General features: G+C 62.9%; 57 protein-coding genes (2 of these 57 cut by a window edge). 34 read left to right on the forward strand and 23 right to left on the reverse strand.

The window, feature by feature from the left end; all coding sequences use genetic code 11:
• Positions 1-79: the 5' portion of a TetR/AcrR family transcriptional regulator gene (locus tag ATE67_RS09640; protein ID WP_021691207.1), read on the reverse strand. Its footprint begins 545 nt before the window's first position; the window shows 79 of its 624 coding nt (coding positions 1-79); its start codon is at positions 77-79; the stop codon falls past the left edge of the window.
• Between the two features lie 49 nt (positions 80-128).
• On the opposite strand from ATE67_RS09640, the gene ATE67_RS09645 reads away from it, so the two are divergent.
• The 4 genes from ATE67_RS09645 (at position 129) to ATE67_RS09655 (ending at position 5,653) form a co-directional block, all read left to right on the forward strand.
• A complete protein-coding gene (locus ATE67_RS09645) occupies positions 129-1,436 on the forward strand; it encodes an NAD(P)/FAD-dependent oxidoreductase (protein WP_040716730.1) in 1,308 nt (435 codons plus the stop codon).
• Positions 1,437-1,675: 239 nt separating this feature from the next.
• Entirely contained in the window at positions 1,676-2,230 is a 555-nt protein-coding gene (locus ATE67_RS21370; RefSeq protein WP_040716731.1) for a hypothetical protein, read from the forward strand.
• Positions 2,231-2,268: 38 nt separating this feature from the next.
• Positions 2,269-3,666: an SIR2 family protein gene (locus ATE67_RS09650; RefSeq protein WP_021691209.1), complete on the forward strand. Its 1,398-nt coding sequence runs from the start codon at positions 2,269-2,271 to the stop codon at positions 3,664-3,666.
• The gene (locus ATE67_RS09655; RefSeq protein ID WP_021691210.1) at positions 3,659-5,653 is read left to right on the forward strand and encodes an ATP-binding protein; all 1,995 of its coding nucleotides are present in this window, start codon (positions 3,659-3,661) and stop codon (positions 5,651-5,653) included. The genes ATE67_RS09650 and ATE67_RS09655 overlap by 8 nt, the downstream gene beginning before the upstream one ends.
• A gap of 280 nt (positions 5,654-5,933) precedes the next feature.
• On the opposite strand, the gene ATE67_RS09660 is transcribed toward ATE67_RS09655, so the two are convergent.
• Together ATE67_RS09660 and ATE67_RS09665 are read right to left on the reverse strand one after the other, a co-directional pair.
• A complete protein-coding gene (locus ATE67_RS09660) occupies positions 5,934-8,246 on the reverse strand; it encodes a putative bifunctional diguanylate cyclase/phosphodiesterase (protein WP_058816507.1) in 2,313 nt (770 codons plus the stop codon).
• Positions 8,243-8,839: a methylamine utilization protein gene (locus tag ATE67_RS09665; protein WP_231728099.1), complete on the reverse strand. Its 597-nt coding sequence runs from the start codon at positions 8,837-8,839 to the stop codon at positions 8,243-8,245. Before ATE67_RS09665 ends, ATE67_RS09660 begins: the two co-directional genes overlap by 4 nt.
• A gap of 140 nt (positions 8,840-8,979) precedes the next feature.
• Here ATE67_RS09665 and ATE67_RS09670 point away from each other — a divergent pair, with 140 nt between their 5' ends.
• Together ATE67_RS09670 and ATE67_RS09675 are read left to right on the forward strand one after the other, a co-directional pair.
• Positions 8,980-9,840: a DUF3034 family protein gene (locus tag ATE67_RS09670; protein ID WP_231728100.1), complete on the forward strand. Its 861-nt coding sequence runs from the start codon at positions 8,980-8,982 to the stop codon at positions 9,838-9,840.
• A 10-nt stretch (positions 9,841-9,850) separates the two neighbouring features.
• Positions 9,851-10,375, forward strand: a complete 525-nt coding sequence (locus tag ATE67_RS09675) for a group I truncated hemoglobin (protein WP_058816510.1) — start codon at positions 9,851-9,853, stop codon at positions 10,373-10,375.
• Positions 10,376-10,688: 313 nt separating this feature from the next.
• Here ATE67_RS09675 and ATE67_RS09680 read toward each other — a convergent pair whose 3' ends face one another.
• The 7 genes from ATE67_RS09680 to ATE67_RS09710 all read right to left on the reverse strand — a co-directional run bounded on the left by ATE67_RS09680 (position 10,689) and on the right by ATE67_RS09710 (position 16,426).
• Positions 10,689-11,342, reverse strand: a complete 654-nt coding sequence (locus ATE67_RS09680) for a class I SAM-dependent methyltransferase (protein ID WP_082660294.1) — start codon at positions 11,340-11,342, stop codon at positions 10,689-10,691.
• Positions 11,335-12,057, reverse strand: a complete 723-nt coding sequence (locus ATE67_RS09685; protein WP_231728101.1) for a PepSY domain-containing protein — start codon at positions 12,055-12,057, stop codon at positions 11,335-11,337. The genes ATE67_RS09680 and ATE67_RS09685 overlap by 8 nt, the downstream gene beginning before the upstream one ends.
• Positions 12,054-13,253 carry a multicopper oxidase family protein gene (locus tag ATE67_RS09690; RefSeq protein ID WP_197411915.1) on the reverse strand — a complete coding sequence of 400 codons (1,200 nt, stop codon included), beginning with the start codon at positions 13,251-13,253 and terminating at the stop codon, positions 12,054-12,056. Before ATE67_RS09690 ends, ATE67_RS09685 begins: the two co-directional genes overlap by 4 nt.
• 161 nt (positions 13,254-13,414) lie before the next feature.
• Positions 13,415-15,070: a TolC family protein gene (locus ATE67_RS09695; RefSeq protein ID WP_082660296.1), complete on the reverse strand. Its 1,656-nt coding sequence runs from the start codon at positions 15,068-15,070 to the stop codon at positions 13,415-13,417.
• A gap of 56 nt (positions 15,071-15,126) precedes the next feature.
• A complete protein-coding gene (locus ATE67_RS09700) occupies positions 15,127-15,708 on the reverse strand; it encodes an RNA polymerase sigma factor (protein ID WP_058816513.1) in 582 nt (193 codons plus the stop codon).
• Positions 15,705-16,157 carry a periplasmic heavy metal sensor gene (locus ATE67_RS09705; protein ID WP_443028753.1) on the reverse strand — a complete coding sequence of 151 codons (453 nt, stop codon included), beginning with the start codon at positions 16,155-16,157 and terminating at the stop codon, positions 15,705-15,707. The genes ATE67_RS09700 and ATE67_RS09705 overlap by 4 nt, the downstream gene beginning before the upstream one ends.
• Entirely contained in the window at positions 16,157-16,426 is a 270-nt protein-coding gene (locus tag ATE67_RS09710; protein ID WP_156416967.1) for a hypothetical protein, read from the reverse strand. Before ATE67_RS09710 ends, ATE67_RS09705 begins: the two co-directional genes overlap by 1 nt.
• 124 nt (positions 16,427-16,550) lie before the next feature.
• Here ATE67_RS09710 and copC point away from each other — a divergent pair, with 124 nt between their 5' ends.
• From copC to ATE67_RS09760, 10 genes are all read left to right on the forward strand, one after another.
• Entirely contained in the window at positions 16,551-16,928 is a 378-nt protein-coding gene (gene copC / locus ATE67_RS09715) for a copper homeostasis periplasmic binding protein CopC (protein ID WP_058816515.1), read from the forward strand.
• A 56-nt stretch (positions 16,929-16,984) separates the two neighbouring features.
• Entirely contained in the window at positions 16,985-17,863 is an 879-nt protein-coding gene (gene copD / locus ATE67_RS09720) for a copper homeostasis membrane protein CopD (protein ID WP_231728102.1), read from the forward strand.
• A complete protein-coding gene (locus ATE67_RS09725; RefSeq protein ID WP_058816517.1) occupies positions 17,860-20,190 on the forward strand; it encodes a heavy metal translocating P-type ATPase in 2,331 nt (776 codons plus the stop codon). The genes copD and ATE67_RS09725 overlap by 4 nt, the downstream gene beginning before the upstream one ends.
• Positions 20,187-20,414, forward strand: a complete 228-nt coding sequence (locus ATE67_RS09730; RefSeq protein ID WP_058816518.1) for a DUF2933 domain-containing protein — start codon at positions 20,187-20,189, stop codon at positions 20,412-20,414. Before ATE67_RS09725 ends, ATE67_RS09730 begins: the two co-directional genes overlap by 4 nt.
• Complete coding sequence (locus ATE67_RS09735; RefSeq protein ID WP_058816519.1) at positions 20,411-20,785, forward strand: hypothetical protein; 375 nt, start codon at positions 20,411-20,413, stop codon at positions 20,783-20,785. The genes ATE67_RS09730 and ATE67_RS09735 overlap by 4 nt, the downstream gene beginning before the upstream one ends.
• 26 nt (positions 20,786-20,811) lie before the next feature.
• The gene (locus ATE67_RS21010; RefSeq protein ID WP_231728103.1) at positions 20,812-21,123 is read left to right on the forward strand and encodes a hypothetical protein; all 312 of its coding nucleotides are present in this window, start codon (positions 20,812-20,814) and stop codon (positions 21,121-21,123) included.
• A 137-nt stretch (positions 21,124-21,260) separates the two neighbouring features.
• Positions 21,261-22,490 (forward strand): TolC family protein, encoded by a 1,230-nt coding sequence (locus ATE67_RS09745; protein ID WP_058816521.1) that lies wholly within the window; start codon positions 21,261-21,263, stop codon positions 22,488-22,490.
• Positions 22,487-23,713, forward strand: a complete 1,227-nt coding sequence (locus tag ATE67_RS09750; RefSeq protein ID WP_058816522.1) for an efflux RND transporter periplasmic adaptor subunit — start codon at positions 22,487-22,489, stop codon at positions 23,711-23,713. The genes ATE67_RS09745 and ATE67_RS09750 overlap by 4 nt, the downstream gene beginning before the upstream one ends.
• Positions 23,710-26,832, forward strand: coding sequence for an efflux RND transporter permease subunit (locus ATE67_RS09755; RefSeq protein WP_058816523.1), 3,123 nt, complete (start codon positions 23,710-23,712; stop codon positions 26,830-26,832). The genes ATE67_RS09750 and ATE67_RS09755 overlap by 4 nt, the downstream gene beginning before the upstream one ends.
• Positions 26,829-27,200 carry a copper-binding protein gene (locus ATE67_RS09760; protein ID WP_058816524.1) on the forward strand — a complete coding sequence of 124 codons (372 nt, stop codon included), beginning with the start codon at positions 26,829-26,831 and terminating at the stop codon, positions 27,198-27,200. Before ATE67_RS09755 ends, ATE67_RS09760 begins: the two co-directional genes overlap by 4 nt.
• A gap of 39 nt (positions 27,201-27,239) precedes the next feature.
• On the opposite strand, the gene ATE67_RS09765 is transcribed toward ATE67_RS09760, so the two are convergent.
• Entirely contained in the window at positions 27,240-27,701 is a 462-nt protein-coding gene (locus ATE67_RS09765) for an Lrp/AsnC family transcriptional regulator (protein ID WP_082660299.1), read from the reverse strand.
• A gap of 364 nt (positions 27,702-28,065) precedes the next feature.
• Here ATE67_RS09765 and ATE67_RS09770 point away from each other — a divergent pair, with 364 nt between their 5' ends.
• From ATE67_RS09770 to ATE67_RS09830, 14 genes are read left to right on the forward strand one after another with little or no spacing between them, the layout of a single operon-like run.
• Entirely contained in the window at positions 28,066-28,737 is a 672-nt protein-coding gene (locus ATE67_RS09770) for a lytic transglycosylase domain-containing protein (protein ID WP_058816526.1), read from the forward strand.
• Positions 28,734-29,099 (forward strand): TrbC/VirB2 family protein, encoded by a 366-nt coding sequence (locus ATE67_RS09775; RefSeq protein ID WP_231728104.1) that lies wholly within the window; start codon positions 28,734-28,736, stop codon positions 29,097-29,099. The genes ATE67_RS09770 and ATE67_RS09775 overlap by 4 nt, the downstream gene beginning before the upstream one ends.
• 4 nt (positions 29,100-29,103) lie before the next feature.
• Positions 29,104-29,448, forward strand: a complete 345-nt coding sequence (locus tag ATE67_RS09780) for a type IV secretion system protein VirB3 (RefSeq protein WP_058816527.1) — start codon at positions 29,104-29,106, stop codon at positions 29,446-29,448.
• Complete coding sequence (locus ATE67_RS09785) at positions 29,441-31,834, forward strand: VirB4 family type IV secretion/conjugal transfer ATPase (protein WP_058816528.1); 2,394 nt, start codon at positions 29,441-29,443, stop codon at positions 31,832-31,834. Before ATE67_RS09780 ends, ATE67_RS09785 begins: the two co-directional genes overlap by 8 nt.
• A 32-nt stretch (positions 31,835-31,866) precedes the next feature.
• Positions 31,867-32,583 carry a type IV secretion system protein gene (locus ATE67_RS09790; protein ID WP_082660300.1) on the forward strand — a complete coding sequence of 239 codons (717 nt, stop codon included), beginning with the start codon at positions 31,867-31,869 and terminating at the stop codon, positions 32,581-32,583.
• Between the two features lie 22 nt (positions 32,584-32,605).
• Positions 32,606-32,848, forward strand: a complete 243-nt coding sequence (locus ATE67_RS09795; protein WP_156416968.1) for a hypothetical protein — start codon at positions 32,606-32,608, stop codon at positions 32,846-32,848.
• Between the two features lie 9 nt (positions 32,849-32,857).
• On the forward strand, positions 32,858-33,853 hold the full coding sequence (locus tag ATE67_RS09800; protein WP_058816530.1) for a type IV secretion system protein: 996 nt from the start codon (positions 32,858-32,860) through the stop codon (positions 33,851-33,853).
• A gap of 13 nt (positions 33,854-33,866) precedes the next feature.
• Entirely contained in the window at positions 33,867-34,208 is a 342-nt protein-coding gene (locus tag ATE67_RS21375; RefSeq protein ID WP_156416969.1) for a hypothetical protein, read from the forward strand.
• A 5-nt stretch (positions 34,209-34,213) separates the two neighbouring features.
• The gene (locus tag ATE67_RS09805) at positions 34,214-34,900 is read left to right on the forward strand and encodes a virB8 family protein (RefSeq protein ID WP_058816531.1); all 687 of its coding nucleotides are present in this window, start codon (positions 34,214-34,216) and stop codon (positions 34,898-34,900) included.
• The gene (virB9, locus tag ATE67_RS09810; RefSeq protein WP_058816532.1) at positions 34,897-35,751 is read left to right on the forward strand and encodes a P-type conjugative transfer protein VirB9; all 855 of its coding nucleotides are present in this window, start codon (positions 34,897-34,899) and stop codon (positions 35,749-35,751) included. The genes ATE67_RS09805 and virB9 overlap by 4 nt, the downstream gene beginning before the upstream one ends.
• Complete coding sequence (virB10, locus tag ATE67_RS09815; protein ID WP_231728106.1) at positions 35,751-36,917, forward strand: type IV secretion system protein VirB10; 1,167 nt, start codon at positions 35,751-35,753, stop codon at positions 36,915-36,917. The genes virB9 and virB10 overlap by 1 nt, the downstream gene beginning before the upstream one ends.
• A complete protein-coding gene (virB11, locus tag ATE67_RS09820; RefSeq protein WP_058816533.1) occupies positions 36,917-37,927 on the forward strand; it encodes a P-type DNA transfer ATPase VirB11 in 1,011 nt (336 codons plus the stop codon). The genes virB10 and virB11 overlap by 1 nt, the downstream gene beginning before the upstream one ends.
• Positions 37,899-39,734, forward strand: a complete 1,836-nt coding sequence (locus tag ATE67_RS09825; RefSeq protein ID WP_058816534.1) for a type IV secretory system conjugative DNA transfer family protein — start codon at positions 37,899-37,901, stop codon at positions 39,732-39,734. Before virB11 ends, ATE67_RS09825 begins: the two co-directional genes overlap by 29 nt.
• A complete protein-coding gene (locus ATE67_RS09830) occupies positions 39,727-40,512 on the forward strand; it encodes an LPD7 domain-containing protein (protein ID WP_058816535.1) in 786 nt (261 codons plus the stop codon). Before ATE67_RS09825 ends, ATE67_RS09830 begins: the two co-directional genes overlap by 8 nt.
• A 15-nt stretch (positions 40,513-40,527) precedes the next feature.
• Here the strand turns inward: ATE67_RS09830 and ATE67_RS09835 are convergent, their stop codons facing one another.
• The 7 genes from ATE67_RS09835 to ATE67_RS21665 form a co-directional block, all read right to left on the reverse strand.
• On the reverse strand, positions 40,528-41,262 hold the full coding sequence (locus ATE67_RS09835) for a superoxide dismutase (protein WP_231728107.1): 735 nt from the start codon (positions 41,260-41,262) through the stop codon (positions 40,528-40,530).
• 38 nt (positions 41,263-41,300) lie between these two features.
• Positions 41,301-42,707 carry a chromate efflux transporter gene (chrA, locus tag ATE67_RS09840; protein WP_058816536.1) on the reverse strand — a complete coding sequence of 469 codons (1,407 nt, stop codon included), beginning with the start codon at positions 42,705-42,707 and terminating at the stop codon, positions 41,301-41,303.
• The gene (locus ATE67_RS09845; protein WP_058816537.1) at positions 42,704-43,555 is read right to left on the reverse strand and encodes a chromate resistance protein ChrB domain-containing protein; all 852 of its coding nucleotides are present in this window, start codon (positions 43,553-43,555) and stop codon (positions 42,704-42,706) included. The genes chrA and ATE67_RS09845 overlap by 4 nt, the downstream gene beginning before the upstream one ends.
• Positions 43,556-43,684: 129 nt before the next feature.
• The gene (locus tag ATE67_RS09850) at positions 43,685-44,737 is read right to left on the reverse strand and encodes a relaxase/mobilization nuclease domain-containing protein (RefSeq protein ID WP_058816538.1); all 1,053 of its coding nucleotides are present in this window, start codon (positions 44,735-44,737) and stop codon (positions 43,685-43,687) included.
• Positions 44,737-45,387 carry a CopG family transcriptional regulator gene (locus ATE67_RS09855; RefSeq protein WP_231728108.1) on the reverse strand — a complete coding sequence of 217 codons (651 nt, stop codon included), beginning with the start codon at positions 45,385-45,387 and terminating at the stop codon, positions 44,737-44,739. Before ATE67_RS09855 ends, ATE67_RS09850 begins: the two co-directional genes overlap by 1 nt.
• A 67-nt stretch (positions 45,388-45,454) precedes the next feature.
• Positions 45,455-45,718, reverse strand: a complete 264-nt coding sequence (locus ATE67_RS22100) for a DUF1289 domain-containing protein (RefSeq protein WP_443028754.1) — start codon at positions 45,716-45,718, stop codon at positions 45,455-45,457.
• 16 nt (positions 45,719-45,734) lie between these two features.
• Entirely contained in the window at positions 45,735-45,953 is a 219-nt protein-coding gene (locus ATE67_RS21665) for a hypothetical protein (protein ID WP_058816539.1), read from the reverse strand.
• A 71-nt stretch (positions 45,954-46,024) separates the two neighbouring features.
• On the opposite strand from ATE67_RS21665, the gene ATE67_RS09865 reads away from it, so the two are divergent.
• Together ATE67_RS09865 and ATE67_RS09870 are read left to right on the forward strand one after the other, a co-directional pair.
• Complete coding sequence (locus ATE67_RS09865; RefSeq protein WP_058816540.1) at positions 46,025-46,345, forward strand: helix-turn-helix domain-containing protein; 321 nt, start codon at positions 46,025-46,027, stop codon at positions 46,343-46,345.
• Positions 46,345-48,018: a SulP family inorganic anion transporter gene (locus ATE67_RS09870; RefSeq protein ID WP_058816541.1), complete on the forward strand. Its 1,674-nt coding sequence runs from the start codon at positions 46,345-46,347 to the stop codon at positions 48,016-48,018. Before ATE67_RS09865 ends, ATE67_RS09870 begins: the two co-directional genes overlap by 1 nt.
• Before the next feature lie 115 nt (positions 48,019-48,133).
• On the opposite strand, the gene ATE67_RS09875 is transcribed toward ATE67_RS09870, so the two are convergent.
• The 5 genes from ATE67_RS09875 to ATE67_RS09895 all read right to left on the reverse strand — a co-directional run bounded on the left by ATE67_RS09875 (position 48,134) and on the right by ATE67_RS09895 (position 52,681).
• Positions 48,134-48,460 carry a DUF736 domain-containing protein gene (locus ATE67_RS09875; protein WP_058816542.1) on the reverse strand — a complete coding sequence of 109 codons (327 nt, stop codon included), beginning with the start codon at positions 48,458-48,460 and terminating at the stop codon, positions 48,134-48,136.
• Positions 48,461-49,167: 707 nt separating this feature from the next.
• A complete protein-coding gene (locus tag ATE67_RS09880) occupies positions 49,168-50,997 on the reverse strand; it encodes a ParB/RepB/Spo0J family partition protein (protein WP_058816543.1) in 1,830 nt (609 codons plus the stop codon).
• Between the two features lie 115 nt (positions 50,998-51,112).
• Positions 51,113-51,505, reverse strand: coding sequence for a DUF2958 domain-containing protein (locus tag ATE67_RS09885; protein ID WP_058816544.1), 393 nt, complete (start codon positions 51,503-51,505; stop codon positions 51,113-51,115).
• Between the two features lie 13 nt (positions 51,506-51,518).
• Entirely contained in the window at positions 51,519-51,716 is a 198-nt protein-coding gene (locus ATE67_RS09890) for a hypothetical protein (RefSeq protein ID WP_058816545.1), read from the reverse strand.
• On the reverse strand, positions 51,713-52,681 hold the full coding sequence (locus ATE67_RS09895; RefSeq protein ID WP_058816546.1) for an ArdC family protein: 969 nt from the start codon (positions 52,679-52,681) through the stop codon (positions 51,713-51,715). The genes ATE67_RS09890 and ATE67_RS09895 overlap by 4 nt, the downstream gene beginning before the upstream one ends.
• A gap of 831 nt (positions 52,682-53,512) precedes the next feature.
• Between ATE67_RS09895 and ATE67_RS09900 the strand changes: the two genes are divergently transcribed.
• Together ATE67_RS09900 and ATE67_RS09905 are read left to right on the forward strand one after the other, a co-directional pair.
• Positions 53,513-54,694 carry a Fic family protein gene (locus tag ATE67_RS09900; protein WP_058816547.1) on the forward strand — a complete coding sequence of 394 codons (1,182 nt, stop codon included), beginning with the start codon at positions 53,513-53,515 and terminating at the stop codon, positions 54,692-54,694.
• Between the two features lie 14 nt (positions 54,695-54,708).
• Positions 54,709-56,290: the 5' portion of an ATP-dependent nuclease gene (locus ATE67_RS09905; RefSeq protein ID WP_058816548.1), read on the forward strand. It continues 401 nt past the right edge of the window; the window shows 1,582 of its 1,983 coding nt (coding positions 1-1,582); the start codon lies at positions 54,709-54,711; its stop codon lies off the right edge, out of view.

Here is a 56,290-nt window from a genome sequence, read left to right on the forward strand (position 1 = left end):
GAATCTGTGAGCGACGCTTAGCACGTGCCTGAGGATCGGCCGGTCGGCCACGGCGTGCAGCGATATTCGATTTGGACATTCGATTTATGTGAGCTATCACTAACCTAATGTCAATCTGGAGATCGTTTATGAATGTCGACAGGCGGCGCAGAAGGATCGTTGTGGTGGGTGGTGGAGTAGCAGGGGTCGAAATTGCCACCTCGCTCGGACGCCGGTCGAAGAACGATCAGAGTATGCCGGCTGTCATATTGGTCGATCGTGATTCCGCCCATATCTGGAAGCCGATGCTTCACACGATCGCGGCAGGTACACGTGATATATCTCAACAGCAGACGCCTTATCTCGCACAAGCCCGAGATGCTGGCTTCGAATATCAGCCTGGCGAGATGTGCAGTCTCAATCGGGCCAATCGCACGATAGGCCTCGCTCCGCTCCATGCTCCAGATGGTCGGTTGCTCGTTCCTGCAAGGGAAATCGCCTACGACACTCTCGTCATATCGGTTGGAAGCGAGGCCAATGACTTCGGAACACCTGGTGTACAGGAATATTGCTTCAAAATTGATTCCCGCTTGCAGGCTGACGCATTCAACCGTGAAGTCCGTATTCGGATGCTGCAATCCGTCGCGCAGGAACAGGACTTATCCATCGCAATAGTAGGCGGTGGCGCGACCGGCGTCGAACTCGCGGCCGAACTAATGCAACTCACGCAGATCGCGGAGGCCTACGGCGCCCCAGCACTATCATCCCGGATCAGGATCACCCTGATCGAGAGTGGGCCACGCTTGTTGCCGGCCTTTCCAGACGACATCTCGCAGGCAACGGAGGAGAGGCTTGAGAGTATCGGCATCAGGGTGATGACTAACTCTAAGGTCAGTGCGGCAACGACGGAAGGCTTCGAGCTTGACGATGGCCCAACGGTCACCGCGTCTCTCAAAGTATGGGCTGCCGGCGTGAAAGCGCCCGCTTTTCTGACCAATCTCGATGGACTCGAGAGCACCCGAGGCAACCAACTTGTCGTGCTGCCGTCACTGCAGACGACACAGGACCCAAACATTTTTTCACTCGGAGATTGCTCAAGCCTTACCTTGTCCCAAGGGGAACGTCCCCTGCCGCCAACGGCGCAGGTCGCCCACCAGCAGGCGCAGCATTTGATTCGTCATCTTCCCGCCGTCATCTCGCGTGGAAAGCGGCCGCCTGATTTTAACTATCGGGATTTCGGTTCTCTCGTATCGCTTGCCGAATATGATGCTTTTGGCTCACTCGGAAAATACGGATTATTCAAGGGAACGACGATAAGAGGAAGACTGGCCCAGTTGAGCCATGCAATGCTGTACCGCAGCCATCAGGCACGGTTGTACGGTTTTTGGCGCGGAAGTCTTGTCTGGATGGTGGATCGTCTCAACATGCGGCTGCGCTCGGCGATCCGCCTCGATTGATCTTCTGGCGGCTTAGTTCGGTAAATGCATGACCGTCTCAAATACTCCGTGCCGAGTAGCGCAATGAGTTTGTCGGCATCCGCCGATGTCACTTGAACTGGATTGCAGCCAGGAGACGCGCCCTGCGGTAAATCACCGAGATCTATGCCAGCGCGTGTCGGTCGCGACGATGTACCCAGCGACACCACGGCCGCGTTGTAAGCAACCCGCTTTCCATATTTCGCCGGAGGCATGGCGACATGACGATAGAATCTCACGATCTAACGGCCAGGCAAGAATTCACGCTCGACCTTGCAGCAGCGGGCAAATGTTATCGCCGAAAGAACCGGCCCGCTAATCGCCGCCGGCAGAAGATTGTCCGCTTCGTTGGACGTGAGGGCGACGTCGAGACCTTTACGGTCCAGCAGACGTTCCCGGTCGTTGGTAGTCTGAACTCCGATCTTCCATCAGATCGCCAAATCGAAGCTGTGGAGCAGTTTTTCAGACACCGCCCAGAGACACGTTGGCAAGCTCACACCATGCTGAGCGCGCGCGATTACGGATTGGAGCTTTCAAGCCGCTATCCGTTTACCGCCATTCGACGGATGGTGATCGGTGTCAGCGTCGCAGCGTTCATACTTAGCGACCGGGCGCTCCGCGACAATGTGCGCCGATGGTGTGAAGATCGCTATCAAGAATCGTGCCCCGGCATCAGCTCGGGAATAGCAAATCATGCTCCTCATCGAATAGCGAGCCGGTTCGCCGAAAAGCTCGTGATGGATATGCGTGGTGCAGGCTCGGAGGTATTCGGCTAAGGCCAGTCACGATCGCGGGGACTGACTGGGGGAATATTATGACGACCGTGCCGCCGGCACCTATCGAATATCAGCTCATTGGCCTCGCTGAAGACGGCGGCATCGGGAACCTACTGGCGGGTCTCGATCAGAAGCAGGGGCGTGTCCGCCTTCAAGCGCTCATATCCGAATGGCTACGAATGGAGAATCTCGTCGTTCTGACGGGATCGGGCACGTCGGTTTCCGTCGGCGGTAAGACGATGGCCAATCTCGAAACGGCTGTATTCGCCACGATCCAGGCGCTGCCCGACATCCCCGCCTCGGTCGCTGCTATCATCGAAGCCCGCAAGAACGCTGTCCTTCTCGCCGCCTTCGACGATGATGACCCGATCGGTTTCGAGGCATGGCTTTCGTTCGTCGCCAATGCTCTGGTCGTCGCGGAGTCTACGGGCGGACCATTTTCCGCCGTGACGTGGCCCAGTACGCCGGCGCCCAGCGTCGCCGATCTGCGTTGGCTCGTCGATCGCCTTCGCATGGCGATTTTCGCCGAGTGCGCGCTTTCGCTCCCTGATACGGGGCTGGCCGCGTCCGCTGATGGCATCGTGCCGCATCTTGCATTTCTATCCAAACTCGTGGCTCGCGATAGCAACCTCGGACGCACCCATCTCTTCACGCTCAATTACGACACGCTTTTCGAGCAGGCATTGGAGCTGCTCGGCGTCCAGTATTTTGACGGTTTCACCGGCCGCGCAGCCGGCCGGTTCGACCCTTCCGTTTATGGTTTGGACATCTACTATCCGGGCGAGGTGGCGGAGGGCCGTGTACGGCGCTTCGACAAGTTCCTGCATTTCTACAAGCTCCACGGCTCGATCCACTGGTTCGAGCAGGGCACCGAGATGCGCGCGCGTCATCCTGATCTGACCCCTTTTCAGACCTACGCCGCCATGACGGCCGAGCAGAAAGCCGCGTCGCTTCTGTCTCTGGTCGGAGGGACGCCTTCGGTCGGGATTCTACCGACCGCGAACAAATTCGCTCAGACGCTTGCGATGCCCTACGCTCACCTCTTCCGGTCCTTTCAGGTGCGGCTCGGCATCCCCCAGACCTTCCTCCTCGTGCTGGGCTATGGCTTCGGCGACGATCATGTCAGCCGGATCATCGAGAATGCGCTCATGAATCCGTCGCTTGTGATGCTGGTAGTCGAACCAAATCCGAACAGTCCGGTGATCGCACGCATCCGGCGATACAAGGATCTCGGTAAGCGCGCCTTCGTCCTATGTCCGACGACGGATGCCTTCTCAGCAACACCATTCAAGCTCGCGACCTTCGACGACTTTGCGCGAACGGTGATGCCCGACGTGCAGTGGCTCGACGACTTCCTTCGCTTGCGCCGCTTCGAAAAGCAGATCGCTTCGTCCGCAACATCAGCCGGAGCGGACACGGAGGGCGCGGATGGATAATCCGCGCCTCGTCGGGCACATCGTGTCGGTTCAAGGCTTCCGAGTGAAGGTCGAATTGCTGCCCGAAACTCGGTCGGCGTTACGCGCCACGCTAGACGGCGTGCAGGCGGCCATCGCAATCAACGCCTATCTGACCTTCTCGCTCGGTGCGGGGGAAACGGTCATCGGCATCATCACCGATCTGGAAGCTCGCGAGACCTTCGATCCCGGTAGCGGGGACGATCTAAACCTCGAACTGATGAAACCACGCCGCGTTGCCAGCGTACAGCTGCTGGGCACGATCGAGCACAAGGACGAGGAGCCTACCTTCAGTCCAGGCATCTCGGTGCTGCCAACACTCGACACTCCCGCGGAGATCGGATCGCCGGACATCCTTCGCGCGGTGTTCGAGATACCACCGCGGCGCAACAAGCCAGAGGACTATGACGCGAAGGATTTCGATTGCGATCTGAAGATCGGATTCCCGACCGGCCAAGACCGCAACGTCGTGCGGGCCTCCTATAACGACCTGTTCTCGCGGCCGCTCGCGATCGTGGGCAATACCGGCTCGGGCAAATCCTTCTCGGTGTCGAGCCTGATCCAGAAGGCGATGGCTGCGCTCGATGGCGCGGCCGAGGAGCCGCACGTCTTCATCCTCGACATCAATGGCGAGTATGCCAAGGCCTTCCCGACGGCTGAAGCGGCGCAACGCTTGCCGGATCGCATCTACCTCAATGGCAAGGAGTTCAGCCTTCCGCTCTGGTTTCTGAACGCCGAAGAAATCTGTGCGTGGCTGAGCGCGTCGGAGCAAACGCAGGAGCCCGTGCTGAAAGACTGGTGGGCGATTGCCAAGGGCGGCAGTGCCACCGCCGCCGCCAGCATGGGAGCGTTTCAGAATGGCATGAGCGCGCTCGACCAGCTCTTGAGCGAACTGACGAAGATCAAGAAGAAGGCAGCCGGCTCCTATTGCGATGCCGTGGTCGGCCACCTCGCCGATACAGACATTGATACAGACCCGTTCGCTGGCCTGTTTACCGCTCATAGGTCAGCTAACGATTTCAACACCGAGGTCATGAACAATCAGGCCGCCATAGCTGCGGAGGCGGAGAAGCTGAAAGACGCGATTCGCGCCAAGATCGTCGGTGGTAGCGGCACGGCGGAGGCCGGTGCACGCACTGCGGACTCTCCGTTGCCGATCGCCCGCGCAACCCTGACCGATCCATCGCTTATCAATCGGGCCGTATCCAAGGAGGATACGTTTCGCGTCGATGCCCACCTGACGACGTTGAAGCTGCGGCTGAAAACCCGCCTCGACGACAAGCGATGGCGCGCCTTCCTCAACTATGAGGAGACCGATACGAAGATCGAGAAGCTGTCCTCATGGTTCGCACGCTTCGGGCTTGGTGCTGCAACGGGACCGAAAGTCTCGGTGCTCGACCTGTCAATGTTGAGCAACGAGGTTCTTCCCTATGCTTGCGCGGTGATCGGGCGGGTGTTGCTGGAGGCGCGTGAGCGCCTGCCCGCAGCCTCGCGCTATAAGCATCCGTGGGTGCTTGTTCTCGAAGAGGCGCACAACTATGCCCGCCCGGCCCGCTCAGACGAGGATCGCGGTCATCGCCTAGCGCGGTTGACATACGAGCGCATCGCCAAAGAGGGGCGCAAATTCGGCCTTTCACTCATCATCGCCAGCCAGCGGCCGAGCGAGATCAGCCAGACGATCATCAGCCAGTGCGCCAACTTTATCAGCCATCGCCTACAAAATCCTGACGATATCGACCATTTCCGGCGCATCATTCCAATGCAGGCGAGACGGCTGCTCGATCAGGTGACTATCCTGTCGTCAGGCGAGGCAATCGTATTCGGTAGCGCCTTTCATATTCCGACGCGGGTTCAATTCGACCGGCCTCAACCCGGCCCTTATAGTCAGACGGCCGCGCCCTATCATGAGTGGCGCAAGGAACAGAATCCGTTCCCGCTGTCGCAGGTCATCGATGCGTGGGGTGCCTGACGCGCAGGTTTCGCCAGCCCTGCTCATGGCATTGTGCAGCGGCTCATTTCAAAACACTAGAAATGGGGACCACCTAGGCGAACAGGCCGCTGCCCTCTACGGCGACAATCGGCGGAGAAAGACGCTACACGGTGGCCCAATCATAGTGCGATAGCGTAGGTATAGTGCCCATCCTCATCGGGCGTGGCCCGCCATTCCAATGACAATTCGATCAGATCGCGCGCGGCAGCGATCGGCGGCGGCGACAACGTCCGACGGCGCGCGAATGGGCGGGCGGGCCTCAGGCTCTCAGCCGCCGGGCGTCCGTGTCGCCGGCCATATCCGCGATAAAGGAATGGACTGCATGGGCGTCGATAGGCTTGCTCAGCAGATAGCCCTGAATCTGATGACATCCTTCCTTTCGCAGGATTTCCGCCTGCTCCTGGTCCTCGACGCCCTCAGCCAGCGTTTCCATGCCCAGTGCGTCGGCAAGCGTCGTGATCGCGCGGATCATGGCATTCGCGTTGCCGCCCTGCGACAGATCGCGAACGAAACTCTGGTCGATCTTGAGCTTGTCGAAGGGGAAGGATCGCAAGTAGCTGAGCGACGAATAGCCGGTGCCGAAATCGTCGAGCGCGATGCGGACGCCCAGCGCGCGCAGGCTGTGCAAGGCTTCGAGCGTCTTGTCGACGTTCGAGATGAAGATGCTCTCGGTGATCTCCAGCTCGAGCCGGTTGGCGGATAGGCCCGATGAAGCCAGCGCCGACAGCACGATCGTGGCGAGGTTCGGGCTCTGGAATTGCCGGGGCGAGATATTGACCGCGACCGACAGGTCGTCGGGCCACGACGCCGCCTGTCGGCACGCCTCGCGGATCACCCATTCGCCGATCTGAACGATCAGCCCTGTTTCTTCGGCAAGCGGGACGAAATCGACCGGGCTGATCATGCCATCGGCATGCGGCCAGCGGATCAGCGCCTCGAAGGCTTTCAGCCGTTCTTCGTGCATGCTGTACAGCGGCTGGAAATAAAGCTCGAATCCGCCGTCGCGAATGGCGAGGCGCAGGTCGAGTTCCATCTGGCGCCGGTGCCGCGCCTGCTCGTCGAGCGACTGTTCGAAGAAATGATAGGTCGCCTTTCCGTCGCGCTTCGCACGATAGAGCGCCAGGTCGGCGTTCTTCATCAAGGTGGTGCCGTCGATGCCGTCGCCTGGCGCGACCGCAATGCCCATGCTGGCCGACGCATCTGCCTGTTGCCCGTCGATCATGACCGGACGGCCGAAACAATTTTGGAGCCGGTCGGCGAGCGCAGCAAGATTTTCGTTCGCGGGCAGATCGCCGATCAGGATGGCAAATTCGTCACCGCCCAGCCGCGCGACGATCGCCCCGCCCAACACGCTGTGCAGATGCGCCGCGACATTGCGGAGCAACGCGTCGCCGGCCGGATGCCCCAGCGTGTCGTTGACGACCTTGAAATCGTCCAGATCGACATAAACGACCATCAGCTGCGTACCGTCGCGCCGTCGGGCCAGCGCCTGGTCCAGCTGTTCGACGAACAGCTTGCGGTTGGGCAGGTTGGTGAGGCCGTCGTGGAGCGCCACATGCGTGATCTGGCGCTCGCGTTCTTCGATGGCGGCGACCATGGCGTTGAAGCTGGCGCCAAGGCGGCCGATCTCGTCGTCCGACGTGACCTCCACCTTGGCATCCTTGCCCTCGCTCAGCAGCCGCGTCGCGTCGTCGAGCGCGCTCAATGGGCGCGTGATCGTCCGCGCGACGCGCCAGCTAAGGATGAGGACCAGCGACAGGCCGGCGGCCGCCAGTGCGGCAAGCAACAGTTGCAGGCCCGAATATTCGTCGAGCGCCTTGCTGAGCGAGTGATTGAGGACGAGCCGGGGACGGACCCCCTGCTGCAGCGCGGGCAGCGCCGTCACATGATGCAGGATACGCTCGCTGTCGTCGCTTTCGACCACTTGGCCAAGCGGCGCATCCGTCAGCCGGGCGGGCAGCCGCGCTGCGCGCAGGACGCGCGCATCGATGTCGACCGCCGCCAATTTACTCAGCCGCTGCATCTCTCCGGCGTCCAGCGGCTGCGCGAGGACAAGCCAGCCGATCGTGTCGGGCACCTCGATCGGGGACGCCGCCGCCAGCGCCAGCTTGTTGCCGATCTGGATGATGCCGTGATCCCGCCCGCTATCGAGTGCGTCCCACAATTCGGTGGCCGGCGGCAGCGCGTCTTCCGAGGAGCCAACGACGCTGCCATCGAGCCCGACGACAAACGCAGCGGCGCTGCGCGAGCGTTGGCGCAGGCTGACAAGCGCGCTTTCGATCGTCGGTTCGTTCTCGGTCGCCACCGCCTCGCGAAATCCGAAGTCGCGCGACAGCACATCGGCCGACCCGCGCATCTGCTGCGCGCGAAGCTGGATGATCTCGTCAAACACGCGCGCATTGGCGGCCAGGTCGCGCGAGGCGCTGTCCTCGCCGAAGCGCGCAATGCCGTTGCCGGCCAGCAAGAGTACCGCGGCAAGGATCGCGGCGAACAGCGTCGCATAGACCACGGCGATCCGCAGCTTCAGCGACCGGAAGCGAAATCTCGCTGGCAAGGCGGCGATCCGGATCATCGCAGTTTCAGCGCAATTTTCTGATTGAGTGGGCCCGCGCCCACTGCAAGCGCGCGCTTGAGCTCGCCGCCCGGCGTTCGAGCGCGCGGATGCCAGACGGTCAGCTGATAGCCGCCCGCCGCCATGCCCGTCAGGCGGACGAGGCCATTTTGGTCGGTTTTGCCGGCAAATGGCGTGTCGACGACGCGAATATAGCCCCGCATTTGATCGTGGATGTTGCAGCCGAGCGCGACCGTGCCGGTGACCGGAAAGCTTTGCGTGCGCGACTGGTCGCGGCCGTAGAGATCGATTTCGAACCGCGCCGGCTTCGAGAAACTGTAAACGCTGTGCCGCACGCTATCCAGATTGGGAAAGGCGACCGCAGTCCCCTTGGCGACGACCAGCGTCCCGGGCACGAATGCGACATTTTTCTGGGCCATGGCTGGTTTCCAGCCAAAGCGGATCGCGCCGCCGCGCCAGCCGCCGTTGGGCGTGAGTTCGACCACGGCGTCGCGCACGGGCACGCCGCTTTCGTCAACGATCTGCACCTGCACGGCCGCCGGGGCGGCCGCCCGGGAGGCAGCCAGCGGCACGGCCAACGCGAACGCGGTCACAATGAGAATTGGTCCCCTCATGCTGTCCGGCTACGGGACAGAAATTAACAATCCCTCAAGTTTTCAAAGGTGTGGTTAACGCAATTCTCACCTTTCGCTGCGATTGTGCCGTTATGGACCAACCGCTTCTTCGCTTTTCGATGGCGCTTCCGCTCCTCTTCGCCTGTGTCTCGACGCCGGCGCATGCCGAAGACACGCCGGTGATCGACGGCGGCAAGCTGCTGCTGACCAATGGCGTGTCAACGATCGAAGGCACCAGCGGCGGCGGCGTCGCCACCTGGGCCACGATCGCCGGCAGAGAAACCGATCGCGGCATCGGCTTTTCGGGGCATGTCACACTTATCGAGCTTCCCGACTATGGCTGGCAGAGCCATGGTTTCGCCGTCGGCATCGCGAACCGCCTCGAGCTCAGTTACGCGCGGCAGAATTTCGATACGCGCGACGTCGGCACCGCGCTGGGTCTTGGTAAGGGCTATACGCTGAACCAGGATGTTTTCGGCGCCAAGCTGCTCCTGGTGGGCGACGTCGTCTATGGCGACCCGCTGCTTCCCCAGATCAGCGTCGGGGTCGAGCATAAGCGCAACCGCGACACGCCGGTCGCGCTGGCAGTCGGCGCGGCGCAAGGCCGCGGCACCGATGTGACGCTCAGCGCCACCAAGCTGTTCCTGTCGCACAGCGTGCTGGTCAACGCGACCGCGCGGCTGACCAAGGCAAACCAGACCGGTCTGCTCGGTTTCGGAACCGCAGGCAACGACAAGCATTCGCTGCAGTTCGAAGGGTCGGTCGCCTATCAACTGTCGCGCCGCGCGGTAATCGGCGGCGAATATCGCACCAAGCCCGACAATCTGGCGATCGCGCGCGAGGATGATTGGTGGGATCTGTTTGCAGCCTATGCACTGACAAGAAATCTTACCGTCACCGCGGCCTATGTCGATCTCGGCTCGATCGCCACCTTCGACAAGCAGCGCGGCGGATTCCTGTCCGCTCAGCTCACCTTTTAAGGGGTTCGCCATGTTCCTGATCGCCGCCGCCCTGCTCCTGCAACCCGCCGTCGAGCCGCCCACCGATTGGGACAAGGAGTTCGGCGTCGAGGAGAAGCAGCGCGATCCGGTCACCGGCGAGCTGCCGGTCGATCCCTATGTCCAGGACAATCGCAACGCCGGCACGACGCCCTTTACGGGCACCGCGATGGCCGAGGCTTTCGGCGGACAGGACGGGATCCGCCGCATCGCCAGCCGCACCGTCGAATTGTCGGAGGCCGATCCGCGCATCGCCGCCATCTTCGTGTCGCACGACATGGTCCGCCTGAAGCGCACCCTGTTCGAGCAATTCTGCTACATCCTGAATGCCGGGTGCGACTACAGCGGCCGCGACATGGCGGCGTCGCACAAGGATTTGGGCATTCGGATGCGCGACATGAACGCGCTGGTGGAAAATCTGCAAACCGCGATGCGTGAAGAGAAGATCGCTTTCGCCGCGCAGAACCGGTTCCTGAGCAAGCTGGCGCCGATGTCGGGTGATGTTATCCGGCGCTAAGAGCCCGCCAGACGCCGGTTATCAGATGGTGCCCCTGGCCGGACTCGAACCAGCACTCCTTGCGGAACTCGATTTTGAGTGGGCCGAGACTATGTTAAGTGTTTGTTATTGAACGATATTTTGAAATTTTTTCAATTTTTGTGTAAGGTTTTGTGTAAGTGTGTAAGACTTGTGTAAGGCTTTCCGACAAAAAATCGGACGCGCCTGACGCTGTGGTTTTCCCTTCGCAGACTTGGATTCCGCTGTCCAGAAGCAACGGTGGGTTTCGGCATTCCTGATCGCAGCTATGACAGCCCGTTTGCCGATTTGAAGATCATCGATTTGCCCGGATCGCGCTGAATATCGAAATCCTACCTGTAGGCGTGTCCAACCCCCACACAGCGTCGAGCGGCTTACCGCAAATTCGCATCAACTCTCGCTCCATAAATCCATCGGCATTGGGCTGAGTGTTGGTCCGCCCGTCGGCGGATTGGACGATCTTGAACGCCTGCCGCATCAGCCAGCTTCGCTGCTCGGCATAGTCCGCAACCAGCACCAGCCCGCCAAGCTTAGTCGCCTTGAACATCGCCGCAAGACCGGCGCGCTTTTCCTCAATCGGGACTTGGTGGAAGACGAGACTGGAGACAACCTTGTCGAACTGACCGAAGTTGGCCGCATCGTGTGCGAAGCCCGGCAGCCACTCAATCTCCACCCCGGCAGCTTGCGCCTTGGCCGCGGCTATGCTGCGCGCCTCGGGATCGGGATCGATGCCGACGATCCGCGCATTTGGCTCCGACTGCTTGACCCGGATCGCGAACGAACCGGTGCCGCACCCGACATCGAGGATGCATTCGCCCGGTTGGGGCGCGAGTGCTTCGAGCAGTTTGGCCCGCCATGTCGCCTCGCGGGTCAATAGAGCGAGCAGGCGGTCGTAGGCGCTGGTCGGCAAGAACCGTCCGGCGGCGGGGGTGAATTGCGTTTCAGGCAACGCGCCGCGCCCTTCGGAAAGGCCAGCGCATGAACAGCAGGACCGTCCCGGCAATCCCCAGCGCCAACCCGCCGATTGCGAAAGCCAGAAGCCACCAGGTGTTGAAATCCTCGTGGTTCTTCCAGTCCATGATGTGCAGGCTCCAGAAGAAGTCGTAGAGCCGCCACGTCCCGGTGCGGACGGCGGTAATCTTGCCGGTTTCCGCCGCGACGAAGACGCTTGTGCGGTCGGGATCGGCGAAGGCGATGCGCCATGCTGGCAGCGCGCCGCGATATTCGGGACTTTCGGCAGAAACGCGGCTTGGCTGCGATGCGGGCTTGTCAGCGCTCTTCCAGGCAGATCGGGCAATCCGGGTCGCTTGGACAGCATCGACCGGAGACAAGGCCGCGCCGGTGCGGGCATCGAACAGGCGCACCCCCTTCCCGGTCGTAACCTCCGCAATCGGCCGCCCGTCGAGCATTCGCCAGGCAATCGCCTCGACCGGCGCGTCGGCTTGGGCAAGCAACCTTGCCGGGGCGATCATCGGCGTGCCGGGCGGAATGGTGGCGACTGCCTCGCGGTCCACCAAATGCTCGCCGCGCACCTTGTCGATCGGCAGGAAGCTCATCAATGTGCCGCTGGCGAACCAGATCAGAAGCTGCGCGCCAATGACCAGCGCCAGCCACTTGTGGATACGGCTTGCAGCAAGGTGAAGGCGTGTGCGGTGTTGTATCACGCCCCACGCCTGACTGGTGCGCCGAAATCGGCTTTATCGCTCACGCGGTGCGCCACCGTGCCCGGCGGATGACGATACCAGCCGGGGTCGCCGAAATCACCCGGCGCAATATTGTCGCGCACCTTCACGACGGTGAACATGCCACCCATCTCCATATTGCCGAACTGGCCCTTGCCCTGCATCATCGGTGCCGTATTGACCGGCCCCTGATGTCCGCCATCGGTATGTTCCTGATGTTCGGCCATGCCGTTCTTCATCATCGGCAGAAAGCCGGGTGATATCTTGCGGATGCGCGCGTCCACGCCCGATTGGTCGACGCCGGTCTGGTTAGGGATGCCATGTCCCATCGCGTTCATCGTATGGTGCGCCATATGGCAATGGAAGGCCCAGTCGCCCGCCACGGCGGTAAACTCGATGTCACGCATCTGCCCGACGCCGACGATTTCGGTCACTTCGCGCCGCCAGCGTTCGCGCGGCCAACGGCCGCCATCCGACCCGGTGACATCGAACTGGACGCCGTGAAGGTGAATGGGATGGTTCCACATTGACAGGTTGCCGATGCGGATGCGCACCCGGTCGCCCGTGCGCGCAACCAACGGCTCGATCGCCGGGAACATCTTGGAATTGAACGTCCACTGGTCGAACTCGACCATGATCGACGGGTCGGGCCGCCACGTTCCGGGCTTGAGCGCCCAATTGTGGAGAAGGAGGGCGAAATCACGGTCCACGGCCTCGCGGACGCGCGGATGGATGATGAACAGTCCCATCATCCCATAAGCCATCTGGGTCATTTCGTCGGCATGGGGATGATACATATGCGTGCCGTGCTGGCGCAGTGTGAATTCATACGCATAGGTTTCCCCAGGGCGAATATGCGGCTGGGTCATGCCGCCCACACCGTCCATGCCCGAGGGCAGGATCAAACCGTGCCAGTGGACCGAGGTATGTTCGCCGAGCCGGTTCGTCACCAGAATCCGCACCCGGTCGCCCTCGACCGCTTCGATTGTCGGCCCCGGCGTTGAGCCATTATAGCCCCAGCATTTGGCTTTCGATCCCGGCGAGAATTCATGGTCGACCTCCTCGGCGACAAGGTGGAACTCTTTTACGCCGCCGACCATCCGCCACGGCAGGCTCCAGCCGTTAAGTGTGCGGACGCGACCAAAACCGCCAGTGCGAGGGGCTGACGGTGCTGCCATTTCAGGTGTCGCTATATTGGTCGAAGGCTCCGAAGGGGGCGGCATTGGCATGTCCGACATCCCCTCCATCTGGTGCTTATGTTCTTGCGCGGCGGCAGCACCGGAGACCGTAGCGCCGACAATAACGGCGGCTGCCCCTTTTATGATCTCGCGGCGGGTCGTCATTTCGGGTCTCCATGATGTTCGTGTCCGGACGGCTCCAGCTCAGGGGGCGTTGGCGGCAACGCGGCGTCGGGATTATGATGCGGGGGGGATTCTGTGGGAGGTGTCGAAGGGCTGCCGGGTTGATGCTCGTGCGTATCCGCTGCAGCTTCGCCGGGCATGGCATGGCCTTCGTGCCCCGTTGGCGCAGACGATGCCGCGCCACCATGATGTTGATGGCCCGACGTTGTCGCTGCGCCGGGCGGTTTCAGATAGTCGCTGGGCGAGAGCGTGTTCTGCGTTGCCGTAGATTCGCTCGGCAACCGGCTGCCGACCAGCCGCGCCAGGTCTACGCGCGCCAGCCAATAGTCGCGGACCGCTTCGAGAAGTCCCTGATAGGCCTCATATTGCTGCGCGCGCGCCTGCAAGACCTCGAACTGGCCGATCAGCGCGAAATTTTGTTCGAGCTGGCTCTGCCGCGCGACCGTTTCACGTTCGGGCACCAGTGCCTCGCGGTAAATTTTGACGACCTCACTCAGCACGGCAACGCGCTCGGCGGCGAGCGGCACTCCGTTGACAGTCTGAAGATCGAGCATTGCCAGTTTCGCCTTGGCCAGCCGCAGCTGCCCCAGGGCACGCGCGCGGCGCGCGCCCTGCTGATTGAAGATTGGCACCTCCACATCGATAGTCGGCCCCCGGATCACCGACCCGTCGATCTCTCGCTCGCGGTCATAGCCGATTGTGGTCGAACCGAGCAGTCCGAAAACACTCGCGACCCCTTTGGCACCCGCCGCGACTTTCACCCCTTCGCGCGCCGCGAGCAACTCAAGGCTGTTGGCGCTTGCAATTTGCTGGAGCTGTTGCGGATCGTCTTCTTGCTCCAGCGGCAGCGGCAGCGTGGCCGCCCCCGTCCAATTGGTCTCATCGCCCGAAAGCCCGAGCAAAGTGTTGAGTTCCAGTCGCGCCAACCGCGCCTCGACCTTGGCGTGGGCGGCGGCAATTCGCGCATCGCTTGCCGCCGCCTTTTCGCGGTTGAGCTGAAGTTCGGTGATGTTGCCGGCATCGTAAAAGCGTTGTGCGAGGTCGGCGGATGCGCCGAGCGCTTCCGCGACCGCCGCGCGCATCTCGGCCACCTGTGCCGCGCCGATATCGCGATACCACGCAGCTTCGACGTCCAGCGAAACGCCAAGGATGGCCGCCGCCGTCTCATAGCGCGCCCGCTGGTAATCTACGCGCGCCAGCCGGGCCTTGGCGGGCAGTGTGAGCAGGTCGATGAGCGGCTGCGCAATACCGATGACGAACTGCGAGCCCGGCCCCCCGGCCAGCGCCAGCGATGAGGCGCCTACGCGCGGATTGCCGATCTCGACAGCATCCAGCACATCGGCGCGCGCCAGCCCAAGATTGCCATAGACAAGTTGCAGTTTGGGGCTTTTGAGCATCGCTATCCGGATCGCAGTCTCCCGATCCAGCGGGTTCGCCAATAGCGCGCTCACCGTCTCATTGGACGCCGCCGCTCCATTTTCATCCCACTGCAAGCCGGGCGCGCCGCGATCTGTAAGAAGCTGCTCGACAGCAATACGATCACGCTGCGGATCTATCGTCGCGCACCCTGACAGCACGACACCCAAACCACCGACGACCGCGAAACGAACACTGCGTCGGCTGCCGATTGTCATGGTAATGGTCCCCAAAAATTGTCTACATTCGATTAAGTCATACGCGGCTCGCGCGCCTATCCCTCATTGCAACTTTTGTTCGACACGATCGCGCTCAATTGGAGGCGCGCACGGTAGAGCCGTGTTTCGATCGCCTTTTCGCTGACATCGAGTATTTCCGCTGCTTCGGCCTGACTGCGCCCCTCGATTGCGCGCAGCACCAGCACTTCGCGTAACCGGTGCGGAAGGCAGGCCATTGCCCGTTCGACGCGGGCGAGTTCGGCCCGGTCGAAAGCCTCAGCGTCAGGCAAAGGCAATTCCGCTGCCACCGTAAACCCGTCCTCGATAGGGTCTGCGCGTGTGAAGAAACTTCGCACTGCGCGGCGACGTGCCCAATCGCGGCATTTGTTGAGCGCAATGCGCGAAATCCATGCCTGAAAGGACCGCGCCGGATCGTAAGATTTGAGCGCCGCGAAAGCGGAAACGAAGCTCTCTTGCGTCAGGTCGAGCGCTTCGTCGGCATCGCCGATGCTGCTACGGATCAGTCGATAGACCGGCTCCTTGTAGCGGTGCAGGAACTCCCGATAGGCGGCTTGCTGCCCGCCGAGCGCGAGCGCGGCCAGCTCGCCGTCGCTGCATTGGGCAAGATCGAGGCTCACCGCGCTTCGGCGGTCAGCGCCTTGACCACGGTTCTGTCGAAGATGCTCGCCTGCTCCGGATCGAGGACGGCGCGCATCGCGAACAGATGTTCGAGCACCTCCTTCTGCATCTCGCCCATGACGTGATGGACATGATCGACTGCCTCGGTGACTTTCGGGCCATAGCCATGCTCGGCCTGGATCGCTTCGGCGAGCCGCGCGTTCGCCGCGCGCATTTCGAGTTCGAGTGCCTTTTTGCGCATGGCATGGCGCGCTTCCAACGCTTCGATCTTAGCCGATTGCGCGGCATCGAGCTTCAACTGGTCATGCAGCAGGGCATGGACTTCGCTTTCGCTCTTGCGCGGTGTGTCCATGACCGTGCGGGCGACGAAGACGCCAGCGGCCGCGGCAGCGAACGCAATGACTGCAATCAGCAGCAGGCGCCCCCTTGATCCCATCGTCGAGCCCATCAGCGCGGGTCCAGCAGATCGGATGGCGCCAGCGCCGTCATGGCGAAGGGCGAGAGCGACGGCGCGGCCTGCGCGGGCGCGCTCGACAGACTGCCACCGGCAAAGCCAAGGCCCAGCGCGACAAGCGCCGCCGCCCACAGGATGCGCGAATTGGCGGCGCGCTCGCGCTGTTCGGCGGACCAGGCGGCAATGATCGCATCGTCGATTTGCCCCAATGCCGTCGGGAGCGGTGCTTCGCGCAGCCGTTTGAGCACGTCGTCCATAGTCATTCTCGATTCATTCGGTGTTTGCAGGATTCTATACGCAAGCAGCAGCCATCCCCCTCACAATTTTTGAGGGGTGTGAGGCGGCCGTGCGTATCACCACCGAGCCCAGCTTCATGGAGATTTCCCGATGCGCCGCACTTTCATGCCCCTAATTCTCGCCGCTCTGGTCGCCATTCCAGGTGCCGCCCTTGCTCACGCTTCGCTGACCGGTTCGACGCCTGCCGCCAATTCAACCGTGGCCGCTCCCGCCCGGATCGTGCTGAGCTTCAACGAGCGTTTGATCGGCTCAACGGTCAAAACAGAAATCGCCATGACGGGGATGCCCGGCATGGCCAATCACGCTCCCATGCCAGTTGCGCACTCCGCGCAGATGGCGCGCGATGGCAAGTCGATGACCTTGACGCCCAAGCGCGCGCTGGTGCGCGGCACCTACCGTGTCACTTGGTCTGCGGCTGGCGCGGATACGCACCGGATGGGCAGCAATTTCAGCTTCACCGTGCGGTAGGATCAATGGACAACATGCCCGTCATCGTCATCCGGTTCGCGCTCTACGCCGACTTGATGGCGCTGGCGGGCATGGTCGCCTTTTCGTTCTATGCCCTTTCGGCCGATGAGCGGGCTTCGGACATTTTGCCGCTGAGGCGGCTATCGATCATTCTCGCTGCGGTCGGACTCATGTTGTCCGGCGTCGGAATGCTCGCACTCGTTGCCGCGATGACGGGTTCGAGTGTCTGGGCGGTCGATCCCCAGGTTATGCGCGACGTGGTTGGCGAAAGCGCCATCGGCACGGCGTGGTTGGTGCGGATGGTGGCGATGGCCTTTGCCGTGGTTGCCGCGTTGGCAATCAGCCGCAGTGAAGCGGCGCACATCATCTTGCTGATTTCGACTTCGGTTGCAATCGCCACGCTGGTCTGGACCGGCCATGCCGGCGCGACCGAAGGCTGGACCGGAACCGCGCATCGGCTGAGCGACATCGTTCACATGCTGGCGGCGGCCGTGTGGATCGGCGGGATTGCCGCCTTCGCCTGGATTCTGTTCCGGCCCCTGACAGCACTGCGGTCCGAACACCTCCCCGTGGTCCACCGCGCGCTCGACCGATTTTCATGGGTCGGGACGCTCGCGGTAGCCGCGATCATCGCAACCGGCATCATCAATTGCCTCGCGGTTGTCGGTTTCCCGCATTTCTCGCGACTGCCGCTCACCGACTACGGCAAACTGCTGATCGTCAAGCTGCTGTTGTTCGGCGCGATGCTGGCGCTCGCCGCGCTCAATCGCTGGCGGCTGACTCCGGCGCTCGGCACTGCGATCCGCGACGACAACCCAGCCAAAGCGGTTGCTGCCCTGCGGCGGAGCTTGCTTGCGGAAGGCAGTGCGGCGCTCGCGATCCTCCCCTTGGTCGCATGGCTCGGAACATTGGAACCGTTGGGAACGACGACATGAACGGACCGCATCACGACCATGCCGGATCGATGGCTACGGGAACGGCAACCGACCCGGTTTGCGGCATGAAGGTCGATCCGGCAACCACGCCTCATGTGGCAACCCACGCCGGAGTGCATCACTATTTTTGCAGCGCAGGTTGCCTCGCAAAGTTCGATGCCGATCCAGCGCGTCATACGAGTGAAGCACCGCCGAGGACCGAACCAGTTCCGGAAGGCGCGATCTGGACGTGTCCGATGCACCCGGAGGTGCAGCAAGCGGGGCCAGGAAGCTGCCCAATCTGCGGGATGGCTTTGGAGCCGATGACCCCGACGCTCAGCGACGGCCCGTCGCCCGAATATGCCGACATGAAGCGGCGGTTCGTCATCGGCCTCATTCTCGCCGTGCCGGTGGTGGCGCTCGAAATGGGCGGACATCTCACCGGCCTGCGCCATATGCTCGATGGCAGAATCGCCAATCTCGTCCAGATGACGCTTGCGACTCCTGTCGTTCTGTGGGCGGGCTGGCCGTTCTTTGAGCGAGGCTGGGCCTCGGTAAAGAGCCGCCACCTCAATATGTTCACCCTGATAGCGATGGGCACCGGGGTGGCCTGGGCATACAGCATGGCGGCAACGCTGGCGCCCCGCATCTTTCCTGCGACGTTTCGTGCGCCGGATGGCTCGGTCGCGGTCTATTTCGAGGCGGCCGCAGTCATTACCGTCCTTGTCCTGCTCGGCCAGTTACTTGAACTGCGCGCCCGCGAAACGACAAGCGGCGCGATCCGCGCCCTGCTCGATCTCTCGCCAAAGCTCGCGCGACGGGTTCGCACCGATGGCAGCGACGAGGAAATCCCGCTGGATCAGGTTTTGGTCGGTGACACGCTGCGCGTCCGTCCTGGCGAAAAGGTGCCGGTCGATGGTGTGGTGCTGGAAGGTCGCGGGACGGTTGATGAGTCGATGGTGACCGGCGAATCCATGCCTGTCACCAAGGAGGCGGCGTCGAAGCTGATCGGCGGAACGATCAACCAGACCGGCGGCCTCGTCATGCGGGCGGAAAAAATCGGGCGCGACACCATGCTCGCGCGCATCGTCCAGATGGTCGCCGATGCCCAGCGCAGCCGCGCCCCGATCCAGCGGCTCGCCGATAGGGTGTCGGGCTGGTTCGTGCCGGCGGTGATTGCGGTTGCAGCAATTGCCTTCATCGTCTGGTCGCTGGTCGGCCCATCCCCTGCGATGAGCTATGGCCTGATCGCGGCGGTCGCGGTGCTGATCATTGCCTGCCCATGCGCGCTGGGTCTCGCCACGCCGATGTCGATAATGGTCGGGGTCGGGCGCGGCGCGCAGGCCGGAATTCTGATCAAGAACGCCGAGGCGCTGGAGCGCATGGAGAAGGTCGACACGCTCGTCGTCGATAAGACTGGCACGCTTACCGAAGGCAAACCCGCCGTCGTCGCCGTCGAACTGGCGGAAGGGTTCGAGGAAAACGAAGTGCTGCGGCTCGCCGCCAGCCTGGAGCGCAGCAGCGAACATCCGCTTGCCCTGGCCGTGGTCAAGGCGGCCGAAGCGCGAGGCCTCGCCATCGGCCAGCCGGGCGATGTCGATCAACCGGTTGGCAAGGGCATCACCGGCACGGTCGATGGAAAGCGGCTTGTCGCCGGCAATGCCCGCTTCCTTGACGAAATGGGGATTTCGACCGCGGCGCTTGCCGAACGCGCCGACCGTTTGCGCGGCGAAGGCGCAACCGCGATCTTCCTCGGCATCGACGGCAAGGCGGCGGGCGCTATCGGCATCGCCGACCCGGTCAAGCAAACCACCCCCGCCGCGCTCAAGGCGCTGGCAGAGGTTGGCATCCATGTCATCATGCTGACCGGCGACAACCGCGTCACCGCCGATGCCATTGCGCGGCGTCTCGGCATCGGCGATGTCGAGGCCGATGTCCTGCCCGACCAGAAGGGCGCAATCGTCAAGCGCCTGCGCGATCAGGGCAAGGTTGTCGCGATGGCCGGGGACGGGGTGAACGACGCCCCGGCGCTCGCCGCAGCAGATGTCGGCATTGCCATGGGTTCGGGGACCGACGTCGCCATCGAGAGCGCGGGTGTCACCTTGCTCAAGGGCGATCTCACCGGGATCGTCCGCGCCCGGCATCTCAGCCATGCGACAATGGCGAACATCCGCCAGAACCTGTTCTTCGCCTTCGCCTACAATGTCGCTGGCATTCCAGTTGCGGCAGGGGCGCTCTACCCGCTGTTCGGCCTAATGCTGTCGCCGATCATCGCGGCGGCGGCGATGGCGCTGTCTTCGGTCAGCGTCATCGGCAACTCGCTGCGGCTCAGGAGGATTGCGCTATGAACCTCTCGAACAGGCGCGCCTGGATATTGGCGCTCGCATCGGCCGCGCTAGTCGCGGCCTATCTGTTCTATCCCGAACACCGGACGCATCTGTTCGGCCTGATCCCCTATGCCTTCCTGTTCGCGTGCCCGCTGCTGTATTTCTTTCACGGCGGACATCATCATGACCAGCGCGCGCACAATAAATTGACAGCACCCGGTCCCGGGCCGAAAGAAGGCGTATGAAGCGCTGGTTTTCCCTGGCCCTGCTTTTGGCGGCATTGCTTGGCCTTATTGGCCAGGAAGCAGCTTTTGCGCGTGCCATGCCGGTTGAACAGGCCGAACAGACTGTGGCTGCGCCCGAAATGAGTGCGGAATGCGCAGAAATGTTGGGGCTGACCAAGCCGCAGCCCCAACCCGAGAAGCAGCCCTGCAAGGGTATGACGCCCGATTGCATTGCCAAGATGGGCTGCGCGGTGCCGGTGGCGCTGATCCCCCCGGCGATGATCGCCCCGCCCATCCAGCTTCACACATCGACACCGCCGCCATCGCCGGTCGTGCGGCTCGTCGGGCGTAATACCGGCCCGGAACCGGACCCTCCCACGATCCTTGGCTGAACCCTCGCGGCGCATGACGGACCCTCGTGTCCGCCGTGCGTCTCCGCTCCGTTCAACCAAGGATTTTCGACATGAAAACTCTGCTCTTAATCGCCGCTGCCCTTGCGGCTTTCACCTCCGTTTCCGCCGCATCCGCGCAGACCCGCGGACCGGGCCATTGGGAATGGCAGTCGCGGCCCGCTCCTGGCCCCAGCAAGTCGAACCTGCCTTCGCGGGTCCGCGTCTGGGTCAAGGACGCGCCCACCGTCGCCAATTGCGATTGTTCCATGATGAAGGCGGATGCTTCCGGCTGCATGATGGACATGCATGGCAAGGCTGAAACGCCGTCGGCCGGCTGAGGCGATTGCCTGGCCGATAGCCGATAACAAACATGGCCGGGCGCGTGGCGCCGGCGGAGAAAGCCCCCTTCGCCGGCGCCCGTTTGTCAAGTTTCCGTTTCGGCATTGGCCATGGCTCTCCCGATCAGGAGTCTCCCATGCGAATAATTGTTCTGGCACCGCTACTCGCCATGATCCCCGGTGCGGCCCTGGCCGAGCCAATGACGTTCGATGCCGCACTTGCGCGGGCGGCGGCCAATGCGCCTTCGATCCGGGCGGAGGAGGCCGGAGTCGATGCGACCCGCTCAGCCTCGATCGCAGCGGGCCGCCTCCCCGATCCAACCTTGTCGGTCGGCGTGGACAATTTCCCGGTCTCGGGGCCGCCCGCGTTCACCTTCAATCGCGACGACATGACAATGACGCGGGTCGGCATCGAACAGGCATTTCCCAATCCCGCCAAGCGCCGCGCCCAGCGCGGCCGCGCGCAGGCCGAGATCGGCGTCGCCGAAGCGGGGCTGGCGGTCGAGGCGCAGGCCGTTCGGCTCGAAACCGCGCTTGCCTGGATCGATCTCTTCTACGCCAAGCGGCGGCTCGCCCAGCTCGACTTGCTCGACGACAGCCTTGGCGACCTCCAGGCGACCGTCACCGCGCGGCTTGCATCGGGTTCGGCACGGCCCAGCGGAGCGCTGGAGCCCGAACAATTACGCGCAGCGATCAATGACCGGCGCAGCGAACTGACCGCCGAGGTTGCCGCAGCGCGCGCTCGGCTGATCCGGTTCACCGGCGATCCCGAGGCCGATGTAGCCGGCGACCCGCCCTTGCTGGAGGTGAATCGCGCGCGCCTGATCGCCGGCTTTCCGGCGCATCCCCGGCTGCGGGCGCTCGATGCCGCGACATTCGCCGCCGAGGCGGATGTCCATCTTGCGCAGGCCGAAAAGCGGCCCGACTGGAGGGTCAGCACTTCCTACGGCCGCCGTGATCCGGCTTACGGCGATATGGTGTCGGTCGGGGTCAGCTTCGATCTGCCGCTGTTCTCGCGGCAGCGCCAAGATCCGATGATCGCGGCGCGCGCGAGCGAAGCGACACAGGCGCGGCTGCTACGCGAGGCAGGCGAACGCGAGCTGCTGGCAGGTCTCGACGCCGATCTGGCGGTTCTTGCGATGCAGCGCCAGCGGCTCGAAAACGCGCGCGGCGTGCTTGTGCCGCTCGCCAAGCGGCGGGCGGAACTCGACAGAGCAAGCTACGGCGCCGGGAAGCTCGATCTCGGCAGCGCGTTGCTGTCCTCGTTGTCGCTGGCGGAGGCGGAAGTCGACGCGCTGGCGCGCGAGGCGGACGTGGCGCGCAGCGCCGTGCGGATCAATTTCACTTATGGGGAGATGCGGCCATGACGGACGCGACGACGGCTGCGCGTTGGCGCGCGGGGATACTGGCGGCGGTGCTGGTCGCGGGCGGCGGCGGTTACTGGCTGGGACAGCGCGGCGGCGAGGATGGCACGCCCTCCGCGAGCGAGAGGAAAATCCTCTACTGGTACGATCCGATGGTGCCGGCCGAGCACTACGACAATCCCAATTCGCTCTCGTCGATGGGGATGAAGACCATCCCCAAATATGCCGATGAAGGTGCCACCGTCGGCACTGCACCTGGCGTGACGGTCGATCCCGCCGCGATGCAGAATCTCGGAATCCGTGTGGTCGAGGCGAAATTGGGCAGTCTCGCCGCGACGCTCAACGTCACCGGCAGTATCGAGTTCAATCAGCGCGATGTTGCGATTATTCAGGCGCGGTCGGGCGGCTTTGTCTCGCGGGTCTATGCCCGCGCACCCGGCGACGTCATCCGCGCCGGTGCGCCGATCGCCGATGTGCAACTTCCCGAATGGGGCGGCGCGCAGACCGAGTTCCTTGCGGTCAAACGGCTGGGCAAGCCTGAGCTGACCGCCGCCGCGCGCCAGCGGTTGCGGCTGATGGGTATGCCCGAAGGCGTGATCGCCGGAGTCGAGCGCAGCGGGCGAACCAACGGCACGATCACGATCACATCGCCGATTTCGGGTGTCATCCAGACGCTCGACGCCCGCGCGGGCGTCACGCTTGGCCAGGGGCAAACGCTGGCACAAGTAACGGGAATTGGCACGGTATGGCTCAATGCGGCTGTCCCTGAAGCGCAGGCTGGAAGTGTCCGTATCGGCCAGAGTGCCACGGCATCGCTGTCCGCCTTTCCAGGCGAGACATTCGGCGGACGCATCCTCGCCGTGCTGCCCAGCGCGCAAGTCGACAGCCGGACGATAACCGTGCGGATCGAGCTGACCAACCGCAGCGGACGCCTGCGTCCAGGGATGTTCGCCAATGTCGCGCTTGGGGGCACGCCCCGCACGGCGCTGCTGGTGCCAAGCGAGGCCGTGATCCGCACCGGAACGCGAACGCTGGTGATGCTGGCAACCGGCAATGGACGTTTCCGTCCCGCCGAAGTGCGCACAGGCCGCGAAGGCGGCGGGCAGACCGAGATATTGGAAGGTTTGGCCGCGGGTGAAAAAGTCGTCGCCTCGGGGCAGTTCCTGCTCGATTCCGAAGCGAGCCTGACCGGCATCGAAGCGCGCAAGCTGGGGGCCGCACAATGATCGAATGGATCATCCGCGCCTCGGTCAAGGCGCGCGGCCTCATCGTCGTAGCGGCGCTCGTGCTGGCGGTCATCGGCATCGGCGCGGTGCGGACCACGCCGGTCGATGCGCTGCCCGATCTTTCCGACGTTCAGGTGATTATCCGCACCACCTATCCGGGGCAGGCACCGCAGATTGTCGAAAACCAGGTCACTTATCCGCTCACGACGACCATGCTTTCGGTCCCCGGCGCGCGGGTGGTGCGAGGCTATTCGTTCGTCGGCGACAGCTTCGTCTATGTGCTGTTCGAGGACGGCACCGACCTCTATTGGGCGCGCAGCCGGGTGCTGGAATATCTCAGCCAGGTCCAGGGCCGCTTGCCTGCGGGCGCGACCGCTTCGCTCGGCCCCGATGCGACCGGCGTGGGCTGGATTTACGAATATGCGCTGGTCGACAAGAGTGGGCGGCACGACCTCGCCCAGCTCCGCAGCTTGCAGGACTGGTTTCTGCGCTACGAATTGAAGTCCGTTCCCGGCGTCGCCGAAGTCGCCAGCATCGGCGGCATGGTCAGGCAATATCAGGTCGTTGTCGATCCGCAGAAGCTGGCCTCCTACGGGGTGACGGCAGGCGATGTCAGCGACGCGCTCAAACGCGCCAATCAGGAGGCCGGCGGCGCGGTCGTCGAAATGGCCGAAGCCGAATACATCGTCCGCGCTTCGGGCTACCTCAAGACGCTCGACGATTTTCGCTCCGTGCCGATCCGCACGGCGGCAGGCGGTATTCCGGTGACGCTCGGCGATGTCGCCACGGTGCAGGTCGGGCCGGACATGCGGCGCGGGATCGCCGAACTCAACGGCGAGGGCGAAGTCGCGGGCGGCGTGATCGTCATGCGCCAGGGCAAGAATGCCCGCGAGGTGATCGAGGGCGTCCGCACCAAGCTCGCCGAACTCAAGGCCAGCCTGCCGCCCGGTGTCGAGATCGTCACCACCTATGACCGCTCGGGCCTGATCGACCGCGCGGTCGAGAACCTGACCGGCAAGCTGTTCGAGGAATTTGCCATCGTCGCGCTCGTCTGCGGCCTGTTCCTGTGGCATGCGCGCTCGGCGCTGGTGGCGATCCTGACGCTGCCGCTCGGCATCCTACTCGCTTTCATCGTGATGCGCGTGCAGGGTCTCAACGCCAACATCCTCTCATTGGGCGGCATCGCAATCGCCATCGGCGCGATGGTCGATGCGGCGGTGGTGATGATCGAGAATGCCCACAAGCATCTCGAACGCTGGACGCACGACAATCCCGGCGAGGAACTGACCGGCGAAGCCCGCTGGCGGGTCATCACCGACGCTGCCGCCGAAGTCGGCCCGGCGCTGTTCCTCAGCCTGCTGATCATCACCTTTTCGTTCGTGCCGGTCTTCTCCTTGCAGGGTCAGGAGGGGCGTTTGTTCGCCCCGCTGGCCTTCACCAAGACCTATGCGATGGCGGGCGCGGCCCTGCTGTCGATCACCCTGATCCCGGTGCTGATGGGTTGGCTGATCCGGGGACGTATTCCGAGCGAGGACAGCAACCCGATCAACCGCTTCCTCACGCGCATCTATCGCCCCGCGCTCGACTGGGTGCTGGCGCGGCCCAAGAAAGCACTCCTGATAGCGCTGCTCGTGTTTGCCTCCAGCGTGTGGCCGATCAGCCAGACCGGCGGCGAGTTCATGCCGCAGATGAACGAGGGCGACCTGCTCTACATGCCTTCGGCGCTGCCCGGCATCTCGACGGCGAATGCGTCGATGCTGCTCCAGCAAACCGACCGGCTGATCAAGACCGTTCCCGAAGTGGAGAGCGTGTTCGGCAAGGCGGGCCGCGCCGACACCGCGACCGACCCGGCCCCGCTCGAAATGTTCGAGACCACGATCCGGTTCAAGCCCAAGAGTGAGTGGCGGCCTGGCATGACCCAAGCCAAGCTGATCGACGAACTGGACAAGACCGTCAAAGTCCCCGGCCTCGCCAATTTCTGGATTCCGCCGATCCGTAACCGGATCGACATGCTGGCGACCGGGATCAAGAGCCCGATCGGCATCAAGGTCTCCGGCGCGAACCTCGACGAAATAGATCGAACCGCGCGCGAGATCGAAGCCGTGGCGAAGACCGTGCCTGGGATCACTTCCGCGCTGGCCGAGCGGCTTTCGGGCGGGCGCTACATCGACGTGTCGATCAACCGTGCGGCAGCAGCCCGCTACGGCCTCAACGTCGCCGATGTGCAGGCGGTGGTATCGGGCGCGATCGGCGGCGAGGCTGTCGGGCAAACCGTCGAAGGGCTTGCCCGCTATCCGATCAGCGTGCGCTACCCTCGCGAAATCCGCGACAGCGTGGACGACATTGTCAACCTCCCCGTGCTGACGCCCTCGCGTCAGCAAATCACCCTGGGGACGGTCGCTGACGTCACGATCCACAATGGCCCGCCGATGCTGCGCAGCGAAAACGGCCGCCCTGCAACCTGGGTTTATGTCGATGGTCGCGGCCGCGCCCTCACCGAAATCGTCGGCGATCTGCAACGCGCGGCGGCGCAGCAGGTCAAGCTGCCGCCCGGCATCAGCGTCGCCTACACGGGCCAGTTCGAGTTTCTCGAACGCGCAACACAGCGATTGAAGATTGTCGTTCCGGCAACGCTGCTGATCATCTTCGCATTGCTTTACGCGACCTTCCGGCGCTGGGATGAGGCCGCGCTGATCATGGCGACGTTGCCGTTCGCGCTGACCGGCGGGGTGTGGCTGCTCTATTGGCTCGGCTACAATCAATCGGTTGCCACCGGCGTCGGGTTCATCGCGCTGGCGGGCGTCTCCGCTGAGTTCGGCGTGGTGATGCTGATCTACCTCAAATCGGCGCTGGCCGAGAATGGCGATGTCGAAAAGGCCGTCCGGGCGGGCGCGCTGCTGCGCGTTCGGCCCAAGGCGATGACGGTGGCGGTGATCCTCGCCGGCCTGTTCCCGATCCTGATCGGCACCGGCACCGGCGCGGAAGTAATGAGCCGCATCGCCGCGCCGATGGTCGGCGGGATGCTGACCGCACCGCTGCTTTCGATGCTCATCATACCCGCCGCCTATCTGCTGATGCGGCGGCGCGGACCCGTTCAACACCAAGGAGAACCAACGTGAATAGACCCCTCATCGTCGCTGCACTGATCGCGCTGCCGATAGCCCTCGCAGGCTGCGACAAGAAACCCGACGCGCCACAAGCTGAAGCCCCCAAGGCCGCCGCGTCCGCCGATGCCATGCCGGGCATGGCGATGCCTGAAGGCAGCAAGATGGGCAAAGGCACCGGCACGGTCACGGCCATCGACGCGGCGGCCGGCAAGATCACGCTCGACCACGAAGCCATTGCCGCCGTCGGCTGGCCCGCGATGAAAATGGGCTTCTCGGCCAAGCCCGATGTGCTCACTGGAATAGCCGTTGGCGACAAGGTAGATTTTGACCTGGTCGTCACCGGCAGCGCCGGGGAAGTGACGGCTATCAGCAAGCACTGACAACGACGATCATATCAGGCCGTCGTCCGATGCAAACGCCTAGAGTCTTGGCAATCGCCGGACGACGGTTGTGGATTGGATGATGGCCGTGTCGGTCGATGCGAATGGCACGAAGCGATCAACCACGGTTTCAAGTGCTTGCACGTCGCAAACGACCACTTTCGCCAGAAAGCAATCTTCGCCGGTCACGTGATCCGCTTCGACAACTTCTGGCGTGTCGAGCAGCATCTGCGCCACTCGTTTTGCTTCGCCGGGTCTTGCGCGCATTCGAACGTGCGCGGCGATGCCGAGGCCGAAGACCTTGGGCTCGACCAACACGGTATAGCCCCGGATCGCGCCGGCATCCTCCAGCTTGTGAATCCGTTCGGTTACGCTGGGGCTGGACATGCCGATCTTGTCGGCAAGGTCGCGAATGGTCATGCGGCCATCTTCGGTCAATGCCGCGATAATTTCCCGATCAATAGCATCGAGGCGCCGGGTTACATAACGGCTTCGGTTCATAATTCGCCCCTAGCTGGATGACACCAGCGGGGCCTTGTGATTGCGAAGGCAAATGTTCGATTTCGCCTTATTTCCGTGAACTTGCCCGAAGAATCGACTATCGGCGAACCCACTCTGCGACGCGATGAACCCGGTCCGCAGGATCAAGATTGAAGGTCAAAGGCCGTTAGCGGCTTCGATTGGCAAGTCGAAACGACCGAAACGCCTTTCTGAATCCATAGCTGATCCATTTGTCCATTAGCTATCAATAGCTTGATAGTCGGACAGGATATTCTCTCCTGAAATCGGCAATTTAGGAGAGGCGGCAAATGAAGGACAAGACGCATCCAAGAACAGTCGGCCACTTTGTCGGGATGCACGACTGATGGCCTATTCTGCGGCAGCCATTCTTGCCTTGGCGTCGCAGTGCGCACCAAGTGTCGCACCTGAAACGGTGCTGGCCATCGTTCAGACGGAAAGCAGCGGCGATCCCTTCGCCCTCAATGTCAACGGCGGGCGGCAACCTGCACGCCAGAACAACGCCGCCGACGCCGCTGCGACCGCGCAGCGTTTCGTAGCGGCGGGCTACTCGGTCGATCTCGGACTCGGTCAAATCAACTCGCGCAACATGCGCTGGCTTGGCTTGACCTGGGAGACCGTATTCGACCCCTGCACCAATGTTGCTGCGTTGGGCCGTGTCCTCACCACCAACTACAATGCGGTAAGAGCCGGACGCGATCCGCAAGCCGCCCTTCGGGTCGCCCTCTCGATGTATAACACGGGAAGCCAGACGCGCGGATTTCGCAATGGCTATGTTGCCAAGGTCATTGGCAATGCGAGTGTTGCAGACGCGCCGACGTTATACGCCTTCACCCCACCCGCTGCTGCCGTTGCTGCACCGGCAAGCGGCGACCTGCGCGGACTGCTGGCCTCGGAAAACACGGCCCTCATGGCCAAGCCTCGCCCGCTGGCGCCGCCGAAGTGGAACGTCTTTGAGCGGGCTGCTTACGACCGCGAAACCCAAATTCTCGCCGAAAACGAGAGGACCAGCATATGAATGTAATCCTGAAACTTGGACGCGGTATCGGAGCCTGGCGGGCAAACCTGGCCGCCAAGTTCCAGGCAATGCCAAACGGGCGGCAAAGCGCAATATTGTGGGGCGCGGCGCTGACTGCGGCGACGATTATCTCGTTCGCAATCCCCGATCCGGCCTACGCGCAAAATCTGGAGAGTTTCGCCAGCAAGGTGCGCGGCCTGCTCTCTTCGACGCTGCTGCGCACGCTCGCCGTCATCGCCGTGATCGTGACAGGCCTGCTCTGGTTCACCGGCCGGGCTTCCACCGCTGTGCTGGTTACGGTCATCATCGGCATTGCCATCGTTTTTTCGGCGGATGCAATCGTCGGCGCGATCGCCGGATAGCGCCATGACCGACGACACCGAGCCTCCGATCAAAAACACGCTGTTCCTCGCCGTAACGCGCCCGGCACTATGGGCGGGAATTCCGATTGAGGCGGCGGTGTTGCTGCTCATTTCGAGCGCATCGGTGCTGATCTGGACCAACAGCCCGGTCTATGCGGCGCTCGTCGTTGCCTTCGGCTATTCGATCTCGCGGCTGATTGTCCGTCACGACGTAAACGCCTTCCGGCTGCTTTTCCTGTGGGGCCGCACCAAGCTCGGCAACCGCAACCGCAATTTCTGGGGCGGAAGCAGCTATTCGCCGCTGCCGCTGGCAGGACTACGCCGCAAAGGCTTTGGCCGTCATGGCTAAGATGCTGGCCTCGACAAACGCCGTGCCGCTGAAAGTGGCGCGACGCGAGGCTGATCCAGCCAAATTCCTGCCCTACGCGCGGCATATCAACGAGAACATGGTGGCGCTCGATTCCGGCGACATCATGCTGACCTTCGAGTTGCAGGGTCGCGCCTTCGAGACCGCCGATGTTCGCGATCTGAACGACTGGCACACTAAGCTCAACGGCCTGCTCCGCAACCTACACGATGAGCGGCTGTCGATCTGGACGCATCTGATCAGGATGCGGGTCGATCAAAATCTCGGTGGCAAGTTCAAGTCGGGTTTCGCGGCCGATCTCGACCGCGCCTATTTCGGGCGCATCAACCGGGAACGGATGTTCATCAACCGCTTTTTCGTCAGCCTTGTAATCCGCCCAAGCGCCACGGGCGGCGACAAGATCATCCAGTTGTTCAAGCGCCGCGTGTCCAAGGATGCGCCGCAAGGGCCGATACTCGACGAGGCGCTGGTCGAGCTGCTCGACGACAAGGCGCGCGATTTCGAGAAACTGATGGCGCGCTGCGAGCCGCGCCGCTGCGCCATCTACGAGCATCGCGGCCTGATGTTTTCCGAAACGATGGAAGTGGCCGACATGGTGATGACCGGCCGCCATCGCCGCGTCCCCGTCGTGCGCGGCCATCTTGGCGGCGCGCTCTACCGCTCGCGAACGATCTTCGGCGCGGAAACCATCGAAGTACGCGATGCCGATGCCTCCGCATTCGGCGGGATCTTCGGCATCCGCGAATATCCCGCGCAAACCACGCCGCGCCAGTTCGAGGCATTGCTGTCGGTCGATTTCGGGTTCGTGCTGACGCAAAGTTTCACCTTCCTCGGACGGGCCGCCGCAACCGAGAAATTCCGGCTGCGGATGACGCAGATGGAAAACGCGGGCGACAGGGCTGTGAGCCAGGCCGACGCGCTGCTCGATGCGAGCGACGATCTGATGTCGAACCGCTTTGTGCTGGGCGATCACCATTTCACGCTCGCGGTCTATGCCGCCAGCATGAAGGGCCTGCGCGATCATATGTCGGTCGCGAGAGCCGCGCTTGCCGATACCGGCATGGTGGCAGCGCGCGAAGGCGCGGCGCTCGAAGCGGCCTATTGGTCGCAGCTCGTCGGCAATTTCGCGTGGCGCGCCCGGCCTGCGCCGATCACATCGCTCAACTTTGCCGCCTTCTCGCCGTTCCACACCTTCCCCGCCGGAAGCGCGACGGGCAATCATTGGGGCGATGCGATAGCTTTGCTCAAGACCAATGCCCGCAGCCCCTATTTCTTCAATTTCCACAAGGGCGATCTCGGCCATACCCTCATCATCGGGCCATCGGGCGGCGGCAAGACCGTGCTGCTCAACTTCCTGATGGCACAGACCGAGAAGACCGGCGCGCGGCAGATATTCATCGACAAGGATCGCGGCGGGCAAATCTTTGTGCAGGCAAGCGGCGGAACTTACTTGGCGCTGCACAATGGCGAGCCGACCGGATTTTCGCCGCTCAAAGCACTCGCCGACAAGGCCGAAGACAAGACATTCCTGTCGCTGTTCATCCGCCAGCTCGTTCGAGCCGACGGAAGACCGATTTCCGTGCAGGAGGAACGGCTGATCGAGGACGGCATCAGTGCCGTGATGAAGCTCGATGTCGCCGATCGATCGCTGAGCGCTCTACGCTCGATGCTCGGCATGAAAGATGCCAGCGGCGTCGGCGCGCGGCTCGAAAAATGGACGCAAGAAGGATCGCTCGGCTGGGTGTTCGACAATCCGGCGGACTCGATGACGCTCGACGCCCGGTTCATCGGCTTCGACATGACCGACTTTCTCGACAATGCCGACATTCGCACGCCGGTCATGCTCTATCTGTTCCACCGCATCGACCGGCTGCTGACCGGCGAGCGGATGGTGATCTGCATCGACGAGTTCTGGAAGGCGCTTGGCGACGATGCCTTCCGCCGCTTCGCCCAGGACGGGCTCAAGACCTACCGCAAGCGTAACGCGGTGCTGGTGTTCGCCACGCAGTCACCTGCCGACGCGCTCAAAAGCGACATCAGCCATTCAATCCTCGAACAGGTCGCCACCAAAATCATGCTGCCCAATCCGTTCGGCGCGCGGCGCGATTATGTCGAAGGCTTCGCGCTGTCCGAAGCCGAATTCAAACTGGTGCGCGAGGAGCTTGCACCTGAAAGCCATAAGTTCCTGGTCAAGCAGGGCCATGACAGCGTGGTGGTCGAACTCGATCTCGCCGGACTCGATGACGAACTGGCGGTGCTGTCGGGCCGTGCGGAAACCACTGCCGTTGCCGACGACGTGATTGCCGAAGCGGGAAGCGATCCCGCCATCTGGCTCCCCCTCTTCCATCAACGGAGGCGTCCCAGCTGAACCGAGAGGAAGGCCAAGAGAAAGGAAATCCGATGACGAAACTGACCAAAGCCCAAGTTGGGGCACTTTGTGCAACTCTGCTGTTCGCAGCCCCGATGCCCGCGTTCGCGCAGGGGATCGCGGTCCATGACAGCGCCAATCTGATCCAGCAGATCAATGCGGTCAGACAGGCGATCCAGGTGGTGGCGCAGGGCAAACAGCAAATCGCGGAAGCCCAAAAGCTCTATCAGGATTTGAACAAGCTCACCGACATTCCGCAATTGGCCCAGGAGCTCAAATCCGATGCCTTGCGCGAACTCGACCTATCGGGCGGCTCGCTCGAAGGCTTCGGCAACGGCAATCTCGATGTCGTCGGCGCGGGCCGCGCCAAGGCAGATGCAGTCTATCGCGACTTGCTGGGGCGGTTGGGTCTCGCCGGTTCGGAACAGTCCCGCGCCGCCTATGACCTCAACGCCCGCAATATCGGCATCAACGCCGGCCTCGCCGAGAATATGGGCGCAGCTGTGACCTCGCGGACGGAAGGGCTCGACCAATTGCGCAGCCGCTTGGCCAGCGCGGGCACCGCGAAGGAAGTGGCCGACCTGACGGCACGGCTGCAACTCGAATCCGCCGCGATGCAGAACGACCAGCTCCGTTTGCAGGCCATCGCGTTGCAGCAGCAGGCGCAGGAACGCCATCGCGCTGCTGCCGGGCAAGCCGCCCTCGCCCAGAAGCTCGACGAGGCGAGCCGCTACTATCGAGGGCAATGAGTTGCGGACGACGATCGTCTGCATGGCACTGCTGCTGACGGGGTGTGGCCAAAGGCAAACGCCGTCTACGCCCCACGCCGACATGCCCGCGCGGAATTGGCGATACTATGTCGCCAATCCCGGCGAGATCGAACCGATGCAGAAGATTTGCCGCGAATGGGCGGGATCGAGTGCCCCCTCGGACACGCAGCCAGCCGTCGTCACGACCAACTGCCGGGCAGCCGCGTTCGCAAAATCGCAACTGGCCATCACGCCCAAGGATTGAGCAACGAGCATGGATTTCAGCGATCATGTTTTCACCACGATGTTCGAGGCGCTCAACAATGCGCTGGCGGGCATCGTCGGCAAATATGCAGCCGTGATCGGCATCGTGGCTCCGGCGCTGCGGATCGGGATCGTGATCTATATTTCACTGCTCGGCTACGCGATCATGCGCGGCGCGGTTCAATACCCTTTCCGCGAGTATGCCTATCGCGGGTGCCAGCTCGCGTTTCTCTATTTCGCCGTAACCTCGCTCTACGGAAGCCAGATCGGCATGTTCGCGCTGGGCGGCCTCCCCGGCCAGTTCGCCAGCGCGCTTGGCGGCTCGGACGTCGGCGGGCTTGGCGGATATTATGACAAGCTCGCAGGCACCGGCTTCGAGACCGCGAACACAATGCGGAAGATCGCCGCCGACTACCAGCAAACCCAGGGAACGATTCCCGACATCGGCTATGCAGTCTTTTCCGGCTTCCTAGTGGTGATGGTGATCATCGCCACCCTGCTCTGCGCCGCCATCGGCTTCGTGATCAGCGCCTTCGGGCTGTTTGCACTTGCGCTGCTGTCGGTGGTCGGGCCGCTGTTCGTGGCCGGGCTGCTGTTCGAGTCCACGCGCGGCTATTTCTTCGCCTGGCTCGGCGCCTGCATCAACTATCTGATGCTGATCGTGTTCGCACTCGTGCTGACATTGTTCCTGACGCAGACCGGCGATGCTGTCATCGCCACGATCTCCGAGAACGACGAGATTGGCATGGCCGCGATCAAGGCTTTGGCCTTCTACGCGCTCGGATTCTTCTTCTTCCTGCAAATTCCGATGCTGGCAGCCTCGCTCGGCGGCGGCGGGCCTGCACTCGCCAACCAGTTTGCATCGGCGATCGCAGCGGCGGGCGGCTTTGTCGCCGGACGCGGCGCGACCGCCACACAGGCAACCAGCCGCGCGATCGAACGCGGCTTCGCGCGCGGGATCGCGCGGATGCGGACGACAGGCTCGGTGAGCCGCGGGACACAGTAGAAGGGAACAGGTCATGGGTAAGCGTATTTTGGGCATGGCGATGGCATTGGCGTTGATAGCGCCGGGCTATGCAGCAAACGCAGCGCCAAAATCGCCGAAGCTGGCCAAGTGCGATGGCAACCAGCGTCGTCCGGCCAATCCTTATGGCTCGATCCTGCCCAGCGTCGATCCGCTCGCCGGAACGTCAACCCCGGCAGCACCGGCACAGGGCCAGGAACAGGGGCGCGGAGGTGTCGAGGTCTTTCCCAAGAAAGACCCGGCTGCACCGAAGCGCGAAGAGCCGAATGGCAGGCCCGAAAACAGAGTGCCGCCTATCAGCAGCTTGTCTGCGCAAATTTCCAACCCGAGTTGCTGAACGTCATGGCCGGCGGCGTTACCGACAGAGACGATCTCAAAGCCTATTTTGCGGAAGCCGCAAGTTGGGATCACGACCGGCTGATCGCCGCCAACCGCTCGAAACGGCTGGCCTGGACGGTCGCGGGAGTGGCCAGCGGCCTTGCGATTACCGGGGTTGCAGCCATAGCGATGCTGACGCCGCTCAAGACCGTCGCGCCCTATGTAATCACAGTCGATAAAGCGACCGGCGCGAGCGAGATCACATCGCCGATGTCGGGCGACCGGCAAATCACCTACAACGAGGCCGTCGCTAAATATTTTCTCGCCGATTATGTCCGCAACCGCGAGGGCTGGATACCGCAGGCACGCCAGGAGTTCTTCGAGGGCGTGCTGGCGATGTCGTCGCGCGATGAGCAAGCGCGCTGGACTGCTTTCTACAGCAAGGACAATCCCAAGTCGCCGCAATCGACCTTCACCGATCTCGACACGGTGTTCGTCGCGGTCAAGTCCGTCACCTTCGTTTCCGCGAAGGTCGCGCAGATACGCTTCGTCAAGACGCTTCAGCGCGGGGCGACTGTCACCGACACGCCCGCCATCGCGACCGTGACCTACGACACCACCGATACGCCCACCACCGAACAGCAGCGGTTCAAGAACCCTCTCGGGCTGGAAGTGCAGACCTACCGCGCCGACCTGGAGGTGACGCAATGAAACGAACGAGCTGCCTGACGGCAATCGCGATGCTGCTGGCCAGCACCCCGGCAAGCCCAAGCGAAACCCCGCGCCCGACGGCGCAGGACAATCGCATCCGCGAGGTGATCTATAGCGACACCCAGGTTTTCCGGATTGTCGGCGTTTTCCGCTCCGCAACGCAAATTGTGTTCTCCCCCGGTGAGCGCGTCGAGCATGTCGCGCTCGGCGATACGGTATCATGGGAAGTCGCCCCGGCCGAAAACTCGCTGTTCATCAAGCCGCGCGAATTGGCCGGATCGACCAACCTGATCGTCATCACGCGGTCCAGCACGGGCAATCGCACCTACACTTTCGAGCTGTCGGCACGGCGCGGGGCCATCGGTGCTCGCTCCCCCGATACCTTCTTCAAGGTGGTGTTCCGCTATCCGCGCGAGGAAGCGGCTGCCGCGCAGGCAGCGGCAACCCAGGCCGCCTACTCCCGCGCCGTCGCGCTGCAAGCGGGAGCGATCCGCTCGGCCCTCGATCTCGCGGTCCTCGAAGGAAAGCGAAACCTGAGCTACTCAGTGCAGGGTTCGTCGGCGATCCAACCCTCCGAAATCACCGATAACGGCCAGTTCACTGCGCTGCGCTTCCCCAACCAGCGCGAACTTCCGGCCTTCTTCGCGGTCAATCCCGATGGCAGCGAGAGCATCGTTCCTTTCGATGTCCGCGACGAATTTGTCGTGATCCACGGCGTGTTCGCCCAGCTTCGCCTCCGGCGCGGCAGGGAAGTGCTGTGCGTGTTCAACGAAGCTCCGGATTTTTACGGGCGCGACCCGAAAACCGGCACGGCATCGAGCATCGTCGAACGGACGCAGGAGAGAAAATGATGGCCGACCATCCTATGGGCGAACGCGCGACCGTCGATCAAACGCCGGACCCCGAAGACATCGACCGCACGCCCGCAGTCGAGCGCGCCAGCAAGATGCCGTCGATGCCGGGAACGGCAATGGACCCGAAAAAGATGATCGGGTTTGCGGCTGCTGCCGGCGCCATCATGTTCACCGTGCTGGCGCTTGGAACGGGATTGACCGGGAACTCCACCCTTCCCCCGGCCAAGCCCAGACCTGCGCTCGAACCTGCACAATACGATCCGGCAACGGTGATCGCACCGACGCTGGCGGGCGCGGCAACCGACCCCAACGCGCCGATTTCCGTAGGCGAACCAGTCGTTCCGGCGATTGGCACCCAACCGGCACCTCCACCGGGGGCGCAGCAGGTCCGCCAGCCGTCGCAAGCCGAAGTGCTACGCGAAGCCGCAAGGCGGTCTTCGCTGATTGCCTATGGCGGCGAACGCGACAGCGGCGGCGCGGGCGTTCGCACGGGTGACTACGGCGGCGCGCCGATTGCCGGTCGTCAGCCCTCGGTTCCCGCCACCAATCTCGACAATTTGCGCCAGGCATCGGCAATCGGACAGGCGCAAGCCCGAACGCTTCCCGACCGCAATTTCCTGATCACGGCAGGCAGCTTCATTCCCTGCGTGCTGCAATCCGCGATGGACTCAAGCCAGCCGGGCTATGTGAGCTGCATCGTCCCCCGCAACGTCTATTCGGACAATGGCCGGGTCGTGTTGATGGAAAAAGGCACGAAGATCCTCGGCGAATATCAGGGCGGCCTCGATCGCGGCCAATACCGGCTGTTCGTGCTGTGGACGCGCGCCGTCACCCCGCGCGGGATCGCGATTGATGTCGCTTCGCCGGCAACCGACGCGCTGGGTCGCGGCGGGATGGACGGGCGCGTCAACAACTTCTTCTGGCAGCGGTTCGGCACGGCCCTGCTGTTCAGCCTTGTCGAAGACGCAACCACCGTTGGCGCGGAAGCAGTCGGCAACAGCGCCTCCAATACCACCCGCGTCCCCTCCGACGCGGCTTCGACGATTCTGCAACAGAACGGTCAGATCAAGCCGGTGCTGCGCAAAAATCAGGGCGAGGACGTCGGCATCACCGTGGCCCAGGATTTCGATTTCTCGACCGTTTACGGCCTCAGCCTCAAATAATGGCGGCACCGGGAAAAAATACCGCTGTCCTCGACAGCGTGACGGCCCCGTTGCGCAAATATCTCGATGACGAGGGTGTGACCGAACTGGTCATCAACCGCCCCGGCGAGGTCGGGATCGAACGGCGCGGCGGCTGGACATGGGAGAGCGAGCCCAGCCTCGATTTCAGGAACCTGACGGCGCTGGCAACCGCGGCTGCGGCATTCACCAGCCAGGACATCACCCGCGAAAACCCGATTGTCTCGACTATCTTCCCGACCGGCGAGCGGGTGCAAATCATTGTGCCACCGGTTGTCCCCGATGAAACGGTGTCGATCACCGTGCGTAAGCCCTCGACCGTGACGATGACGCTGGCCGATTTCGAGGCGACGGGGCTGTTCAAGGAAACGCGGATCGCCGAAAAGCAGGTGTCGGCCCAAGAGCTGGATTTGCTCGCGCTGCTCAAGGCGGGCCGGCATGTCGAGTTTTTCGACCGCGCCGTGAAAGCCCGGCTCAACATCCTGATCTCCGGTGCCACCGGCTCGGGCAAGACCACGCTGTCCAAGGGACTGATCCAACTCATCCCGCCCGAAGAACGGCTGCTGACGATCGAGGACACGCGCGAGCTGATCGTCCCGCATAAGAATGTCGTCCACATGCTTTACGCCAAGGACGGCCAGGGCACCGCGAACGTGACGGCAAAACATTTGCTGGAAAGCGCGCTCAGGATGCGGCCCGACCGCATCTTGCTCCAGGAACTGCGCGACGGAACTGCGTTCTTTTACCTGCGCAACGTCAACTCGGGGCATCCGGGCTCGATCACCACCATTCATGCGGACTCGGCGGAGCTGGCGTTCGAGCAACTGACTCTACTGGTCAAGGAAAGCGAAGGCGGCTCCGATCTGGCGCGCGGCGACATTCACGCGCTGCTCAAGATGCTCGTCGATGTCGTCGTCCAGACCAAGAAAGAGGGCGGCGAATTTCGCGTGACGGAGATCTATTATGATCCAGAGAGCAGGCACCTCACCTGACGGCGGGGCGGCACGGCTGCTGATCGGCGTGCCGCTCGGGCTGCTGATCGCGCTCGCCATCGCCAGCATGATCGGATGGGTGATCCTGGGGCTTCCGGTGGCAGCTTATGACCCGCTCAAAATGCCGCAATTCGTCTGGTATTATCGCGGCGACCCGCGCGTCGTGAAGGCGATGGCGGGCGGATTGGCGGGTGGACTCACCCTGCTCGCCGGACTGGTCTATGCGCTATGGGCGCGCGGCGCGCCGCTCCACGGGGCTGCACGGTTTGCCAGCGAACGCGAACTCAAGCGGCACGGCTTCCGCTCGGCCGCTGGCATCGTCGTCGGGCGCAAGGGCGGGCGTTTCCTGACCTTCGGCGGCAGCGAGCATGTCCTGGTCGAAGCGCCGACCCGTTCGGGCAAAGGCACTGGCGTCGTCATTCCCAATCTGCTGACATGGCAAGGCTCGGTCGTCGTCCTCGACGTCAAGCGCGAAAATTTCGATGCGAGCGCGGGATTCCGCGCGCACTACGGGCAGCAGGTTTTCCTGTTCAACCCGACCGACCGGCAGGCGCGCACCGCGCGCTACAACCCGCTCGCCTATATCGACCGCGGCGACCCCGACGACGTAATCATCGAGCTGCAAAAGATCGCGACCATGCTGTTCGTCGCACCCGAACGCGGCGAAGCCTTTTGGGCGAACGGCGCGCGCACCGGCTTCGCCGGTGTCGGGGCCTGGCTCGCTGAAACCAGCGACGAACCGCTGACGATGGGCGCGATCTACCGTTACCTGACCGAAGGCGACGCGCGCAGCTTCTTCAAAAAGGAGCTGGCCGATCCCGGCCTCAACCTCTCGACCGCCTGCCGGACGGCGCTCGCCGATTTCGCCGGTGGTTCGGATAACAGCTTTGCTGACATCAAGAAGACTATCACCAATGTCCTCGGCTTGTGGCTCAATCCGCTGGTCGATGCGGCAACCTCGGCGAGCGATTTCGACCTGCGCGACCTGCGTAAGCGTCATATCTCGATCTACCTCGGCGTATCGCCCGACGAACTCGACCGCATCGCCCCGCTCTATAATCTGTTGTTCCAGCAGCTCATTGACCTGAATGTCCGGGAATTGCCCGATTACACCAAGCCGGTTCCCGTGCTGGTCATCCTCGATGAGTTTGCCCGGCTTGGCCGCGCCTCGGTCATTGCCAGCGCCTTTGCCTATGTCGCGGGCTACGGTATCCGCCTGCTCCCGGTGATCCAGTCGCGCTCGCAATTGCGCGGTGTTTACGGCGAGCATGTCGCCGACGAAATCGTCGCCAACTGCGGGGTCGAAGTGGCCTTCACCCCCAAGGAACTGCGGGTCGCGAACGAGCTGTCGGATCGCATCGGCTATGTCGGGCAGGAGAGTGTCACTCGATCGCTCACGATCAACGGCCTGCTCGCCAACCGCTCGAAGTCTATTTCCGAACAGCGCCGCGCATTGTTGCTGCCGCAGGAGCTGATGCAGTTTCCAACGGACAGGCTGATCCTGCTGCGCAGTGGAATTCCGCCGATCATCGGTAGCAAGATATTCTACTTCAAAAGCCGCTTCTTCAAGAAACGGGCTTTTCCGCCGATCGTGGTTCCGCCCCTCGAAAAGCAAAAACGCCGGAATATCGCACCTTCACCGTTCCGCGACATGACCGACGATGAGGCGGTGGGAAACCCCGCCCATCCGCTGACGCAGGACGACATCCGCACCGAAGACTATCCGAGCTTCTTTGCCGATCTGCTGACGTTGGATCGCAACGGCCAGGCAAGCATCATCATAGAGGAAGGCGACGAGCATGGCTGATGAACAGGAAGGAAGCGCGCCTTCGGGGCGCAGTCGGACTGCAAGGCCCAAGCCGGTCACGGCGAAGGCTGCCCCGGAAAAGCCCAGGCGCAAATCCGAACCGCCGACCGTCACCGACGATCTCACGGGCAAATTTCTGCGCGTCGGCAACAAGCTCTACCGCACCTCGGATGACAAGACGCCGATCGTGCGGATCGTGGGCGACCGTCTCAAGACCAGCAATACCGACGCCCTTCCCGACATCATACGGATCGCCAAGGCGAACGGCTGGACGTCGATCAAGGTTGGCGGCGGCGACAAGTTCAAAAAGGCGGCTTATCTCGCCGCCGCAGCGCAAGGGCTGGCGGTCGAGAATTACAGCCCGTCCAAGGTAGTCGAGGCCGAAGCTGAGCGCCTAAGGACAAGGCTCGCCGAACGCGAAAAGCGCCGCGAGGGGCCGAAGGCTGGAACAAAGACACTGCCGACCGGGGAATCGCTGAGCACGTTCAAGGCCCTCTCCGAGCGGTTTCTGAGCCAGTCCCACGCCGAAAACGCGCGTGATCCGGACCTGCGCCGCGCGCAAAGTCTGGTGGCCCAGACCATCTCGATTGCCCGTGCGAAATATCCCGACGATCCGGTCAAGGCGTCAAAGGAGGTCGAGGCGAGAAGGCAGGAAGTCGCCATCCGCATCGCCAAGGGTGACAGGATCGCCGTGATCCAGGTGCGGAACCAGCAAGCTCAAAGAGCGCGCGAAATCACGCAGGAACAGGTGTTGCAGCGGGACGGGCGATCCCGATAGGCAGCAAGAACAGCGTCAGGGTGCCGAGGCCTTCGCAAATCTGGTGTCCGCCGAAGTCCAGTTCACAGCTCCCATGTAGGCATCCACATAGGCAGCGGCCTTTGCACCATAGTCGATGGCATAGGCATGTTCATACATATCCAGCACGAGGATCGGCGTCGCGCCTGCCAGAGTCATGGTGTGATCGGCCGCCCATTGATTGACGAGACGCCTATCGCGGCTGCTGTAGTTGAGAACCACCCAGCCCGAACCGCCGCCAAGCGCCTTGCCCATTCCGACGAACTCACTGCGCCAACGGGCCTCGCTGCCGAAGCTATGCTCGATCGCCGAAGCCAATGGCCCGCCGGGCCTGGTCGGTGCGCCAAGCCCGGCGAAATAGACCTCGTGCAGGATCATCGAATTCCATGCGATGAGCTCTTCGCGCTTGAGGCCGTTCAGAGTGAAACTCGGCGCGGTCGCCGGATCGAGCCCGGCAAGCTGGCCTTCAATCGCACCAAGCCGCTTGACCGCGCCGCCGTAGTTGTTGTCGTGATGGCTGACGAGCAGCTTCTCCGACAGGCCGGCAATCGCCTTGGGATCGAACGGCAGAGGTAGCGGCTGCGGGGCGAAGGCCCGACCGTTTGCCGGTGCCGGGCCTGTTGCAGTGGCGGCCTGCGCGGCGGCTCCGGTCGATCCGAGCATGGCTGCGCCCGCAGTCAGCAAGGCGCTGGCGCCCAGCAGGTCACGGCGGTCGATTGTGCGCTGGGTCACGGCAGATTCCTTTGGTTGGTTGGATGGAGCGGATTTGGTCATGCCAGCACTCCGGCAAAGTGGAGGGCAATGCCAGCAGCAGAAGCGCCGCACAGCGTGGTAAAAATGCCCACCTTCATGCGGAACATGGCTACTATTGCGACCGCCGATATTGCCAGCGCCCAAAGATCGACGCTGGCTAGTTGCGGCAGGTCGAAATGGATCGGGCCTGCGATGAAGGGCTGCACCACGCGGAAGATCGTGTGGATTGCAAACCAGATGGCGAGATTGAGCACCACGCCGACCACGGCGGCGGTGATCGCGGATAGCGCACCCGATAGCGCCTTGTTGCCGCGCATCCGTTCAATGAACGGCGCGCCGAGGAAAATCCACAGGAAGCAGGGGATGAACGTGACCCAGGTAGCGAGCAGCCCACCCAGTGTGCCGGCGAGAAGCGGCGAGAGCATCCCGGGATTGCGAAAGGCCCCCATGAAGCCAACAAATTGCAGCACCATGATAAGCGGTCCCGGCGTGGTCTCCGCCATACCGAGCCCGTCGAGCATCTCGCGCGCGGACAGCCAGTGATACTGCTCGACCGCCTGCTGGGCGACATAGGCCAGCACGGCATAGGCGCCGCCGAAGGTCACCACCGCCATCTTGGAGAAGAAGGTGGCGATCTGCGTGAACACGCTGCCCTCGCCCATCACCAAGAACAGGGCTGCGACCGGGGCAAGCCAGAGGACGAGCCATACCAGCGCCTGGCGCAGTGAGTGCCCGATGGTCGGGTTGGCATGGGCAGGGAGCTCTTCGCCCAAGAGCGTGTCGGCGTCGGCAACGATTTTCCCGCTCGCCGCACCGTGTCCGCCACCGACCTGGAACGCGGCGACGCCAGCGCGTCCGCCAAAGAAGCCGATCACGCCGGCGCCCAGCACGATCAGCGGAAATGGCACGTTGAAGAAGAAGATCAGCACGAATGCGGCCGCGGCGAGGCTCCGCATTACCGTGTTCTTGAGTGAGCGGCTGCCGATCCGGATGACCGCCTGAAGCACTACCGCAAGCACAGCGCACTTGAGACCGAAGAACAAACCGGAGATTATGCCAACGTGGCCATAGAGCGCATAGATCCAGCTCAACGCCATGATCGCGATGGCACCGGGCAGAACAAACAATCCGCCAGCAACGAGGCCGCCGCGCGTCTTGTGCATGAGCCATCCGATATAGGTGGCGAGCTGCTGGGCTTCGGGGCCAGGCAGCAACATGCAGTAGTTGAGCGCATGGAGGAAGCGATGCTCGCCGATCCACCGCTTCTCATCGACAAGGATGCGGTGCATCACCGCGATTTGTCCGGCGGGGCCGCCGAACGACAGCGCCGCGATTCTTAGCCAGACCCAGAATGCTTCACCCAAGGAAACAGGAGCTGGAATGCTGGTAACGCGCGGCATGTCCACTATTGGCGCGGCGCTCATGGCGTCACCGCCTTAGCGCGCGAACCCTTGGGTTGGTGAGACACCCAGTCATGCGTCTCGCCGGTCGCATCGCGGCACCAGCGATAAAGCGCGTCATAGATCAGCATTCCGGCATCGAGCTGTTCGAGGTCATCGGCGAACATCCGGGACAGGCCAAGCGACAGGGCAACGAGGCCTGCGGCCTCGGGCACAATGTCAGGCCTCGCCGTATCCGCCCCACGCACGATCAGCGCGAGATGCGTCAGCGGCGGCAGTCCCGCGAGACCGAACCCTTCAACCATCACGTCGAATGTGCAGCGTTCTCCATCATGGCTCCAGACTATGCCGTCGCCCTCAACATCGAACGGCGTCGCACAAAAGCGTTCTGCCACGCCTGCGACCTCGTTGGGGGCGACGAACAGAAACACCGCGTTGGGATCGACAAAACGCCGAATTAACCAAGGGCAGGCGATACGATCGACCTTGGGCCGTGCGCGTGTTACCCAGACCGTCCGACCTCGCGCATCGCGGGGCGGCAACGCGGATTCCGGCACCAGCGGGTGTCCAGCCTTCACCCACGCAGCCATTCCGCCGTCGAGGGCGTCGGCATCGGCCCCTGCCTGACGCAGCCATGAAGCGGCCCCTTGGCTGAGGCTGTGGCCCGCACGGCAAACAGCGATAACATTCTGCCTGGCAAAGGAAGGTGCCCAATCAGCAATATGATCGACTGCCTTGCGAACAGCACCGGGAATCAAACGCGGGTCGGCGGCAAAATCCTCATTGGTGCGCACATCGAGAATGGCTGGCCCATTGGCAGTGCCAATCAGCCGGACAAGTTTTTCAATAGGAATTGTATTTAGAGCAGACATGCGGCGTCCTCGAATCGAGTAGGACGCGATACTTCAGCATGTCGCCTCATGGGGTGATCGCGGTCCCCATGCCTCTATAGAGCAAATTTCGCGCTTCGCTGTCAACGACATGTGCGCGGCCGCAATCAATTAGCGCCCTCGTCCTTGATCCTTGGGCGGTCGATTGGTTGAAGGCAACGGTGCCTTGCTTTGATCGGGCACCATCCTCCGCGCATGGTATGCCGCAAAAACTTCGGGAGTGGCATTCATGTCCTGATGCTTGTCGAGGAATTTACGAACATCGCTTGCAAGCTCCCGGTCATCGGCTTGTCCGGTGGCGTCGAGGACAGCGGCGGTTTGTTCATAGGCACGGCGGATCTCTTGCCAGCGGAAAGTGCCGGCGGCGATGAATGGCGGCAACTGATCCTGACCGCGCGCGACGGCGATTGCCTGTTCGTTGGTGCGCCGGTCGGCGTTCGTGATCCGGCGGCTCCCTTCGGATCGCAGCCGCGCCCGCAGTTTGACCAGCGCCATGCTCGATCCCGCAATCCCCTGCCCACGCGCCCGCCTCGGCGTTGCTTCGGCGGCGACGCCCCGCGCGCGCAGTTCACGGGCAAAGCGTTCGCGGAAGCGATTGAGCTGAACCGGACGGGGATTGAAGCGGGTGCGATCAAGGCCCTCGGCCTGCACCGTCAGATGCACATGCGGGCGCGGTGTGTCAGTATGGAGGGCCAGGACATAATCGTGGTTGTCGCTCAGCTCGGCATGGGCGAGCGCGCGGACGGCTCCCAAAACTTTGTCGGGGTCGGTGCCTTCGGGCATCGAAAAGATCAGGGACACCGACGACACAGTTGGGCGGGACCGCCATTGAAGCGTATCGCTCCACTCTGCCGCGCGCTCGGCGATGTCGTCCTTGCTGGTCAGGATTTCGCCATCACGGGTTTCGATACCCAAGGCACCCTTGCGCCCGATATAGTCGAGATGGGCTTTGACATGGGTGCCGCCCCGCTGACGCCCCGTGACCTTGACCACCACCTCGGGCGCTTTGCGGACGATCCGTGCCAGCTTGGCCCGTGCGGTCGGGCCGGTGGCAATACCGTAGCTGGCATAAAGCGGAACGCGCTGAGGGCCATTCGGATCGTGGATATAGCGCACGCGGAAGGCGGGGCGCGTCGCTTCCCACAAGGCCGATTCCAGCTCCATCAATCCGGCACTGCCCAGTAGCTGACATCGCCGCGCATGGCATCGCCAACGGCTGTCACCTGTTCGGACACTTCCATCCGCATGTCGGCGATCCGGCGCAGCTCAGGTTCGATTCTCTTGTCGCCGGTTTCGAGCATGGCGGTGTTCGCCGCCTTCATCGCCTGATTGAGATTGCGCCCGATGCGCAGCAACTGCATCCGGATCGGGGCGAGTTCGGCTAGCAGCCCGTCATCGACCCGCGATTTCAGGGCCAGGTGGCGGCGCACCAATGCTTTGATCCAACCGGCGCGATCGGTCGAACGCTGCTCCGCCCGCACCTCGATCACGGCGATCTCGACATCGGTAAACCGCAGCGAAACGCGATTGCGCGCCGCGCCTTCGGGGCGGTCGATGAGAGGCCGCTGATCACTCTCTTGCAGCGCCCGTTCGATCATCTGCCGCACCAGCGCGCTGCGTCCGCCCCGCCCGACGGCCAGTTTGTCGAACGCCGCGAGCGCTTCGGCGTCGAGCCGTAAGCTGAGCATCGCCGTGTTCGGAACCTGATTTGTCGCCATCAGACATGCCCATGTAAAACAAGGGCAATGTAAGACAACACGCGCCGCTAGGCATATCCTGCATTCAAGACAAATCAGACAAACCCCCTTAGACAAGCGCACCCAAAGCGGGTTTCTATCTCAGAGAATAAGGGGCTTCGGGTGCGCTTGGGGGTTTGAGGTTTCAGGCTGGGTGGGAAGTGCTGCTTCCCATGCGGGCCGAAGATCGCCGGACGATTTCATGTTGACGGCTGGTGGTCGCGCTCCCCCATTCGGCGATCTCGCCGATTGTGCGACCGCAGCCGGTGCAGACGCTGGAACTGGCGTCCAGCGCGTAAATCTGTTGAAGGGGAAGGCATTTCACGACTGAGATTCGGTCATTCGAGACCCAAACCACGTCGGCCAAGGCTGACCTATTGGCCAATGCTGCCCAAATCACGAAACACACATTGACGCGGTTGGTCCTATTCTGCGGTGAGCTTGTCGGCTTCTTCAAGTTTGCGGCCGATCTCGAACATGAGCAGGGCGGCTTCCGCCGCGCTGAACTGGACTTCGACCAATTTGCCCTCGTGCCAAAGGTCCAGCACAACGAAGCGTTCACCCGGACGGTCGCGGAGAAACCGAACATGGACCCCCGCAACCGGGCCGCAGGCGTCCCACTTGCTCAGGGCTGCTTGCTTCATAAGCGCTCTATACGCCTTAATTTAGATCTGATAAACAGCAAATTTGATGTCTCAAACATCAAGGAGCGAGAATGATCACGTCTCAACAAATGAAGGCGGCCAGAGCGCTTGTGGGTCTGGATCAACGCCAGCTTGCCGAGCGGGCTGGTCTGTCCCTGCCAACGATCCAGCGAATGGAAGCATCAGGCGGACAGGTTCGCGGAGTTGTCGAAACGTTAGTCCGGGTGATCGACGCCCTCGAAGTGGCCGGGATTGAAATCATCGGCGAGAACGCATCCAGTTCCGGCAGCGGGCGCGGAGTGCGGTTGCGCGAGCCCATGGATCAAAAACGGCCGATGCATGGCAGATCCAAGACATCGGATGGCGCTCGGGTGTCATCCCTGACCACCTGATGCTGCCAAACTCTTCGCTGGCGTTTACGCCCAAACTCGTCTCGACACTGCGCGAGGGTTACACCTTCGGTTTGTTCAAATCCGATTTCATCGCGGGTTTGACGGTCGCCATCATAGCTCTGCCTTTGGCCATGGCACTTGGTATCGCGAGCGGGGCGTCGCCCGACAAGGGAATTGTAACGGCTGTCGTTGCGGGCTTCCTGATTTCGGCCTTGGGCGGTTCGCGTGTCCAGGTGGGCGGGCCGACCGGCGCCTTCGTCGTCGTCATTTCCGGCGTAATTGCAGAGCATGGATATCCCGGCTTGGTGCTGGCGACAGGTCTCGCGGGCATGATCCTGACTGTTGCCGGATATGCAGGTCTCGGCAAGTTGATGAAATTTGTGCCGATGCCGGTCGTGACGGGATTCACCGCAGGCATTGCGGTAATCATCGCATCAAGCCAGGTGGGTGATTTTCTCGGACTGCAAGCGGGCAAGGTTCCGGCTGAATTCGTGGAGAAATGGACTGCCTATTCCCGTGCGATCGGCACCTTTCAATGGACTGTCGTTGCGATAGGGGCCGGAACGCTGGCGACAATCCTGGTCTTGAAGCGGCTGAGTCCGAAGCTTCCAGGATTCCTGATCGCCATCGTACTTGCATCGGGCGTTGTCGCTCTGCTGAAGCTCCCGGTTGAAACCGTCGGCATGCGCTTTCCCAACATGCCTTCAACCTTGCCCGCGCCGCATGTCCCGGCCTTTTCAGTGCAAATGGTGCAAGACGTTCTGCCCTCCGCCTTCACCATTGCCTTCTTGGCGGGAATCGAAGCTCTGCTCTCGGCGGTCGTTGCCGATGGCTTGACCGGTTACAAGCATCGGCCCGGACAGGAGCTTGTCGGACAGGGAATTGCCAATATTGGCTCGGCACTGTTTGGTGGGCTTCCCGCAACGGGCGCCATCGCACGGACTGCCACCAATATCAGGGCTGGAGCCCGATCTCCCGTCTCGGGAATGCTGCATGCATTGATTCTGCTGGCTATCCTGCTCATTGCCGGACGATGGGTAGCCTACGTGCCAATGTCGGCGTTGGCCGCGATCCTGCTCGTGGTGGCCTGGGGGATGAGCGAAGCGGATCGCTTCAGGACGCTGTTTCGCATGGATGCCGGCGAGAGAGCTTTGCTGCTGCTCACCTTCGGGCTGACCGTGTTCGTAGACCTTACCGTCGCAATTGGCGTTGGCGTCACATTGGCCTCGATGTTGTTCATGGCAAGAATGAGTGAGGCAACCGATGTGCTTGCAGACGATGAAAGCGTCGAGGATCCGGAACAGTGGGCAGCGCTCCCGGCGGGTGTCGAGGTTTTCCGGATTTCGGGACCGATGTTCTTTGGCGCGGCTGCCGAAATGCTGGAAACTCTTCATCGAATTGGCCGGTCTCCCGCTGCGGTCATCCTGCGTCTTGATCGGGTACCCTTCATCGATTCCTCTGGGGTTCATGTCCTTGAGGCATTTGTGAGGCAGGCAAGAATTTCGAACACCAGGGTGGTCTTGTGCGACATGCCCAGGCCAGTCTGGCAGATTCTAGCCCGATCATCTCCCCGCTTTGCCGGCGCTGAGCGAGCCAAATCTCTGAACGCTGCAACCAAGCGGCTGGCCAAAAACTCAGAGCAAATTGGTAGCGCTCAAGGGCATTTGGCGTAGAATGGCAGCTAACGATCTGCCACCGACAGTCCGCTCCCCACAACTTTAAAGTCGTGACCGCAGCAAACACGACAAAGCCCCGCCCGTCTGTGCCGGGCGGGGCTGGCGTGTCGGGTCAGTTGCCGTTCGAGGTGCGGGCGCGCGACCAGATCAGGTTGAAGGTCTTGCCGTCTTCGTCGGCGAACAGGCTGGCGAAGATCGGGGCGGTGAAGCTGGGATCGTCGAGCTTGATCGAGAGGTAGTCGCGGCCTTCCTTGGAGGTTTTCTGCCAGCAGGCACCGATCTCGGCCTTGGCCACGAACACCCGGTGCGACGGGGCGTTTTCGTTCTCGCTCGCGTCCTCGGCGACGATGGTGACGTTCTTCTTCTGCAAGCTCATCGTGACGATCTCGCCGATGTAGCTGTTGTCGCCGGACTTCTTGAAGGTGCCGATATTTGCCATGATGCTTCTCCTTGCGTTGGTCGAACCCACGCTCATTCGCGGCCTCGATGGCTGGTTTGAGGCAGGGGCTTGCACCGCTGCACGCACTCAGGGTCCCATTCGCAAAGCGAATGGGTGGTGGGCCGGAACGCAGTGGAGGACGGGGCAGACCGGGCTTTCTTGTCCCGCGAGGAATGGGCGGCACGCCCAGGGGAAGAAAGTTCGGGCTGCTCCGTTGCAGCAAGGGGCAAGAGGCGCAGCCGTCCGCTGGCAACCAAAGCCATTGACGAGGCCGTGGGTGAGCGCGGATTCCGGCAATCGCGCGCAAAGAGACTTGGCAAGGACCGGGTGGCGCATTCAATGTCCGGCTGGCGCACCTGCCGGAGAAATCGACTGATGGGCTTGCCGGATGAAGATGCGGCATTCCGATGAAAGGGCCAGGAATGAAAATGCCCGGTCGCACCGGGCTTTGGTGGCTGACGATGACAGGGCCACTGGCACAGATCGTAGGGAGGCGGCGATAGACTCGGTCTGCTCCGATCCCGCCCCGCTCCGATCCGACCGCCTGTTGAGAGGCGGAGACTGGCAGCGGCATCATCCGGTCGGGTTGGTATCCACGCCGCAACCCCGCATGACCAAGCACTCAAGCCCCGTCCGGCGCTGACGGACGGGGCTTTGTGGCGCTGACGGTGCGGACGGAGGCGGGCGGCACAGCCGCCCGCCCTCACTTACGCCGCAAGGCGCTGGTCTTCGGCTTCGTCCCGCGCATCGGCGGTTTCGCCATCGCCATCCTCCACCGCATCCGCCGCGCCAGCGGCGGCGGGGTTGGGGTCGAGCGGCGCTTCGGGTTCGGCCAGCCACGCGGCGCGGTTGGCGGCGGCAACCGTCGCCACCCCGCCGCGCTGGGTGTAGGCTGATGGCGGAAACGCCATCCAGCGCGGCACCCAATTCTCGCGCCTTTCGCGGCCATTGCCTCCGGTCAGATAGTCGCCGATCACGCCCTTGATCGTCTTGCCCTTCTCGGCGGCATGGGCCTCCGCCACCGATGCCCCGCCGACCTCGGACAGAATCGCGGTCAGCACCTCGCGGTCGCGGATCAGGCCATAGAACGCATCGTCTGCCACCCAATAGTCGGCCATATCGACGCCAAGGTGCAGCCCGATGATTTCGATAAGGCCGGTGCCGCTCGCCAGCGTTTCGGCCATGACGACGCCCAGCACCTCCATGACAACCGCGTCGGGCAGTTCCAGCAACCGCTGGAACAAGCCGCTCACGCCGATCCTCGGCTCGTAGCCCAAGGTGACGCTGGCCTCGTCAGGGTCGAAGCCCAGCACGGCAAGCACCGCGCGACGCCGCTCGTCGAAGCGGGCTTCGGCGACGCTGGTTTCGATGGACTCGGTGATCGCCTCGTTTCGGCTGCGCTGATCCTGCACCCTCACGCCCCACAGGGGCGAACCGCAAATCGCATGGGCGACCATGACGCGCAGCGCCACACCGCTATTCGCGGCCAGCGCCGAGCGCACCGCCGCATGGCGGTGCAGGTCGATATAGTCGGTCATGGCTGCGGTGATTTCCGGCCGGACGGTTGCGGACGGCTTCGCCGCCTCCCCGCCCTCGCCCTGCCGCCGCGCCTCCTTGCGGGTCAGATAGCCCTCGTGGAAGGCGACCTCACCCTTGCCGTTGACGTCAATATAGACCCGCCCACCTTTGCGCTTGGGAGTCTTCTCGTGCTCCCACGTCTGGAAATAGACACCGGCGGGGACGATCTCGACCGCGCTCCACCCGTCTTCGAGATAGGCGGCCTTGCGCCGCTCGATCTCGGCGGACTGCGCGGCCCAGAACTGGTCGGCATCGGCGAAGTAACCTTCGTCGCCGAACAGGTCTTTGACGATCTGGCCGTCGAAGGCGGCAAGATCGAACAGCGCCGCGCTCGTCGCAATCGACGCGCCGCCGAACAGCCACGCCTTCAACTGGCTCCCGCGCGGCGCATAGCCGTCCGCATCCTCGAACAGCGCCAGCCACGCATTTTGCTGCGCCTTGGTCGCCAAGGTCAGGTGCTTGACCGTGCCAGCGTCGATTTCCTCGGCGCGGAACGCCTCGCGGATGCGCGGCAACAGATTGCCTAGCGCAAGGATGCGCTTCACCTGCAATTCGGTGAGCGCGAAAGTCGCGGCAATGTCCTCGACGCTGCGGCCTTCCTTGACCAGCCGGGTGTAGCTTTCCCATTGCGTGACCTGATCGGGGCTTTGCCGCAGCATGTTCTCGATCATCGACACTTCGAGCGCCTCGGCATCGTCGCCTTCGCCCAGGGTGATGCAAGGCAGCGTCACGCCGTCCTGGCCCTGCCGCGCGGCCTCGAGGCTGGCGAAATAGCGGCGCTTGCCCGCGACGATCTCGAAATGACCGGTGTTGCAATTGGGGCGGACGAACAGCGGCGAAATCACGCCGCGCTTGATGATCGACGGCAGAATGTCCGAAACATCGGGCGGCTTCTTTCCGCTGCGCATGTTCGCCTTGGAAACCGAAAGCCGGTCGAGCGGGATTTGGTCGATGTGCATGGAATCTACTCCGTTGGGTGGCCCCATCCTCGAGGCATCTTGGGGGGCGGTGAGGATGGGGCCGGTTGTCCGCGCGAGGACGATCCCGCGCGGGGTCTGCCGCACCTTGAGGGGGTCAAGGTGGCGGAAGGGCTGAATCTTCCTTGGCGCGGGCGGCGGCTGCGGCCTCAAGCCGCGCCGCGTCCTCCGTGATGCCGCCGCACAGGCGGGCGGCATCCGCGTAAATGGTCAGCGGGAAGCTGCCTTCAAAATGAAGGTCGCGCTCGATGGCGAGGCCGAACGGCAGCTTGACCGCCGCAATCTCGGAGAGACTGGCCGAACCCATTTCGGGGCAGCCGAACCCAAGGTCGCACAGCCCGAACAGCGTGTCGCCGTCCTCGTCCAGCTCGGAGAACAGCCAAGTGCCGGACCCGACCGGATTGAAGAATTTGACGACCGGCGCATGATCGCCACGGCTCTGGCCGTTGGCGATCAACCGCGCGCGCTGGTCTTGGGCGAGCAACTGCATGGGGAACGTCCTTTCAAAACATCTCGATCTGGTTGCGGGCGTTTGTGTCGAACAGGCCGTGATCGGCGGGGCGCTGCCGCTTCTTCGGCTCCAGCGGCGCGTTGGCGCGCATGGCGAGGCGGTCGCGCGGTGTGATCGGCGCAACGCCGTGAACCAGCGTCTGCTCGCCGATGGGCGTCTGTTCGGATTCCAGAGGCAGCGGCGCGCTCATGCCGCGCGCGCCAAGCTGGATTCGCTGTCCCGAACGAACGACAACAGGAAATCCGCCGCCCTGCTGGCGTGGCTCGCCGCCTTGAAGATGGCGCGATTATCGGCGCGCATCACGGCCAGCCACGAACCGAGGTAGTCGGCATGGCGCACGGTGGGGACGATCCCGAGCGCGGCGCAGAGGAAAGCCGAGGTCAGTTCGGCGCACAATTCCTCGCGGGCGTAAAGCGCCGAACCGAACCGCCCCGACTGATCGCGCGCCAGCCGCTCCTTGCTGCCCGCCCAATGGCCAAGTTCGTGCAGCGCCGTCCGGTAGAAGTCGATTTGATGGGTGAACGCCGGTTGCGGCGGCATCTGCACATAGTCGCCGCCAATGTCATAGAAGGCCCGCGCCCCGCCGATGCGGAAATCCGCACCCGTCGCGGCAATCAGCGCCTCCGCGCCCTCGTGCTGCTCGCGGGGCGGCAACGGCGCCGGGTCGGCGGTCAGCCGCTCCGGCAGTCCGTCGCACTGCGCGGCATTGAACACCACAAAGCGTTTGAGAAACGGAATCGAGCGGGGTTCGCCCTCCGCACCCTCGCCACCCTCGCGCCCATCGTCGGGGGTGAAGCGGTCGGCATAGAAGATCGTATGCCCGCGCTCCCCCTTGCGGACGCACCCGCCAGCGGCCAGCGCCTGCCGGAAGGTCAACCAATCCTGCGAGGGGTAACAGCCTTCGATGACCGCGCCCCACAGGATCAGGACATTGACGCCCGAATAGGGCCGCCCCGAAACCGCGTTGCGGGGGAGGCCCGGCACCGCCGCCGCCGAGTTCCACGGCTGCGCCCAAGGGAAACAACCGGCCTCAAGCTGGGCGATGATCTTGGCCGTCACCTCGTCATAAAGCGAAGCCCGCGCCGCGCCCTGCGCCTTGGCCCTGCCTGTCCCGCGCTTGCCGCAGCTCCGCCGTGTCCTGCCGTAATCCGCCATCGTCGCCTCCCTGCCCAAAAAACCACACCGGCCCCGGAGAGGGGGGTGGGCGGCAAAAAGCGACCAGAGAGGCGCGCCGCGATCAGGCGCACCTGCAAGGCTGTAACGGAGTGAAAGACCCGGCCTGCCGGGTTGCGCCTGAGCGCGACGGGCCTAGCCGGAAGCGCCGCCCATCCCCCTCTTCGGGGACGGCCACAGACACGCCGGCGCACCCGCGCCGTCCGCAATCAGTCGAAGATCATCGAGCGAAGTTCGCCGCGCAGCGGCCGAACAGGAAACGGCACCCTTGCACGGCGCGACGCCAGCCGGGCGCCCTGCGCCCGGGCCTGTGGGCCAGCGGGCGTCCGGCCAGGAGAGAGGTAAGAGTGCCCGCGGGTCAGCACAAAGAGGCCGCACCCTCAGGAGCGCGCAGCGCGGGACAGAGTGCGTCACTGAAGAATCCCGCTCAATTGCAGCGGACCGCCAGGACCGCCCTTCCCCTTTTCGCCAGCGATCGTCACCGACAGGCCGAGACGCCGCAGGCGGCTCGGTGGAGCGATCCCGCGCAGTCGGGATGCGGAGTAGAGCGCGGTGCGGGCTTGCCCGCAGGCGTCAACCTGCACCTCATTTGCTAGGAGGAAAAAACGAGAGTTTAGCGGTGATCCAACCGAATTTTCGAGGCTTATGGAACCAAATCGCCGAATTTTTGAGGTTTAACCGCCGCGACAGGCTGGGTTCATGGCAACCAGTGCCATCCACCACCCTTATTTAAGCACGCCTATTTTAGCGTCACAGCTAATTAAGTGAAACCGCCATTGCTTAAATAATGCTATTCCGATACAGGCTACGGACATGCCCGATGCAGAACCCAATCAACGGCTTGGCCGCTTTGTCGAGACGCCTGTAGCAGGCGAAATTGTTCGCGCCTTTGTCCCGCCGCCCTTACCACCGACTCCCCCGATCGACGTCCTCGCGTTGCTCGATCGCTTGAGCTTGGCGGAGCGCGCGCTGGGGCGGCTCGACGGTATTACCATGCTGCTGCCGCGTCAGGAACTCTTCCTCTACATGTATGTGAGGAAGGAAGCGGTCTTGTCGTCACAAATCGAGGGAACGCAATCGACCCTCACCGACCTGCTCCGTTTCGAGACCGAGGCGCAGGCGGGCCAGCCGATCGACGACATCCGCGAGGTGTCAAACTATGTCGATGCTATGATGTATGGCCTGGAGCGGCTGGAAGTCCTGCCGCTTTCGTTGCGCCTCGTCCGCGAAATGCACGAGCGGCTTCTGCAAAGCGGCCGCGGCGGCACGAAAAGTCCCGGGGAATTCAGGCGATCGCAGAACTGGATCGGCGGAACGCGTCCCGGCAACGCATTGTTCGTACCGCCGCCGACCACCGAACTGGACGCCAGCTTGGATGCGCTGGAACGCTTTATGCACGAAGACGAGTCGCGGCTCCCGGCGCTAATCAAAGCCGGCCTGCTGCACGTTCAGTTCGAGACGATCCATCCATTTCTCGATGGCAACGGGCGTATCGGCCGCTTGCTCGTCACGCTCTATCTGTGTGTTCAAGGCGTGCTGCGGAAACCGCTGCTCTATCTCAGCCTCTACCTTAAAACCCATCGCGCCGACTATTATCGGCTCCTTCAGGAAGTCCGCGAGCATGGCGCTTGGGAGGCTTGGCTCGATTTCTTCCTGACGGGGGTTGCCGATACGGCAAACCAGGCATTCGACGCCGCGACGCGCATCGTCGAGCTGCTCAAGACCGACCGTGAACGCATTACAGCCGAAAGCGAGCGAGCTGGCTCAGCACTTCGCATCCACGACCTGTTCCAGCAAAACCCCTATCAGACGTCAAATCTGCTTGTGGACCGGACCGGATTGTCGGCGCCGACGGTCAATGCCGCGCTCGCCGATCTCGAGCGCCTTGGCATTGTCGAGGAAGTGACCGGGCGGCGGCGAGGCCGCGTGTTTGGTTATCGGCGCTATCTGGCCATTGTAAGCGAGGGCACCGATCCCCTCCCGGCGAACGCGTAGTTAGAAGGATTCCTGTGCTAATCGAAAGTGTCACCCTTTCCGGCTTCCGCTGCTTCGGCCCCGAGGCGATCACAGTGCCGATCGCAGCGGAGATTACCGCAGTCGTCGGCCCGAACGCGGCGGGCAAGACGGCTCTCCTTCAGGCGTTGGCCAAGTTGTTCGGCGTCTCGCGTGCGCAGCGCACCGTGCAACGCTCGGATTTTCATCTCGGTGCGGACGACGATCCGGACGATCGCAAGGCGAAGGACTTGTTTATCGACGTGCTGATCGGCTTGCCCGAACTGGAAGATGGCACAGCGACGGCGGAGACGGTCGCCCCGTCATTCCGCCACATGCAGATCGAGCGCGAGGGCGAGGCTCCGGTTTGCCGGATGCGGCTCGAAGCGCGCTGGGAGGACGACGGCACGGTTGATGGCGAAGTGTCCCAGGACTTGTTCTGGATCCACACGCTCGACGACGATCCGCCCGAAGACAAATGTCATCCCGTTTCGGCGGCGGAACGTGGCCTCATCCAGCTATACTATACGCCGGCCAGCCGCGATGCAGCCGCGCAAGTCCGCGCAACGACAGGCGCACTCGCGGCGCGGCTGCTTCGCGCAATCGAATGGTCATCGGAAACCGAAGATGCCGTCGAGGAAGCGAGCGAGAACCTCGCCGCCGCGTTCGAAGCGGAAACGGCGATCGCGGCGATCGGCCAGGCGCTGCAAGCACGGTGGTCCGGCTTGCATGACGAAATTGTCGATACCAAACCGAGGCTCAGCCTCGTCAGCCGACGGTTCGAGGAGGTGGTCAACAAGATCGCCGTGGTTTTCGAACAAGGGCCGGATGGGCATGAACGCGGATTGGATGCGCTAAGCGATGGCCAGCAATCCTTGTTCTATTTCGCGTTGGCCGCTGCCGTGTTCGATCTGGAACGCAAGGTGGTTGCTGGCGATGTCGAAGGATTTCTCGACGATCAGCTGCGCATCCCGGCGCTCACGCTCTTCGCGCTGGAAGAGCCGGAAAATCATCTTTCGCCGTATTTCCTCGCGCGAATTATCCGGCAGGTCCGATCGCTCACCGAAGAGGGCGGCGCACAGGCCATCGTCACCAGTCACTCGCCTGCGGTTCTGAGCCGGGTCAATCCGCGCGAAGTGCGCTATTGCCGCTGCGATCCCAAGACCCGCATTTCTACGGTCAAGAAGATCAAGCTGCCGACCGGAACGGGCGAAGATGCCAAGTTCGTTCGCGGGGCAGTCCTGGCCTACCCGGAACTGTATTTCGCGCGCTTCGTGCTGCTGGTCGAAGGCGATTCAGAGCGGATCGTCTTGCCACGACTGGCTGAAGCGCTCGACTTGCTGATCGATCCGGCCTTCGTCGCGATCGTCCCATTGGGCGGGCGACACGTTCAGCATTTCTGGCGGCTGCTGAGCGATCTCGGCATTCCTTACGCAACGCTGCTAGATCTCGATCTGGGCCGGGCAGGCGGCGGGTTCGGTCGAGTCAAAACGGCGATCGAAAACCTGATCGAGATCGGCGTTTCCAAGGCAACATTGCTAAAGGTCGATGGCGGCATCCTGTCCGATGGCGATTTCGCGAAGATGCACACTTGGCAGG

Source organism: Sphingopyxis sp. H050 (assembly GCF_001468265.1).
GTDB lineage: Bacteria > Pseudomonadota > Alphaproteobacteria > Sphingomonadales > Sphingomonadaceae > Sphingopyxis.

Bases quoted from the DNA above. Each gene is read 5' to 3' on its own strand.
- ATE67_RS09730 (WP_058816518.1), top strand. From the start codon at position 20,187: ATGAACCTCTCGAACAGGCGCGCCTGGATATTGGCGCTCGCATCGGCC.
- ATE67_RS21375 (WP_156416969.1), top strand. From the start codon at position 33,867: ATGGGTAAGCGTATTTTGGGCATGGCGATGGCATTGGCGTTGATAGCG.
- ATE67_RS09775 (WP_231728104.1), top strand. From the start codon at position 28,734: ATGAATGTAATCCTGAAACTTGGACGCGGTATCGGAGCCTGGCGGGCA.
- ATE67_RS09845 (WP_058816537.1), bottom strand. From the start codon at position 43,555: ATGTCTGCTCTAAATACAATTCCTATTGAAAAACTTGTCCGGCTGATT.
- ATE67_RS09780 (WP_058816527.1), top strand. From the start codon at position 29,104: ATGACCGACGACACCGAGCCTCCGATCAAAAACACGCTGTTCCTCGCC.
- ATE67_RS09645 (WP_040716730.1), top strand. From the start codon at position 129: ATGAATGTCGACAGGCGGCGCAGAAGGATCGTTGTGGTGGGTGGTGGA.
- ATE67_RS09830 (WP_058816535.1), top strand. From the start codon at position 39,727: ATGGCTGATGAACAGGAAGGAAGCGCGCCTTCGGGGCGCAGTCGGACT.
- ATE67_RS09750 (WP_058816522.1), top strand. From the start codon at position 22,487: ATGACGGACGCGACGACGGCTGCGCGTTGGCGCGCGGGGATACTGGCG.
- ATE67_RS09790 (WP_082660300.1), top strand. From the start codon at position 31,867: ATGACGAAACTGACCAAAGCCCAAGTTGGGGCACTTTGTGCAACTCTG.
- ATE67_RS09865 (WP_058816540.1), top strand. From the start codon at position 46,025: ATGATCACGTCTCAACAAATGAAGGCGGCCAGAGCGCTTGTGGGTCTG.
- ATE67_RS09650 (WP_021691209.1), top strand. From the start codon at position 2,269: ATGACGACCGTGCCGCCGGCACCTATCGAATATCAGCTCATTGGCCTC.
- ATE67_RS09675 (WP_058816510.1), top strand. From the start codon at position 9,851: ATGTTCCTGATCGCCGCCGCCCTGCTCCTGCAACCCGCCGTCGAGCCG.
- chrA (WP_058816536.1), bottom strand. From the start codon at position 42,707: ATGAGCGCCGCGCCAATAGTGGACATGCCGCGCGTTACCAGCATTCCA.
- ATE67_RS09850 (WP_058816538.1), bottom strand. From the start codon at position 44,737: ATGGAGCTGGAATCGGCCTTGTGGGAAGCGACGCGCCCCGCCTTCCGC.
- ATE67_RS09655 (WP_021691210.1), top strand. From the start codon at position 3,659: ATGGATAATCCGCGCCTCGTCGGGCACATCGTGTCGGTTCAAGGCTTC.
- ATE67_RS21370 (WP_040716731.1), top strand. From the start codon at position 1,676: ATGACGATAGAATCTCACGATCTAACGGCCAGGCAAGAATTCACGCTC.
- ATE67_RS09805 (WP_058816531.1), top strand. From the start codon at position 34,214: ATGGCCGGCGGCGTTACCGACAGAGACGATCTCAAAGCCTATTTTGCG.
- ATE67_RS09770 (WP_058816526.1), top strand. From the start codon at position 28,066: ATGGCCTATTCTGCGGCAGCCATTCTTGCCTTGGCGTCGCAGTGCGCA.
- virB9 (WP_058816532.1), top strand. From the start codon at position 34,897: ATGAAACGAACGAGCTGCCTGACGGCAATCGCGATGCTGCTGGCCAGC.
- ATE67_RS09705 (WP_443028753.1), bottom strand. From the start codon at position 16,157: ATGGGCTCGACGATGGGATCAAGGGGGCGCCTGCTGCTGATTGCAGTC.
- ATE67_RS21665 (WP_058816539.1), bottom strand. From the start codon at position 45,953: ATGAAGCAAGCAGCCCTGAGCAAGTGGGACGCCTGCGGCCCGGTTGCG.
- ATE67_RS09800 (WP_058816530.1), top strand. From the start codon at position 32,858: ATGGATTTCAGCGATCATGTTTTCACCACGATGTTCGAGGCGCTCAAC.
- ATE67_RS09890 (WP_058816545.1), bottom strand. From the start codon at position 51,716: ATGAGCGCGCCGCTGCCTCTGGAATCCGAACAGACGCCCATCGGCGAG.
- ATE67_RS09695 (WP_082660296.1), bottom strand. From the start codon at position 15,070: ATGACAATCGGCAGCCGACGCAGTGTTCGTTTCGCGGTCGTCGGTGGT.
- virB10 (WP_231728106.1), top strand. From the start codon at position 35,751: ATGGCCGACCATCCTATGGGCGAACGCGCGACCGTCGATCAAACGCCG.
- ATE67_RS09660 (WP_058816507.1), bottom strand. From the start codon at position 8,246: ATGATCCGGATCGCCGCCTTGCCAGCGAGATTTCGCTTCCGGTCGCTG.
- ATE67_RS09875 (WP_058816542.1), bottom strand. From the start codon at position 48,460: ATGGCAAATATCGGCACCTTCAAGAAGTCCGGCGACAACAGCTACATC.
- ATE67_RS09690 (WP_197411915.1), bottom strand. From the start codon at position 13,253: ATGGCAGCACCGTCAGCCCCTCGCACTGGCGGTTTTGGTCGCGTCCGC.
- copC (WP_058816515.1), top strand. From the start codon at position 16,551: ATGCGCCGCACTTTCATGCCCCTAATTCTCGCCGCTCTGGTCGCCATT.
- ATE67_RS09725 (WP_058816517.1), top strand. From the start codon at position 17,860: ATGAACGGACCGCATCACGACCATGCCGGATCGATGGCTACGGGAACG.
- ATE67_RS09765 (WP_082660299.1), bottom strand. From the start codon at position 27,701: ATGAACCGAAGCCGTTATGTAACCCGGCGCCTCGATGCTATTGATCGG.
- ATE67_RS09880 (WP_058816543.1), bottom strand. From the start codon at position 50,997: ATGCACATCGACCAAATCCCGCTCGACCGGCTTTCGGTTTCCAAGGCG.
- ATE67_RS09900 (WP_058816547.1), top strand. From the start codon at position 53,513: ATGCCCGATGCAGAACCCAATCAACGGCTTGGCCGCTTTGTCGAGACG.
- copD (WP_231728102.1), top strand. From the start codon at position 16,985: ATGGCGCTGGCGGGCATGGTCGCCTTTTCGTTCTATGCCCTTTCGGCC.
- ATE67_RS09755 (WP_058816523.1), top strand. From the start codon at position 23,710: ATGATCGAATGGATCATCCGCGCCTCGGTCAAGGCGCGCGGCCTCATC.
- ATE67_RS09735 (WP_058816519.1), top strand. From the start codon at position 20,411: ATGAAGCGCTGGTTTTCCCTGGCCCTGCTTTTGGCGGCATTGCTTGGC.
- virB11 (WP_058816533.1), top strand. From the start codon at position 36,917: ATGGCGGCACCGGGAAAAAATACCGCTGTCCTCGACAGCGTGACGGCC.
- ATE67_RS09745 (WP_058816521.1), top strand. From the start codon at position 21,261: ATGCGAATAATTGTTCTGGCACCGCTACTCGCCATGATCCCCGGTGCG.
- ATE67_RS09710 (WP_156416967.1), bottom strand. From the start codon at position 16,426: ATGACTATGGACGACGTGCTCAAACGGCTGCGCGAAGCACCGCTCCCG.
- ATE67_RS09785 (WP_058816528.1), top strand. From the start codon at position 29,441: ATGGCTAAGATGCTGGCCTCGACAAACGCCGTGCCGCTGAAAGTGGCG.
- ATE67_RS09885 (WP_058816544.1), bottom strand. From the start codon at position 51,505: ATGCAGTTGCTCGCCCAAGACCAGCGCGCGCGGTTGATCGCCAACGGC.
- ATE67_RS09795 (WP_156416968.1), top strand. From the start codon at position 32,606: ATGGCACTGCTGCTGACGGGGTGTGGCCAAAGGCAAACGCCGTCTACG.
- ATE67_RS09870 (WP_058816541.1), top strand. From the start codon at position 46,345: ATGCTGCCAAACTCTTCGCTGGCGTTTACGCCCAAACTCGTCTCGACA.
- ATE67_RS09670 (WP_231728100.1), top strand. From the start codon at position 8,980: ATGGCGCTTCCGCTCCTCTTCGCCTGTGTCTCGACGCCGGCGCATGCC.
- ATE67_RS09825 (WP_058816534.1), top strand. From the start codon at position 37,899: ATGATCCAGAGAGCAGGCACCTCACCTGACGGCGGGGCGGCACGGCTG.
- ATE67_RS09895 (WP_058816546.1), bottom strand. From the start codon at position 52,681: ATGGCGGATTACGGCAGGACACGGCGGAGCTGCGGCAAGCGCGGGACA.